Source organism: Acinetobacter variabilis (genome assembly GCF_000369625.1).
Lineage (GTDB): Bacteria > Pseudomonadota > Gammaproteobacteria > Pseudomonadales > Moraxellaceae > Acinetobacter > Acinetobacter variabilis.
Genome location: NZ_KB850112.1, coordinates 92,865 through 150,535 on the forward strand (window position 1 = coordinate 92,865; position 57,671 = coordinate 150,535).

Here is a 57,671-nt window from a genome sequence, read left to right on the forward strand (position 1 = left end):
ATGTCACCGGTATCCAGCCCGGCAGCCATTTTCATGATGGTCACGCCAGTTTCGTGATCACCCGTTGCAATTGCACGTTGGATCGGCGCAGCACCGCGCCAGCGTGGCAGCAGTGAACCATGAATATTCAGGCAACCATATTTAGGCGTATCCAGAACCACTTGCGGCAAAATCAGACCATAGGCAGCTACGACCATCACATCAGCATTCAAGGCTTTTAACTCAGCCTGAGCAGCCAGACCTTCTTCAGTTGAAGACTTAAAATGAAGTGGTTGATATACCGGAATGTCATGTTCAAGCGCCAGCTGTTTCACAGCAGAAGCAGTAAGTTTCTGACCACGACCAGCTTTACGGTCCGGCTGAGTATAGACCGCCACAATTTCATGATCGGTTTTGAGAAGCGCAGCCAATGCAGTTGCTGCAAATTCTGGTGTGCCTGCAAATATGATTTTCACACATGAAATTCCAAATAAACTTGGCAGCTATTATAAGCTAAAAGCCAAATGGCCGCCTAATCTACAATGCACTTAACTGTTACAGCGATTATAGATTCCCACTTTTAATTAAATTTTATATAAAAAAAACTCATGCAAATTCTAAAAATTATTCATGAAAGTTTTGTATTGTCCAATCCATGATGGCGGTATAGTAGCTTTATTAAGAGATTTTTATTGTCAGCTCACCGAGACCTCTCTATAGACATTTTTTTGTCTGCATCTACAACGAATAGGTCATCTTGTAAAACAATGGCTTGTAGTATGATAGGTCTAACATTCGACTGATTTAAGCTCATTGTCAGTATGATCTAGCCAGAGTGAACTTTTTTCGGTTCATTTCAAGCTCAAACTTTGTTGGAAATATAAAATGCCTGACTATCGTTCAAAAACATCGACACACGGAAGAAACATGGCGGGTGCGCGTGGCTTATGGCGCGCAACTGGGATGAAGGATGAAGACTTCGGTAAACCGATTATTGCCGTGGTGAACTCATTCACCCAGTTTGTACCGGGTCATGTTCACCTTAAAGATCTAGGCCAGCTTGTGGCACGTCAGATTGAACAGGCAGGCGGTGTAGCAAAAGAATTCAATACCATTGCTGTAGATGACGGCATCGCGATGGGTCATGATGGTATGTTGTATTCACTGCCTTCACGTGACCTGATTGCTGACTCGGTAGAATATATGGTCAGCGCACACTGTGCCGATGCCATGGTGTGTATCTCGAACTGTGACAAGATCACTCCGGGGATGCTGATGGCAGCAATGCGTCTGAACATTCCGGTGGTCTTCGTGTCTGGCGGTCCGATGGAAGCGGGTAAAGTAAAAATCCGTGGTAATGACAAAGCCATTGACCTGATCGATGCGATGATCGTTGCGGCAGATGATAACTATACTGACGAAGAAGTTGCGGAATACGAACGTTCTGCATGTCCAACCTGTGGTTCATGTTCAGGCATGTTCACTGCGAACTCAATGAACTGCTTGACTGAAGCATTGGGTCTGTCACTTCCAGGTAATGGTTCAACTTTGGCAACTCATGCGAACCGTAAAAAACTGTTCGAACGTGCAGGTTCTCTCATTGTTGAACTGGCAAAACGCCATTATGAACAGGATGATTACAGCGTATTGCCACGTTCAATGGTGACTAAAGCTTCGTATGAAAATGCCATGACTTTAGATATCGCAATGGGTGGTTCAACCAATACTGTTCTGCATTTATTGGCTGCTGCAAACGAAGCGGGTGTGGATTTCACCATGGATGACATCGACCGTCTGTCTCGTAAAGTACCAGTGCTTTGTAAAGTTGCTCCTGCGAAGAATGACGTGCATATGGAAGATGTACACCGTGCCGGCGGTATTATGTCGATTCTCGGCGAACTGGATCGTGCAGGCCTGTTAGATACCTCTGTCGGTACGGTTCACGAAGCAACATTAAAAGATGCTTTGGACAAGTGGGACATCATCCGTACTGAAGATGAAGAAGTGTATAAATTCTTTAAATCAGCACCAGGTGGTGTACCGACTCAGACTGCATTCTCACAAGATCGTTACTACTCACGTCTGGACGGCGACCGTGAAAATGGTGTGATCCGTAATGCAGAACATGCCTTCTCTAAAGACGGTGGTCTGGCTGTGCTTTATGGTAATATCGCACTCGATGGCTGTATCGTAAAAACGGCTGGTGTAGATGAATCAATCCTGAAATTTAATGGGACTGCACGTGTATTTGAAAGCCAGGATTCTGCTGTAGATGCGATTCTGGGTGGCAAAATCACAGTAGGTGATGTAGTCGTTATTCGTTACGAAGGTCCACGTGGTGGCCCTGGTATGCAGGAAATGCTATACCCAACCAGCTACCTGAAATCTAAGGGTCTTGGTAAAGAGTGCGCACTTCTGACTGACGGCCGTTTCTCTGGTGGTTCTTCAGGTCTGTCGATTGGTCACGTTTCTCCAGAAGCTGCTGAAGGTGGTGCGATTGGTCTGGTTGAAGATGGCGACCGTATCGAAATCGATATTCCAAACCGTACCATTCACCTGGCTGTTGATGATGCGACTATGGCCGCTCGTCGTGCAGCACAGGATGAAAAAGGATGGCATCCAGTGGAAGACCGTCCACGTAAGATTTCTAAAGCATTAAAGGCCTATGCAATGCATACCACAAGCGCTGCAAAAGGTGCAGTTCGTGAAATCTAAGCTGTAAATCTTTATAGCGCAAAAAAGCACTCCAGAGGGGTGCTTTTTTTATTTTTGATAATGTCCCGTCCTGAAATAAGTTTACACCTTAAGAGACTTATTTTATGGAACATGCACGAGAACAACGAGTTAAGCGCACACAACGTGATTATAGCTTCGCCTTTAAAATGATGGTGGTACATGAAGTAGAAAAAGGGCAAATTACTTATAAACAAGCTCAGGCAAAATATGGTATTCAAGGAAGATCAACTGTGCTGGTATGGTTACGCAAGCACGGACAACAGGATTGGACTTCGAATATGCCGACTTCTTCTAAACGCCAATTAACCCCCCAACAACGAATCCGCCAATTAGAAAAACAGTTAGCCGCAGAAAAGCTCAAAACTGAATTTATACAGGATGTGATTTATCACATTGATAAAGAGTGTGGGACTGATCTTGGAAAAAAGTATACCGAGCACGTTTCAAAGATTGGCAAAGCCAAAGAAGACTAAGCGTTTCACGTTATTGTCAGTGGTTAGGAATCACTCGACAAGCTTATTATCAAGCAGAAAAACGTGCTCAAATGACTGCACAAGTAACAGAACAAATACTCGAGTTGGTTATGGAGTATCGCTGTCTCATGCCAAGTATCGGAACACGTAAGCTGTATTGGCTTATTAAAGGCAAATTGTTGCAGCGTGGTTTAAAGTGTGGACGGGATCAGTTATTTAAAATATTGAAAGAAAATAATTTATTGATTCGCCCCAAGCGTCGTTATACAAAAACTACGGATAGCAAGCATTGGATGAAGAAGCATCCAAATTTATTAAAGGATTATTCAGCGGTGCAAGCCAATGAAGTCTTTGTCAGTGATATTACCTATGTTGAGAGTGCTGAAGGCGTACATTATTTATCCTTAGTGACAGATGCTTATACCCGCCAGATTAAAGGTTATAAGTTATCGAATGATATGCGTGCAGAGAATGTTGTGCAGGCACTACATATGGCGATGCAGCATGTGACAGATCGGGCAGCCAGGATGATTCACCATTCAGACAGAGGCTCTCAGTATTGCTCTGAACTATATCAATCGGCATTACGCCATTATGGGGTATGTCCTTCTATGACAGATGGAGGAGACTGTTACCAGAATGCATTAGCAGAGCGGATTAATGGAATATTAAAGCAGGAGTTTTTAACTACACGATGTCAAACCATGAAAGAGTTAGATCACTTAATTGCGGAATCTATCATGATTTATAATTGCTATAGACCACATTTAAGTTTAAATATGAACACCCCGAATCAGACGTATGAGCAAACTAAAACCGAGCTAATTGCTTAACTCGGTTTGAAGTGGAATACTGTCAATCTATTTCAGGACAAGACATAATTGCACTACCTCAAATAACTGAATCAGATACACAGAGTCTTACTTTTATCTAAAGATCGCTTTCTATACAATCAAATAAAACCTAGACAGCTTTTAGGCTTCACAAGAATTACATCCAGGACGAATAAAATGAGTAAAGACAATATCCGAGAACATTCTGCTCCCGTCTATGAAGGCATCGAGAATGCACCGGCCCGTTCCATGATGCGTGCCACCGGTTTTCAGGATGAAGACTTTACTCGTCCGTTTATCGGGATCGCGTCAACCTGGGCCAATGTGACCCCTTGCAATATGCATATTGATGGCCTGGCACGTACAGTCGAGCAGGGCGTGAATGCTGCCGGTGGTAAGGGCATTATCTTCAATACCATCACTATTTCTGATGGGATTTCCAACGGGACTGAAGGGATGAAATACTCCTTGCTGTCGCGGGAAATTATTGCCGATTCGATTGAAGCAGTAGTTGGTTGTCAGGCCTATGATGGCGTGATTGCCATTGGCGGTTGTGACAAAAACATGCCGGGCTGCATTATGGGCTTGGCACGCTTAAACCGTCCGGGTCTGTTTATTTATGGCGGTACCATCAAGCCGGGTGAAGGTCATACTGACATGATTTCTGTATTTGAAGCGGTCGGTCAGCATGCCAAAGGCGAAATTAATGCGATTCAGGTGAAACACATTGAAGAAGTGTCGTTGCCGGGCCCAGGTTCTTGTGGCGGGATGTACACCGCGAACTCCATGGCCTCTGCGATTGAAGCCCTCGGTATGAGCCTACCGGGTTCATCAGCACAGGAAGCGGTGTCTGAAGACAAACAGATCGATTGTGCCCGTGCTGGTGAAGCAGTGATGAACCTACTTCGTCTGGACATCAAGCCACGTGACATCATGACCAAAGCGGCTTTTGAAAATTCAATTAAAGTATTGATTGCATTGGGTGGATCAACCAATGGGGTGCTACATCTTTTGGCAATGGCGCATACGGCGGGTGTGGAGCTGAGCCTGGATGACTTTGTACGAATTGGAAAAGAAATTCCTGTCGTGGCTGATGTCCGCCCATCCGGTAAATACCTGATGTCAGAACTGATTGCTATTGGTGGAATCCAGCCATTGATGAAACGCATGCTGGATGCTGGCATGCTAGATGGTTCCTGCCTGACTGTGACTGGAAAAACACTGGCAGAAAACTTGGCTGATGTAGAAGATTATCCAGAAGGTCAGCAGATTATCTTGCCATTCGACAAACCGGTGAAAAAAGATTCGCATCTGATCATTATGAAAGGCAACCTGTCACCGAATGGTGCAGTCGCCAAAATTACCGGTAAGGAAGGTCTATATTTCAAAGGACCGGCACGGGTGTTTGAAGGCGAACAGGGCGCGATGCGCGGGATTCTGGATGGTGAAGTTCAACCAGGTGAAGTAGTTGTCATTCGCGGTGTCGGGCCTAAAGGTGGGCCGGGTATGCCGGAAATGCTGAAACCGACTTCTGCCATTATTGGTAAAGGTCTGGGGGATTCAGTCGCACTGATTACTGATGGCCGTTTCTCAGGTGGAAGTCATGGTTTTGTGATTGGTCATGTCACACCAGAAGCCTATGAGGGTGGTCCGATTGGTCTGGTGCAAAATGGTGATCAAATTTCCATTAATGCGGAAACCCGTGAAATGACTTGGCATATTTCGGATGAAGAGCTTGCTGCACGTCAGGCGGCCTGGGTGAAACCGAAACCGAATTACACTCACGGGGCACTGGCGAAATTCGCCAAACTAACCTCTGGGGCGGAGACCGGGGCCGTGACTGACCTAAATCTTGAAATCTAAAGTCCTAGAAAACATTGAACATTTGTTGCTGACTTGATATAAGTTTTGCACAAGACTTATATCAGGTCATAAATATCCTCATAATAGGATGTTGAATAAAACGATCCTGCTGGCAAGGGCTGGCATGACAAAATCTTTTCGAGGCACCTCTCATGTCCCTGCTACGCCGTTGGTTTGATCCAATCCGATCGAGTTGGTTTTACCAGAAACCAGTTCGTCAAACGGTGTTATCTATTGAAGATGGCTTGAGCATCCATTTAAGACTGGATGATGTTTATAGTTATCTGGCGGTACAACAGTTACCGCAACTAGAAGAAATTCTCAGCCCGGAACTGAAGCCACTCAAAGTCATCATTTCAGATCAGCGGGCTGAACCGCCTAATCAAATGTCTTTTGATGAATGGCAGCACTATTGCCTGAATGATGCCAAAATTTTATCTAAACAGCATCGTTTCAGCTTTCATGAGACCCCAGAATTACCGACAGCTGACGCCTTAAAGCAGGCAGAAACTATCCTGAGAAATACACCGTTACGCGGACAGGATTTTCTATATTTGCTAGAAGATGTATTCCATATGCTCTGGCAAAAACAGAACGGAAAATTGCGCACCTTATATGCGATGGCTAGCCGTCATCATGCGCCGCAGAATTTTCCGGAACGAATTTTTGAGCATAGTCCGATTCTGGCCAGCTATTTCCAGTTTGGCGGACGCCAGTATCAGGCGGTAGATGACTTGTTACGTCTGACCCGTCGCCTGAAACAGCAGAGATTACTGACCGGCAACCCGATTTTCCTGATCAATCATATTGAATGGCGCGAGCATCTAATCAGTGATGCCGAAGAGCTGAATGAAATCCAGTCCATGGACCCGGAGCTAGATCTGTATATCGCTCTGGAAGATCCGATTTCCTGGTTATTGCTGGCTTATATCAAGGAAGAGCTGGCTGATTTTTATAATATCCAGTTGAATGTCTATCCGCTGTCTTATCAGGGACGGGACTGGTTTGACTGGAGTCTGGCGACGCGCTTATCCAAGCGGACTGAAGTCAAATTTACCCCATTCTGCCGGCCAACCGAGCAGGCCGTGATGCCGATGGCGCAATTGTTTTATAGCTGTCCGGAAGAGCAGCGGATTGAAGCTATGTACCAGATGCTGGAAGCGGTCTGGACTCGTGGTTATGATCTGTCTTATGCAGCGCATTTCAAGCGTATGCAGCAGGAACTGAATATTACTGAACTGACCCAGGAAGACGTTCTGGCCAAGTTGCAGGAAAATGACACCTTATGTGAAATGAAGTCCCAGCCGAATTTACCGGTCCTAGAACTGCGTATTGATGGGCAAAGTTATACATTTAATAGCTTATATCGTGTCTGGATGATTGAAAGTATTTTCAGTAATGTGTTAGAAGAAAAGTATAAGAGTGATAACTAAACTGAAAGTGACTGAATAAACATGGAAAAAATCAAAGCTGAATCATTACAACATGCACGTCAACAGATCGATGCCATTGATACAGCTTTAGTCGAGCTGATCGCTGCGCGTCAATTTTATGTTGATCAAACCACCCGTTTTAAAAAAACTGAAACTGATCTGCAATCACCGGAGCGTATGGAGCAGATCGTGGAAAATGTCAAAGCCTTGGCACAACAGCAGGGTGTGGATCAGGCGTTTATTGAGCATCTGTACCGGGAAATGTTCCAGTATTTCATTCAGCGTGAACTGAAAGAGTTTCGTCCTTAAACAATTTTCATATCCGATTTTTGCTGATGAATCTGATGAATTTCAGCACGTCTATCTGAAGCCTCAATATTTACTTGAGGCTTCCTTCTTAAAACCCTGATTTTACTCTATTCGTAATTTCTATAGCATGAGCTTAAATCAATTTAGGGTCATCAGATGACTGCTTTTGTTATTGCTATTTTTGCTTTGGCTGGTCTGATTAAAGGCACCATTGGATTAGGTTTGCCTGCGGTGTCCATGGGTTTGCTGACCATATTTATGAGCCCATTCCAGGCAGCAACTTTACTGATTGTGCCTTCGATGCTGACCAATTTCTGGCAACTCTTTGCCGAAGGTCATGTGCTGAAACTGATTTGCCGTTTCTGGCTTCTGCTGGCAGGCATTATTGTGGGTTCGGTCTGGAGTATTTTCCCGACTTTAGGCCATTCTGAATTTCATAGTGAAGCCTTACTAGGCGGGATGCTTGCTCTATATGGCCTATATGGTTTACTGGCAAAACGGATGCCAGATTTAAGCCAGCATGAAAAGTGGCTTTCTCCGATTATGGGATATCTCGGGGGTGCCTTGACCGTGGCGACTGGGGTAGTGGTAATTCCAGTCGTGCCTTATTTACAAACCCTGCATTTAAAACGTGATGATCTGGTTCAGGCCTTAGGTTTGGTGTTTACCACCTCGACGGTGTGTTTGGCAATTTTCCTGCACCAAAACCCGGTGGAAGATATGCCGATTGATTATACCATGTCGGCCATTGCACTGATTCCGGCCTTGATCGGGATGTGGTTCGGCAAAAAAATCCGTTCCCGTACCCCTGAACAGAAATTCCGGACAGTATTTTTTATCGGCCTGATCGCCTTAGGCAGCTATATGATGCTACATCAATTCGGCTGGATTTAATTCAGGATTTTTTGTACATCCGCAGAAATGAGGAACTGGCTAAAGTGCTGATAGGCCGTGCTTAGTTCATCAAAGTTCTTTGCAGCTAACAATAACTTGCGGTTGGCCCAATCTCCCGTCAGTTGGATTTGCTGAAATGCATAGAGCTTCGACAAACGTTGTGCAGCACGTTTTGGCATGATCGCGATACCTACACCATTGGCCACAACCTGGGCAATGGCGGCAAAATTTGGTAAGCGTAAGCGGTATTGAATTTCACAGTTCAGCAAGCGAGCCTGAGTTTCGATGGATTGCTGCAAAGAGTGATATTGCATCAGACCAACAAAAGGATAACTCAGACAGTCTGCTAATTTTAATGCCTGATTCGTTGCCAGACCATGCGGTTCAGGGCAGATCAGCACCAGAGGATCATCTGAAAATTCCAGAGTCTGTAATTGAGGGGCAGGAAAAAAGCTGGAAATAAGTCCCAGCTTGGCAGTACCACTCGCCAAAGCCGCAATGATGTCATTGCTCTCTGCTTCTTTGAGGTCGATCTGGATATTTGGGTTATTTACCAGATACTGTGGCAATAATAGGGGAAGGTACTCACTTTGTGCTGAAGAGTTACACCATAAGCTGATATTAGAATGGAGTCCTTCACTAAAGCCGGCCATGGCTTGAGACAATTGTTGTCCCTGTTGCAACAGGGCTTGGGCATGCTCAGCAAAAACCTGACCTGCAAAAGTCATTTTTACCCCAGCAGAATGGCGGCTGAACAGACTGACCTGATATTGCTGTTCCAGCTTTTTAATCCGCTCACTGGCTGCCTGTAAGGAAATGGCAGAGCGTTCAGCACCTTTGGTCAGACTACCTGTGTCGACTATATTGAGAAAAAGACGTAAATCAAAAAAATCCAGACGCATCTGCAGGATGCTCATATAAAAGATCAGGCCTATTTAAACAATTCTTGCGATATAAAAAAAGCAGCCCGGAGGCTGCTTGAAAATTTAAGTCTTCGAATTATTTTTTATCGACCAGGCTAAAGAACCAGTTCAGGAATAACGCAGCAAAGGTCGCTGTACCAATTCCACCGAGGTTAAAGTTACCAAAGGTTAGAGCAAAGTCACCTGTACCCAAAATAATGGTCACTGCTGCCACCATCAGGTTTTTGTTCTGTGAAAAATCGACTTTATTTTCGATCCAGATTTTCGCACCGGCAATAGTAATCAAACCAAAGACTACAATAGAGGCGCCGGTTAAAATCGCCGTTGGAATGGTATGAATAATCGCACCAAATTTCGGTGATAAACCGAGGAATACCGCAAATACACCCGCAACAGCAAAGATAATCGTTGAATAGACACGGGTAACGGCCATCACACCAATATTTTCACCATAGGTGGTCATACCCGGTGCGCCCACACCACCTGCCAGGGTAGTCGCAATACCATCCGCTACAAAGGCTTTACCAATATGCGGATCCAGATTTTCACCGGTCATGGCACCTACGGCTTTAATATGTCCCAAGTTTTCTGCAATCAGAATCAGGGCAATAGGCGCAATGATCAGCATGGCATTGGTATCAAATACAGGCGCATGAAAGCTCGGAACACCAAACCAGCCAGCTTGCTGAATTGGCGCAAAATCAATTGCAGTACCATAGCCCATCACATTACTTAAAATGTAGTAAATGAAGTAAGCCAGCAATAAACCGATCAAGAGCAATAAACGCTGTACCAGACCTTTGGTAAACACTGCAATGGAACCCATACACAGTACGGTCACCAGTGACATCCACATATTAAAGGTATTACCCATGACGTTTTTCACGGTCACAGGGGCCAGGTTCAGACCAATAATCATCACCACCGCACCGGTCACGACAGGCGGCATCAGTTTTTCAATCCAGCGGGTTCCCGTTGCCATCACCAGAACACCCATTAAGGCATAAAGCACACCACAGGCAATAATCCCGCCAGCGGCGACACCAATATTTGGATTCAGTCCGCCAGCACCTGCATAACCGGTTGCCGCAATCACTACCCCAATGAACGCAAAGCTTGAACCCAGATAACTTGGTACACGACCACCCGTGATCAGGAAGAACAGGATGGTACAGATCCCCGACATTAAAATGGCCAGATTGGGATCAAAACCCATTAGAAATGGCGCCAGTACCGTCGCACCGAACATGGCAAAGGCATGTTGTACCCCCAAGATCAGGGTCTGGGCAGGCGGTAAATACTCTGCGGTACCTACTGGTCGTGCATCGATACTACCCTCATAAGGACGCCACTTGGGAAACCAATTGGACATAAAATGAGCACTCAAAAGATAAATTGTGCACATCATACTCTTGTTTTTTAGAAGATTTAATCAGTGAAACAAAATTTTTGTTCAAATTAATTCTATGACTTTATTTGATATTTTACCGTGCGGTAAAAGTTTTTTAAATCAAAACTAAAGTTAAATCAGTGGATTAATTCCCGGAAAATTCATATTCAACTTCTATAAGTAATTTTAATTTGATATATAAATAAAGCTTTTTTTGGCTATTGACTGATCAATAAAAAAGCACATCGTGTAGATGTGCTTTAAATGGAAGAGAAAAAAATCAACCGGTATTTCGTAAACCAGCTGCGATCCCGGCAATACTCACCATCAGGGCATGATCGACCGGAGTGTGTTCAGCCTGCTGCTGTTCCAGATATAACCGACGACGTTTCATCAGTTCGGCTTGCAGTAAATGGAGCGGCAACAGATAAGGTTTACGCACGGTCATGGACTGGTCCAAGACGCCATTACTGCTGAGCAGTTTAGATTCCCCTTTTAAGGTTAATAAGGTCTGGATCGCATCCTGCAAGCGTTGACGCAGCTCTGTGCCGAGCTCTTTCAGATCTTCATCTTGGGTCAGATGCGATTCGTAATAGAGCGCGACATTGCTGTCTGCTTTGGAGAGTACCATTTCCAGCATATCAATCAGGGTCTGGAAATAAGGCCATTCGGTTAGCATCTCATCCAGAATTGTACGTTGCCCTTGATCCAGTACCTCATTTAATGCGGCACCTGTACCCAGCCAAGCCGGTAACATCAAACGAATTTGAGTCCAGGCAAAGACCCAGGGAATAGCACGCAAGGATTCAATCCCGCCGCTGACCTTACGTTTGGCAGGACGTGAACCAAGCGGCAACATTTGTAATTCCAGTTCTGGAGTCACGGTACGCAGGTATTTCACGAAATGTGGATTTTCACGTACTGTCTGACGATAGACCTGTACCGACAGATCCGTCATTTTATGCATCAGATCACGCCATTCCGGTTTCGGTTCGGGTGGCGGTAATAAAGTCGCTTCCAAAGTCGCTGCAGTATAAATTTCTAGATTTTGTAGCGCGATTTCTTCCAGACCAAATTTAAAGCGAATCATCTCACCCTGTTCAGTCACCCGGATGGCGCCTGAAATCGAACCCGGCGGTTGTGAGAACAGCGCTTGCTGGGTTGGTGCACCACCACGGCTGATCGAGCCGCCACGACCATGGAACAGGGTTAGCTGGATACCATGCTGTTTAGCAACTGCGGTCAGTTCTTCCTGCGCACGGTACTGTGCCCAGTTGGCTGACATAAAGCCGGCATCTTTGGCCGAATCCGAATAACCAATCATGACTTCATGCTTGCCCTGAATATGCTGTTTGTACCAATGCATATTAAAGAGTGTCGACATGGTGTCAGCAGCGCCGTCGAGATCTTTTAAGGTTTCAAATAAAGGTACTACCCGTAAAGGCTGTTTAATTCCGGCTTCTTTTTGCAGCAGCAAGACAGCCAGCACATCACTTGGGTATTCGGCCATGGAAATAATATAGGCACCCAGAGATTCACTTGGCTGTTCAGCCAGCGTGCGCATAGTGGTAAACACTTCCTGCACATCTGGATGTTCAATCAGGCTACCCGCTGGTTCATTCAGGTGTTTAGGTAGTAAAGGACGTTTACTTTGCAGTTCCTGCAGCAAGAAGTTTTGACGGGCCTGTTCAGTCCAGGTTTCAAAATTACCCAGACCCAGATATTCAGTAATGGCTGAAATGGCCTGACGATGACGACCAGATTCCTGACGGATATCCAGTTTGAGCAGTTCAATTCCGAAACAGTTTACCCGGTAAATCAGGTCCAGCAGACTGCTATTGGCAAGTTCTGCTAAATTGCACGCCATCAATGAGCGATAACAGGTCAGTAAAGGTTTTAATAACTCATCTTTACTTTTAATCACCCGGCTATCATCCGCATCTTTGCCATGCAGTTTTTCAGCCAGCCAGGCACGGGTGATTTTTAGACGTTCACGGATATCGCGTAAATATTCACGGTACGGTTCAGGATGTTGATGGCCTAACGCCTGTGTAATTTCATCACTGCATTGCTGAATAGAAAGTTCCCAGCGCAGGTTTTCAATATCACGCAGATACAGATCAGCTGCTTTCCAGCGCGACAACCACAATACTTCCTGAGTCACATTATGTGTCACATTCGGGTTGCCATCCCGGTCGCCACCCATCCAGGAAGCGAAACGTACCGGAGCAACATCCAGTGGTAGGGTCTGTCCGCATTGCTCCTCAACCATGCCGTTCAGTTCACGAATGAATTTAGGTACAGCATTCCAGAGGGTCTGTTCAATTGTCGTAAAGCCCCATTTGGCTTCATCCACCGGGGTTGGGCGATGTTGACGGATTTCATCAGTTTGCCAGGCAGAACTGATGAGCTGTTTTAAGTCAGCCAAGACTGCCTGACGTTCACGTGGGGTCAGTTTCTGCTGGTCAAATTTGGACAGGGCATTATTGATGCCATCATATTTCTGGATCAGGGTGCGTCGGCTGACTTCTGTTGGATGTGCGGTCAGTACCAGTTCAATCTTTAATTCACAGATTTGCTGATATAAGGTTTCTGCAGAAATTTCTTGCTGTTTGAATTTCTCAAATAAAGGCACCAGAGGATTTGGAGATTCTGTAGTTTCCTCAAATTCGCTTTGACGGCGACGACGTACCACATGGTACTGTTCGGCAATATTGGCAAAGTTTAAGAAATGAGTGAAGGCACGGGTCAATGGCAGGATTTCATGATCTTCTAAAGTCAGGAATAATTGTTCCAGCTGTTTTTCTGCTTCAACCTGTCCATCGCGAGCGCCTTTCGATAAGGCCCGAATTTGCTCGACCTGATTAAACAAATCTTGCCCCGCATGTAACTTCAGGGTTTCTCCCAGTAGATTACCCAGTAAACGTACGTCTTCGCGTAGAGGTGCATCAATCTGTTGAACCATTTTTTATATCCCTCCGATTCTTCCTTTGACTATACCCCGACTGCATGACAATCCAAGTCTTTTGCAGACAAAAGTTGAATATCATTTGTTGATAATTGGATGAATTTTAGTCCTTATACTGTTGTAAGGATCAGGCCAGATAGAAGAAATTTAACGGGAAATCGCATATTTCAGCATAAAGATCTCGATGGCCTGTTGAATGATCTGATGGCGTTGTTGCATGTCAGGTAACGGGCTTAAGCTCAGTAAGACTTTGTGATGTCGCATACCTAGCAGTAAGGACACCATCAGTTCGGTCTGATGTTGCGGATCATCAGTCTGGATAAATTGATGTTGCTGCGCCTGCTCAAAGAAATCATGCCAGGCCTGATTCAGCTTGATATGTGAGGCCGTATAAAAACGTTCCGCCAACGGATTTTTTTCATAGGCCAGTTGCATGATGAGCAGGTCCAGTTTGAGAGCTTCCGGCAGATTGGCAATATTGAAAGAACGTAAACAGATCTGATATAGCTCCTGCTGAAAATCGCTATCAGGCTGCAGAACTTTAGGAGATTCCTGCAGAATTGCCTCACAGGTTTCTTCAACCGCACAGCTAAACAGCGTGGCCTTATCCTGAAAATGATTATAGACAGTGAGTTTGGTCACACCGGCTTTCAGCGCAATCTGGTTCATGCTGGAACCATGATAACCATGCTGTAAAAACAGCTGTTTCGCTGCGTTCAGAATACGCTGGCGTTTCTCCAGATCCTTGGGTCGTCCAACCGGTATTTGCACAATTTCATCCAAAAAAAATCAATATGGTCATTGTTTTAACTGCAGAATCCTAATTAGTGTACCGGGTGGTATATTAATTAAAAAATAAGCAATTTATATATCTACTTATTTTGCCCTAAAAATGATGATTAGATAAGAGCGAACAATAATGAGCACGATACAGAGCGCACTGGCTGGCATGATCGTCCTATGCAGTATGGCTTTCTCAGGATGTAGCAAGGACAGCGCTGCAGCAGAACAGGAAGTTCCATTTGTCATGGTGACCACACCGAAAACTTCACATCAGGAATTGAAAAGCTATGCCGGTGATCTCCAGGCACGTCAGCAAACAGCACTGGCGTTCCGGGTAGGCGGGCAGGTCACCCAGCGCTTTGTCGATGTGGGCGATCAGGTAAAAGTGGGGCAGATCTTGGCGACCCTAGATGTGAAAGATGCTCAACTTCAATTAAATGCAGCACGTGCCCAGCTGGAAAGTGCTCAATCGGCCAGTAAAATTGCTCAGGATGAATTACAGCGTTTCAAGCAGCTGTTACCCACCAATGCCGTGAGCCGTTCGCAATATGATGCGATTGAAAACCAATATAAGGCAGCCGCGTCAAATCTGAAACAGGCCCAGTCTAATTATGATACGGCTAAAAACCAGACCGCTTATAACCAGCTCATTGCTAATAAAAATGGGGTGATTACTGCACGCAATATCGAAATTGGTCAGGTCGTTGCAGCAGGGCAGGCTGCCTTTGAACTGGCGATAGCTGGTGAGCGTGAAGTCGTGATTGGGGTTCCTGAACAGGCGATTTCCGAAATTAAAACCGGTCAGCCGGCCTGGGTCACTTTATGGTCTAAACCGAATGAAAAATTCACCGCTTTTGTTCGTGAGATTTCACCAGCAGCAGATCAATCGCGTACCTTCCGGGTGAAAGTGGCTTTACGCGAGGGTAATAGCCAGATTCAGCTCGGCCAGAGTGCCCGGGTGTTCTTTCAGAACAGTCAGGACAATATCCTTAGCGTTCCTTTATCCAGTGTTTCAGCGACCGATCAGCAGGCCTATGTGATGGTAGTCAAGCCGGATTATACCATCCGCAAAGTGCCGGTGCAGCTGGGTGCTTATGGCCGTGATTCTGTGCCAGTTCTCAGTGGGTTAAAGGCTGATGATTATGTGGTAATTGGTGGGGTTCATCTACTGCGTGATCAGCAAAAAATCAATCCGATTGACCGTGAAAACCGTAGTGTGAAAATTCAGGCAGGGAGTTAAACATGAACTTTAACCTGTCTGAATGGGCCTTAAAAAATAAAGGTCTGGTACTGTATTTCATGATCCTGCTCGGTTTGGTGGGTATCGTGTCCTATTCCAAACTGTCACAAAGTGAGGACCCGCCGTTTACCTTTAAGGTGATGGTAATCCAGACCTATTGGCCGGGTGCCAGTGCCAAGGAGGTGTCCTTACAGGTCACCGACCGGATTGAAAAAGAGTTGATGACTACCGGACAGTATGACCGGATCATGGCCTATTCCCGTCCGGGGGAATCCATGGTGACTTTTATTGCCAAGGACTCTTTGGCTTCCAAGGATGTCGCGGATGTCTGGTATAACGTCCGTAAGAAAATCAATGATATTCGGCATGAATTGCCGCAAAGCGTACAAGGTCCATTCTTCAATGATGAGTTTGGTGATACCTTTGGTAACATCTATGTCATCAAGGGTAATGACTTCGATTATGCGACGCTTAAAGAATATGCCGACCGTTTACAGTTACAGTTGCAACGGGTCAAGGATGTTGCCAAAGTTGAACTGATTGGTCTGCAGGACCAGAAAATCTGGATCGAAATCTCCAACACCAAAGCTACCCAGCTCGGTATTCCGGTCACTGCCATTCAGCAGGCACTGCAGCAGCAAAATGCCATGACTCAGGCGGGCTTTTTTGAAACCGGTTCTGACCGGATTCAGGTGCGGGTCAGTGGTGCGCTGAATAATGTCGAAGAACTGCAGCAGCTACCTTTACTGGTGAATGGCAAGACCATCCAGCTTGGCGATGTGGCGGAGGTTTATCGTGGCTTTACCGATCCGGCACAACCGCGTATGCGTTTTATGGGCGAAAATGGCATCGGTATTGCCGTATCGATGCGTAAAGGCGGTGACATCATTGCCTTGGGTAAAAATCTGGAACAGGAATTTGCCCATTTGCAGAAAACTTTGCCTTTAGGAATGGATCTGCAAAAAGTTTCAGATCAGCCGGTAGCAGTGAAACGCAGTATTAATGAATTTATGAAAGTTCTGGCCGAGGCCGTGATTATTGTTCTCTTGGTGAGTTTTTTCTCACTCGGGTTCCGTACTGGTTTGGTGGTGGCTTTCTCGATTCCGTTAGTATTGGCGATGACCTTTGCCGGGATGCAACTGTTTGATGTTGGCCTGCATAAGATTTCTCTGGGTGCCCTGATTCTGGCACTTGGCCTTCTGGTCGATGACGCGATCATTGCCATAGAAATGATGGCAATCAAAATGGAGCAGGGTTTTAGCCGCTTACAGGCGGCCGGTCATGCCTGGCGGACGACTGCTTTTCCAATGCTGACCGGAACCCTGATTACTGCTGCCGGTTTCCTGCCAATCGCGACAGCAGCATCCAGTACCGGGGAATATACTCGCTCGATTTTCCAGGTGGTGACACTGGCACTGTTGGTGTCCTGGATTGCCGCAGTCCTGTTTGTACCTTATCTGGGTGACAAACTCCTGCCAGATTTTAACAAGGATCTGGTGCAGAGAGCGCCATGGTATCAACGTCTCTCGGCGCGTTTACGCAAACGCTCTGAACTGGAGCCGCTGGTGCATCATGCCGGTGAACATCATGATCCTTATCAAACCAACTTCTATCAAAGCTTTCGTCGCTGGGTGAATATCTGTGTCACCTACCGTAAAGCAGTCATTGCGTCGACTGTCGGGATTTTTGTGCTATCCATTTTGATGTTTAATCTGGTACCTAAACAATTCTTCCCGCCATCGAACCGTGCCGAAATTCTGGTAGATCTGAAACTGGAAGAGGGCGCTTCATTAAAAGCGACTGAGGCTGCGGTGAAAAAAGTTGAAAACTTCCTGTCTAAACAGGAGGGGATTGATAACTATGTGGTCTATGTCGGTACCGGCTCACCGCGTTTCTATTTGCCATTAGACCAGCAATTGCCGTAAGCCAGCTTTGCCCAGTTTGTGGTATTGGCTTCATCACTTGAAGACCGCAATGAAATCCGTAAATCCTTAAGCGACCAGATTCGGGTGCTGTTACCAGAAGCCCGTACCCGCGTATCTCTGCTGGAAAATGGCCCACCCGTCGGCTATCCATTACAGTTCCGAGTATCGGGTGAAGACCTGGGATTAGTCCGTCAATGGGCACAGAAAGTTGCAGCAACGGTCGGAGATAATCCGAATACTACTAATGTGCATCTGGACTGGGGCGAGCCAAGTAAAGTGATTAAACTGGATATCGATCAGGACCGTGCCCGTCAGCTTGGCGTGAGCAGTAGCGATTTGGCCAGTTTTCTAAATAGTTCAATTTCTGGAACTGCGATTGATCAATACCGTGAAAAACGTGAACTGATTGAAATCCGTTTACGGGGTGATCAAGCTGAACGTGTCGATGTTGGTTCACTGAATAGTCTGGCCGTACCAACTACAAATAGGAGTTCAGTTCCTTTGGCCCAGATTGCCAAGATCGAATATAGCTTTGAAGAAGGCCTGATCTGGCATCGGAATCGCTTACCGACCATTACCATACGGGCCGATATCCGGACGCAACTGCAACCGGCAACCGTGGTGAATGAGTTGAAAGATCAACTTGAGCAGCTCAGAGCAGAAATGCCAAGTGGCTATCTGATTGAAGTAGGTGGAACAGTCGAAGAATCTGCGCGAGGGCAGAATTCAGTGAATGCGGGTATGCCATTGTTCCTGGCAGTGGTGATGACTTTGCTGATGATTCAGCTTAGAAGTATTTCACGTGCCTTTATTGTCTTCCTGACGGCGCCATTGGGCATTATTGGCGTGGTCTTATTCCTGTTAATTTTCAATAAACCTTTTGGTTTTGTGGCCATGCTGGGCACAATTGCTTTGTCAGGCATGATCATGCGTAACTCATTGATTCTCATTGACCAGATTGAACAGGATATTCAGGCGGGTGAATCGCAATGGAATGCCATTATCAATGCCACAGTGCGCCGTTGCCGTCCGATTGTCCTGACTGCACTGGCTGCCGTTCTAGCCATGATTCCTTTATCCAGAAGCATTTTCTTCGGACCAATGGCGGTTGCCATTATGGGAGGATTAATCGTTGCAACGCTATTAACACTGTTTTTCCTGCCAGCCTTATATGCACAATGGTTTAAAGTGAAAAAAGTTTAAATTCTGTTTAAATTTGTCATAATTTCAGGTGCGAAATATTGAAAATTTCAATATAGTAGTACCTGATTTTTTAATAACTCAAAAAAGACATACTGCTGCGGAACTCGCTTGTGCTGGGCCGTACACTTAGGTTGATTAAACATGACTCAAGACACACTCATCAAGATGCGACGTTCCGTGGCGATGGCTTATGTCTTCATGTTTTTTGCTTTGTTTACAGTGGTGAGCGGCATATTCGCCTACTGGTATGCACGTAAAATTACCCAGATCGATTATGCTGAAGTCTGGCTGCAGGCACAGGCACTCTGGATCATGCGCAATATTGTAATTTATTCGGTACTCGCCATTTTTGCAGCGCTTTGGTTCATTCCATTATTTTTCTTTGCCTGGGATAGCCAGCTTTGGGTGAAAGCCTGCACAGTCGCAGGTGTGGTATTCAGCTTTATTGCTATTATTTTCCTCATTAATGCCTGGTTCAAAGGTATCTTCAAATTTTCTCAAAACAAAGCCGTATTCTAAGCTTTCAATTTTTTTTCAGAATTCCCCTTGTAAAGCTGGGTTTAACCCCAATTTTAGACCACAGTCAATATTAAATAGAATTCCGTGAGGAGCATCGCCAGACATGGCTAAACGTGATTATTATGAGGTTTTGGGCGTCTCTAAAACCGCTAGTGATGATGAAATTAAAAAAGCCTACCGTAAGTTGGCGATGAAATATCATCCAGACCGTAACCCGGACAATCCTGAAGCTGAAGAGAAATTTAAAGAGGCTTCAGAAGCGTATGAAGTTCTGTCAGACAGCGAGAAACGCAGCATGTACGACCGCATGGGCCATCAAGCCTTTGAAGGTGGTATGGGTGGTGGTGCTGGCGGCTTCGGTGGTTTCAGTGCGGAAGATATTTTCAGCCAGTTTGGGGATATTTTCGGTGGAGCCTTTGGTGGGGGTGGCCGTGGCCAGCAACGTCAACGCCGTGGTTCAGACTTACGCTATGTGATGGAATTGACCCTTGAAGAAGCAGTGAAAGGCGTTAAGAAAACCATTACTTTTACTGCACCAGCGCCATGTGACGCCTGTGATGGTAAAGGTTCTAAAAATCCGAACGATGTTGAAACCTGTCCAACCTGTCATGGTGCCGGCCGGGTACGTATGCAGCAAGGTTTCTTCTCGGTACAGCAAACCTGTAGTACCTGTCGTGGCCAGGGCAAGATCATCAAGAATCCATGTAATAAATGTCATGGTTCAGGTGTATCTGACCGTCAGCAAACTTTGGAAGTTACTATTCCAGCCGGGGTGGACAATGGCGACCGCGTACGCTTGACTGGTAAAGGTGAAGCGATCCGTGATGGCCAATCAGGTGATCTATACGTTGAAGTCGTGGTACGTGAACACGAAATCTTCCAGCGTGACGGTGCAGATCTGTATATGGATGTGCCAATTTCAATTGCGGATGCAGCTTTGGGTAAAGAAGTTCAGATTCCGACATTAGATGGTCGTGTCAGCCTGAAAATTCCTGAAGGTACGCAAACCGGTAAACTGTTCCGCCTACGTGGTAAGGGCGTGAAACCAGTACGTTCAACCATGCAAGGTGATCTGCTTTGCCGTGTTGTTGTAGAAACACCGGTGAACCTGACTGCACGTCAACGTGAACTGTTAAAAGAGTTGCAAGCGACCATGGAAGATGAGGGCAGCCAGTCTTCTCCAAAGAAAAAATCTTTCTTTGATCGGTTGTTTGACTGATCTGGATCGATAAAAAAGGACGCTCAGGCGTCTTTTTTTATGGCTTAAATTCGGAAAAGACGTATAAGTTCATTATTAGATAGAAATAATGAGAAAATTATTCTTTTAATAGTATTGGCTTTTTAAGAAGGATTTATATCCCTCACGCAGAGAAATATAAATCCTGTCATATTATTGCGCTTCAGTTGCTTGAGCTTCTGATGCTGGAGCTTCGCTTGCAGGTGCTTCAGCAGCTTGAACTTCAGATGCAGCTGTTTCAGTTGCAGCAGGAGCTGTTTGTGCTACTTCTTCAGCAGCAAAAGTTTGTGATGCAGCAATTAACGCTATCCCGGCAAAAGTTAATTGAACTAATTTCATATAAATTTCCGGTGGTGTTTCAAAAAGTATGCTGGCGTTAAACAAATCCGTTATTAAGGTAAAAGAAAGTCAAATCAAAGGCTTTAAAATGATTTTCGAGCTTTTTAGAAAAGTTGCAACTTCTCCTAAATCCACGCCTGATTCGATGACGAATTCTACAATTGTTACCTTCAATACCGACGGTAAAAAACTTACCGATCACTTGCTTGCAACATTGAAATGCTGTGATAAAACTATCCCAATGATCACTCGCAATTCGAGCATATTGAACCCCAAGCTTTTTAAGTCTAGCTTTAAGACGTTGAACCGTTGCTAAATCCCGCTTACCCCAAACATAAGCAACAATTTCTCCAGATTCTCGATGGTAGGCATAAATAAGCCATTGTTTATTTTGCTTATTCCCTACAAAAGTCCAAAGTTCATCGACTTCAAGACATTCGTAGTGGCTTTGTTTAGGCTGAATCTGATAGATCGATTCACTTAAGGTTCGTAATACCTTGCCAATGCTGATACGCTCGACTTCAGCAATATCTCTTACACCGCTTCCTCTGACCATTAAATGTAGTATCTTGCCGGTAATACCTGAGTTACACCCTTGATAGCTTAATGCATGATCACCAATAAATTGACGTTTGCAATCTTTGCACTGATGGTTTTGTTTTCCATCTACTTTGATGCCATTTCTCTTTATATTGTTACTTAGACAGGTAGGACATTTGATTTGTAGCGTTATTTTCATAACTCTATTTTATCAAAAGCCATATTGTTTTTTTCAGCATACTTTTTGAAACACCACCAAATTTCCTTGTATTAAAAATAGTGTACTACTCAGTACACTTGGCAAAAATGTTGACATAAAATGTAGATATTGATGTTTTTTTGTGTGTACTTATGTTTGGTAATGTAATTTGATGTTATTTAAATAATTGAAATATAAGATTAATCATTAATCTCATAAAATTGAGCAAGTGGCAAAATATATAAGAAAATGGATTTTTTAATGTGATGTATGTCACATATTTGCACATCTAAAGAATGAAATTTAATTTAAATTCTAAAAGAAAAACCCCAGCGTCCTGCTGGGGTTTTTCGTATGGGTTCGCTCGGTATAACTCCTGTCGTACCTTACTGTCCTTGTGCTGATCTATTGTTATTCTTGTTTGGAACTTCCTGTTCCTGATGAGTTCATCATAGGAAACTTCCAGTATTCTGGATAGCAGCAAAAGGCCGAGATTGATGTGAGCCAAAGCGTACAAAGAGTCCGATTACTACTTTTGCCAGACAGGGAAAATACTTTATCACCTCATCATCAGGATATGAAAATCCTGAATTAATGATCTCTCTATTCATTTGACTAATAAAATATTATGAATAATCTGAAATATTAAAAGAATTGTTACAAAAACTGGTTCCTGTTAAATTTTTAGCAATCATGAGATTATTAAGAATTTGATATATAAAATTAATTTTTAGGCTGGCAATCTTGCTAAATAGGAAGAATTTAGAAGGTTATTTAATCTGTCAATTCCTCAAAACTTGCAGAACTTTTTCTAATTTGTAATCCTTGCGACCAAGGGTGTCTAGCTGAGCTAAGGCAGGTATTTGTTGTAGTCGGGCCGCTACAACTGATAACAGGTGCCTGTATGTTTAATTTAAAGATTTTTAATAAGATCTCTACCGAAGTCTTGACCTTAAAAAATGACCTTGAGCTGAATTCCGAGATTCAACTCATCACTAAATATAAAACATCTATTTGTGAAGACTATAAAAAAGCGATTGTGTTGATCTTTAAAGAACGTGGATATACCAGCTTGGAAGTTGGTCAACTACTTGATGCGTGATCCTTAAACATTCCTAAATTTAAAAAAGTATGGATTTACACTTCCATTTACCCAAGCAATCCATCGTGTTTCATCGAAAATAATGCCATGCGCTAAGGGCATATGCTTCAGTACGCGATGATGGGTATTTAATTCAATAATATCAGTAATACTTATATTGCTGAGGTGGTCAAACTGGAGTTTCAATATATTTCCCTTAAATGCAAATGATCTGAATATGAAAAATCAAGATCATACGTACCATGGAAAAGAGGTGGTCCCACTTGTTTGAACAACTAAAAGCGTATTTATAAGTGATATTCCGCTCTAGTTAAGCCACCTTGTTTTGTTGGGGTAGCTGATCATAGTAAAACTCATTTGGTGTCATTTTGTCTAGACTCGAATGAGGTCGTTTCAAATTATAAAACTCAAAATATGCACTTAATTGCTTTTTCGCATCTGTGACACTGCTATAAGCTTTGAGATACACCTCTTCATATTTAACGCTCCGCCATAATCGTTCAACCATCACATTATCTACCCATCGACCTTTACCATCCATACTGATTTGAATGCCATTTGATTTCAATACATCAATAAATGCATCACTGGTGAACTGACTGCCTTGGTCTGTATTCAATATTTCAGGTGATCCATATTTTTCAATCGCTTCATTTAAAACCGAAATACAAAAATCCACATCCATACTAATCGATACCCTATGCGCAAGTACCTTGCGGCTATGCCAATCAATCACAGCACATAAATAAACAAAGCCTTTTGCCATAGGAATATACGTTATATCCGTAGACCACACTTGATTACTGCGCAGAATAGCCAACCCTTTGAGCAGATATGGATATTTACGGTGAGCTTGATTAGCCTGGCTTAAATTTGGTTTGCAATATAACGCCTGAATACCCATTTTCTTCATTAAAGTACGTGTATGACGTCGTCCTATATGATGCCCTTGACGATTCAACAAATCACGCATCATACGACTGCCTGCAAAAGGATATTGCATATGTAATTCATCAATACATCGCATCAGCTTCAGATCTGATGAGCTAACAGGTTTTGGGCGATAATAATAACAACCACGGGAGACTTTCAGCAGCTTAGCTTGCTTAGATACTGAAATCTGAAGTGAGTCGTCGATTAACTTTTGTGGTTGAAGCGGCCCAGTTTCTTCAACACACCTTCTAAAAAATCAATTTCTAATGCCTGCTCACCGATTTTTGCATGTAACTTTTTAAGATCAATGGGGGGTTCTGATGGAGCTTTTGATTGATCGAAAGCTTGCGAGGAAGCTGAGATCAATTGATTTTTCCAGTCAATAATTTGGTTTTGATGAACATCAAATTCAGCACTCAATTCAGCAAGTGTTTTTTCTGCTTTAATCGCAGCAAGTGCTACCTTAGCTTTAAAATCATTTGAATGATTTCTTCTTGGTCTACGTGCCATAAAATACTCCATATATTGATGTTTATAACATCATTTGAGGAGCAGAATATCACTTATAGGAGTTGTTCAAATTTACGGATCCATCTCTGAAAAATATTTTTTATCTTATTAAATTCAATTATTTAAAATTAAAATCTAATTCTTATTAACTAGAATTTTCTTTAAATGAGTTTATCTCTGACTAACCATTTAATCATTATTCCTCTAACGGAATTATTTTCTTTTTACTCGTCCATAAACTATTGTTGATATGGACTGCATATCAAAATCCCTCATGACCTTCTTTAATTCTTTTCATTGATTTTTATGCGATCAATCTTAGTGTTATGAGCGAGTTTTGCTATAGTAAGAGCAATTTCGAATCAACATCAGGACTATGTTATGTCAGCGACACCACGCATTGGGATTTTAGGTGCAGGCGGCCGTATGGGACGCATCCTTATTCAGGCGGTGAAAGAAGCCGGTTACCAATTGGCGGCAGCTGTTGAGCGCCCTGAAAGCTCACTCATTGGTGCAGATGCCGGTGAACTGGCTGGCGTAGGGAGCTTGGGTGTAAAGGTTGTCGGCCATCTTGAAGAAGTGGTCAAAAACTGTGACGTGGTGATCGACTTTACTGCGCCTGCTGCGACTGTGAATCATCTTAAAATCTGCCGTGAAAATGGTGTTGCGATCGTGATTGGTACGACTGGTATGAATGACGAACAAAAGGCTTATCTGGATGAATCTGCAAAAGAAACTCCAGTGGTCTATGCAGCGAACTATTCGGTTGGTGTGAACGTTTCGATCAAACTGCTAGAACTTGCCTCTAAAGTCTTTGGTGATACGGTCGATATTGAAGTGATCGAAGCACATCACCGTCATAAGGTAGATGCGCCATCAGGTACAGCTCTTATGATGGGTGAAGCGATTGCTGGAGCACTGGGTCGTGATCTGAAAAAAGATGCGGTGTATCATCGTGAAGGGCATACGGGTCCTCGTGAACGTAAAAGCATTGGTTTTCAGACCATTCGTGGCGGTGATATTGTCGGTGAACATACTGCAATGTTTATTGGCGAAGGCGAGCGTGTTGAAATTACGCATAAAGCAACCAACCGTATGAACTTTGCAGCGGGTGCCGTACGTGCAGCAGCTTGGGTCGTTGGTCGTGATGCACGTAAATATGACATGAAGGATGTACTTGGTTTTAACGATATTCAAGTATAAATTTTCGTCAAAATCCTATATAAAAATAACTTAAAACTAAAATAAGATGACAATGGAATGAAGAAATTAATATTAATGGCGTGTGCTGTAGCCTTTGCCGCTACAGCACAGTCGACCTCTGTGCAGAATGCCAAGCTCAGCATTAATAAAAATAATATTAAAGTCTGGACCTATCAGGATGAGCGTAATCCCGTTTTTCTCTATAAAGCCGAAACCACCTACAATGTCCCGATTGAGAATGCTGTTTCTCTGATTCTGGATGTTGATCATGCAGTGAAATGGGTGCCTTATATGGGCAGTATCAAGGTACTATCGCGTGATGATAAAAAAGGCGATTTCACCCTGTATATGGTGCTGGATTTTCCATTTCCTTTAAAAGATCGTGATCTGATTGTGCAGGGTAAAATGATCAAGGATGCCAATGGCCAGATCACCATTAAGAATAAAGCGATTCAGACTGGGTATGCCCTAAACCCGAATTATGTGCGTTTGACTGATTATCAGGGAGACTGGACTTTCCTGAAACTGGCCAATAACAAGGTCAAGGTATCGACTTATGGCTATGCCAATCCTGAAGGTTCGATTCCTTTAACCTTTGTGAATATGTTTGTGCAGCAGCAGCCTTATCAGATGCTGCAAAAGATGAAAACCGAACTGGCTAAACCTGTGGCAACGCCTGTGTTACCCGAAGCTTTACGCTAAATGGCCAATATAAAAAAGTCCGCATTAGGCGGACTTTTTTATGAAGGGAATTTCAAGAGCATTGTTGCGCAGTTATGTCTTGCTGTGGGACCAGTTTCATTTGAATTAAAACTAAAAGCAAAGCAACAGCACTGAGCCCAGCACCGGCAAATGAAACCGCACTATAGCTAAGTCCCAAATCCAGCACACTGGCACCCGCGATCGCACCCAAAGCATTTCCAAGATTGAAAGCACCAATATTTACCGAAGAAGCCAGTCCAGGCGCATCATAAGCCACAGACATGACTCGCATTTGTAAAGGTGGAACCACGGCAAAGGCAGCAGCACCCCAGATGATTAATGCCAGACCTGCACCAAGAGCTGTGCTTGCCAGAATCGGGAAGAGCAGCATCATCAGCATAAGCAAGATTAAAAAGCCAATCAGGGTTTTATCTAAGGATAGATCTGCAAACTTGCCACCCAGATGATTACCAATCGAGAAACCTACTCCAATCAGTACCAGCATTAGAGTAATTAATGCCGGTGAGGCTTGAGTAAAGCTTTGCAGACTTGGCGCAATATAAGTGTATAGGGCAAACATGGCCCCCGCACTCATCACGGTAGTTAATAAAGCTAAAACGACAGGCAGGCGGGTCAGGACTTCCAGTTCCTGCCTTACATCCGGTTTCTGGCTGCTTTGGCCTTCAGGCAAGGCTTTCCATAAGGAGAACATGGTTAGCAAACCAAGCAGGGAAATACCCAGAAAAGCCATACGCCAGCCGATATGTTGTCCTATCCAGGTTGCTAGTGGCACCCCGCCAATATTGGCAATGGTCAGGCCCATAAACATCATGGCCACGGCGCTGGCCTGTTTATCTTTCGGAACGACACTGGCAGCGACAACTGAACCAATCCCAAAGAAAGCACCATGGTTCAGGCTGGTGATGATGCGTGCCCCCATCAATCCCAGATAATTAGGCGCTAATGTCGCCAGAATATTACCAATCGTAAAAATCGCCATCAGTAAAATGAGAGATTTACGTTTAGAATAACGGCTTAACCAGAGGGTCATTAGCGGTGCACCCAACATCACACCTAAAGCATAGGCACTGATTAGCATCCCGGCACGAGGAATCGAAATCTCCAGATCACGAGCGATTTCTGGCAGAAAACCCATAGGAGAGAATTCAGTGGTACCAATTGCAAAGGCGCCAACCGCCAGTGCAAGCAAAGGAAAATTAATTTTCATGGTTTCTGCTTAGTCCCAGATAGGTGCCAGTTGTTCCGGATCGACTTCGCGGCCATTACGCTCCAGGGTGCTGATCAAGGCCATTTCTTCTTGAGTCAGCTGTATCTCCTGCGCTGCCAGATTGGCAAGTAGATGTTCACGTTTGGTTGAAGAAGGAATCACCGCAAAACCTTCTTGCAAGGCCCAAGCCAGTACAATTTGTGCAGTCGAAGCCTGATGCTGGACAGCAATTCCTTGCAGGACAGGATCATTCAGCACTTTGCCATAAGCTAGTGTCATATAAGAGGTGACATCAATATTCTGTGCTTGTAGGAAATTCACCAGACGCTGATTTTGTAAATAAGGACTGAGTTCAATCTGGTTAGTGGCGATATGCTCCAGACCAATACTATCAATCGCTTGCTGGGTCAGCTCAATATTGAAATTGGACACACCAATATGCTCAGTCAGACCTTGCTGTTTGGCTTCTAATAAAGTCTGCATCAGCTCAGGAATTTGAACGCCTAAACGAGGTGCAGGCCAATGAATGAGCGTTAGATTGACTGCATCGGTACGTAGTTTATGTAGACTCTCTTTGAGACTTGGAATCAGTTTGTCTGGTGCGTAATTATCTGTCCAGATTTTGGTGGTAATGAACAGCTCGTTACGATTAACCTGACTTTCTGCAATGGCCTGACCCACTTCTGCTTCATTGGCATAAATCTGTGCCGTATCTACAGCGCGATAACCGACTTCCAGTGCTGTTTTGACTGAATCAATGACGGTCTGTCCAGACAGGCGAAAGGTACCGACACCAAATTGAGGAACAATATTCATAGCTTTAATCTTTAAGTATTTTCGATGTTGAGTATTTTGTGCTTTTTATTGTTGCGAAAAAATAGCTGAATTTGCAAAATATTATTGACCGAAAATCAATAAAAGAGTGACAAATGAAATCGACGATTGAAGAATTACAGGCTTTTGTCACTATTGTGGATAGTGGTTCTATTGTCATGGCGGCAGAGCGTTTGGGACAAACCACTTCGGGTGTCAGTCGGGCATTGCAACGTCTGGAAAATAAGTTAAATGTTACTCTTTTAGAAAGAACCACACGTAAGCTGAAACTGACTCAAGAAGGCCAGCTATTTCTAGAAAAGGCGCGCAAAATTCTCAATGATCTGGCAGAAGCTGAAGATGCTTTGCTGAAATCAGATAGTGATACGTCAGGATTGATTCGGGTCGATTCAGCCACCCCTTTTGTGCTGCATGTAATCGTGCCACTAATTCAGGAATTTATGCAGCGCTATCCCCAGATTGAAATTGAACTGAATAATCATGATCAGGTGATTGATCTGCTGGAACATAAAACCGATGTTGCGATCCGTTTTGGAGAACTGCATGATTCCAGCCTGCATGCCAGATTATTATGCCGCAGCCGTTTGTATATTGTGGCCAGCCCTGAATATTTACAGCAAAAGGGCAGACCGCAATCAGTGGTGGATTTATCGGAACACACTTTGTTGGGATTTAGTCAGCCTACGCATCTGAACACCTGGCCGATTCGGCTGGATGGCGAACCTATCATTGTAAAGCCAAAGATTAGAGCACCTAATGGGGAAACGGTTCGTCAATTGGCTTTATATGGGGTGGGTATTACCTGTCTGTCACGCTTTCTGGTCGAGGATGATTTACATGCGGGTCGTTTAGAGGCGCTATTTGAAGACCAGATTGAGCTGCATTATCAAAAAATTCATGCAGTCTATTACCGTCAGGAGCATTTGCCTAAACGGGTGCATTTATTTATTGAATTTCTGGCTCAGAAGTTGTCTAAATATTTATAAATCAATTATTTACAAATAAAGCCATAAAAAATCTGCCCTAACATGAGGCTAGGGCAGATCTAGATTTACTGATAATTGGTACAAATTAGAAATCGGCTTTCAGTACAATCCGGTAACGGGCTTTGCCTGAGTGCAGACGTTCAATCGCAGTATTAATTTCCGACATTGGGAATAACTCAATTTGTGGCGCAATATTTTTACGTGCCGCAAATTTTAATAATTGACGTAAAGCTGCTGGTGAACCTGTCGGCGAGCCAGTCACTGATTTAGCACCACCAATTAGTGAACCTGCAGAAATTTGCATGGGTTCCAGTGGTAAGCCCAGCATATGTACAGTGCCATTTGGTGCCAGTGTTGATAAATAAGCCTGCCAGTCCAATGTGACATTCACAGTACTCATTAATAGATCAAATTTACCACGAAGCAGTTTAAGCGCTGCTGGGTCACGACTATTTACTACATGGTCTGCACCCATGGCTTTTAGTTCATCAGTTTTATCCAGATTTGAAGTAAAGGCGGTAATTTCACAACCCCAAGCTTTCAGCAGCTTGATCGCCATATGTCCCAAACCGCCAATACCAATGACACCAACGTGGTGAATAGCCTGAATCTGATGTTTCAGAATCGGATCAAATACGGTAATCCCGCCACAGAGCAGGGGACCGGCACTTTCCGGATCCAGATCTTCAGGTAAGGGAATTGCCCATTGCCAGCCAGCACGGACTTTATCCGCAAAACCGCCTGCATGACCGACGATGGTTGCAACCTGACCACCGGTACACAGCACTTGCTGACCTGAAATACAGGAATCACAATGTTGGCAGTTTTCCGCAGTCCAGCCAATACCGACACGTTGACCTACTTTTAGACCTTTAGCTTCAGAACCCAGTTGCGTAATGGTACCAATCACTTCATGTCCGGCCACCACAGGATATACTGAAGATCTCCAGTCATTATTGAGTACTGAAATATCAGAATGACATAGGCCGCAGTATTCAACTTTCACTTCGACCTGATGCGGCTGAAGTTCACCCGCATCAAATTGATAAGGTTCCAGGGCGGCACCCGCAGACATTGCGGCATAGGCTTGAATAGTATTATTGGACATAGGTTCAGCTCTTATTTGAATGGGAGGATATTGTTTTAAAGTGACAGTGATTTTCATGGTCATCGACCATGCCGACTGCCTGCATAAAGGCATAACAGATCGTAGGACCGACAAACTTAAAGCCTGCTTTTTTTAAGGCTTTGGACATGTTCTGGCTTTCAATGGTTTGTGCCGGAGCCTGGTGATAATCTGCCACATCATTATTCAATCGGGGCTGCTGGGCAAAGGACCATAACCATGTGACCACATCAATCTCTTGAGATTTAAGCTGTTGCCAGGCCCGGGCATTATCGCGAATTGCAGTCAGTTTACCAATATGCCGGATTAGACTAGCATCTTGCAGTTTTGCGGTGAGTTGCTCATCTGTAAAAGAAGCAATCGTTTCAATAGAATATTGAAAGAAATGTTTCCGATAAGATTCACGTTTTCTGAGTACGGTAATCCAGGCTAAACCGGCCTGCTGACCTTCCAGACACAGCATTTCAAACAGGCGTTTTTCATCATGCAGCGCCTGTCCCCATTCCTGATCATGGTAGGCAGTATAGAGGGGATCATCAGAGCACCAGCCACAGCGTTGGATCGTCAAGGGATGCTCCTTTTGATTATCTTATAATTTAAATGTCGTCCACTGATCTTGCTGATTATCCCAGTAGGACAGTTCTGCCTGCTGCAGATCACTGAACTGGATCCACATATCCTTACCACTTTTGTCGGCATAACCGGTACTGATCAGAAGCGCCTCTTCAGTAATTTCCATGATCCAGCCCTGATAGGTCTGGCCATTGAGTACGATTTTCTGTTGATTGCCTGATTCTGCAAATTCGACCAGACGGTTGATCAACGCTTCTGACATGTAAACTTCCTAAAATTAACGTAAATATGGATAAGGGTTAACGACACCACGGCCCTTACCATTTAAATAGAGACCATAATGCAGATGTGGCGCGGTATGGCGGGCATTGCCAGTATTGCCGACATAACCAATGACATCGCCCTTTTTGACATAGTTACCGACTTTCAGGCCACGCTTATGACCATCCAGATGTGCATAATAATGCCAAGTGCCGCCTGGACCCAGAATCCAGACTACTTTACCACCCAAATTGTTATTCCGTAAATCTGCGATCAGACCAGGCGTCGCACTACGAACCTTGGTTCCACGTGGAGCCAGAATATCAATGCCCTCATGCAAACGGCCGCTACTACGCGAAGCTCCCCAAGTATCTTTCAATTCACGAGCCTGGACCCGATCTACCGGAATCGGCAGAGAAGAGGGCATACGCATATGATTCAGTTTTTTGACCAATGCCGGATTAAGCTGAACCGCAGAAGGATGTTTCGGTGCGCTACTACACGCCACCAGAAATAACATCACCAAAGAAAGCCCGACAAACGCAAGAGAATGGCGCAAAATATTTATCCTTAAATGAGGCCAGTTGATTCTTCTTGTTCCAGACTATGTCATAAATTTACGGTAGAAATCAATTTTTTCATGGCGGTTGGAATACCTGCATTGACTGCAGTTTCCGGGTTCATCCAGAAGCCTTGTAACTCAATTGCCAGATGTTCCTGCTGATCTTCATCGACTGCAAAAACCATGGCTTCAAGCTGCCAGGTAAAATGGGTAAAACTGTGGCTGATCTGGGTCTTTTGTACGAGATTTTTCAGACCCAGTTGCTGGCACAGTTGTTCAAATGCATGAGTGTCTTCAATAATTGGCAGACACCAAAGCCCACCCCAAAGACCACTATTAGGACGTTGCTGCCATAGCCATTCATCACCTGATTGGATCAACAGCACTTGAGCTGCTTTGACCGGTACCGGCTTTTTGGCTTTTTTAAAGGGCAATTCATTTTCCAGACCCTGCTGATGTGCCTTGCAATGTTGCTGCATTGGGCAATACAGGCATAAAGGCTTTTTTGGAGTACAGACAGTCGCACCGAGATCCATAATCGCCTGGGTATAGTCATGATTCCGATCAACCGGGCAGAGCTGTTCAGCAAGCTCCCACAAGGCACGTTCATGTACTGGTTTAGACAGATCATCTTCGATCGCAAAAAACCGTGCCAGCACCCGTTTGACGTTGCCATCCATGATTACGCCGTACTGACGTAAACCCAAAGACATTAAGGCTCCCGCGGTTGAGCGGCCAATGCCGGGCAGGGCGATCCATTCTTCCAGGCTCATCGGGAAATGGCCCTGACTTGCCACAATACCGGCTGCCTTATGCAAATTGCGGGCACGGGCATAATAGCCCAGCCCAGCCCAATAGGGCGCAACCTCATCCCACGAAGCTGTACCTAAGTCCTGTACTGTCGGAAAACGCTGAATAAACCGCTCAAAATATTGCAGCACGGTTTTGACCTGAGTCTGCTGTAGCATGATTTCAGAGACCCAGACCTTATAGGGATCATCGGCCACTTGCCACGGCAAATCATGGCGGCCATGCACATCAAACCATTCTAAAAGGGCATCTGAAAATACAAACATGAAGATAGAACAAACTGGAAAACGAGGCCTAGTATAACTGAAGAGACCCAGCTAAAAGATGAAAAGTCTGCTAAAACAGCAAGACTGAAAAAGAGTAAAAATGAATAAATGGAAGGGACAAGTGAACACTTCGAAAAGCATTCACTCGGGAAAAAAATTTAAATTCTTATTCTTCAATGCCCCAGCGTGCATCCAGCTTTAATACCTTGCCTTCATAACGTGGGATAATATGAATGTGTAAATGTTCTGATTTTTCCTGAAATACTTCGCCATCATTAAACCCGACATGAAAACCGGAAGGCTGATAGCGTAATTGCAATTCATTACGAGCCTGTTCAAGTAAGGACATCATGCTCTTACGTTCTTTATCTGTGATTTCAAAAAATGACGCCACATGACGTAATGGAGTAACTACATAATGTCCTTTGGACAGGGAGTTGGGTTCAGGTAACACGACAGCAAAATCATTTTTAGCCAGAATATCGTATTCGTCAAAATTACAGTACGGGCAGTTATTTTCAGTCATGATATTGGCTCCTTTCATTGAATTTATTTTTTTCAGGTATGACCCAGTTCGATCATGAGCCGGATCAATTTATCTGTTATTAGGCGAGTTGTCGTGCCAGTAATTCATACATGGCAGCCAAGCTTTGTTTTTCTGCTTCAGCATTGTAGCCCAGATCGACACCATTGGCCTTGGCGCGCTCATCCGCAAGCGGGTTGCTAAATCCATGCTTGGCATTTTCAAATACAATCACATTATGCTCGACCTTAGCCGCCTGCATTTCTTCTTTAAAGCTGGCGACATCATCCAGGCTCACCATACTGTCCTTTTCACCATGTAGAACCAGAATTTCTGCCTGTACCTGGCCTTCTTGTGCAGGTGCTTTAGGAGATAGGTTGGCATGGAAAGTAGCCACAGCTTTTAAAGGCGCATTTGAGCGAGCCAGATCCAGAGCCACTTTACCGCCGTAACAGAAACCAATTGCCGCCAGTTTTTCCGGATTGACTTCATCCTGTGCCGCCAAAGTATCTAAAGCAGCTTTCGCACGGTTCACGATAGTGTCCGGATCTTCGAAAGTCTGCATCATCCATTGATAGGCCTGATCAGAGCTGGTGGTTACTTTCTTGTCACCATACATATCAATTGCCAGCGCGGCATACCCATGTTCCGCCAGTTCACGGGCACGCTGTTCAGTATAGTCATTGCGGCCCCACCATTCGGGTGCCACGATAACACCGGCTACAGGTGCATCAGTTTCCGGTGCGGCAAAATAACCAATCAAAGTGCTGCCATCCTGCGCAGTATATTGAATTTCGCGGGTCTTGATTGCTGCCATGCTGAAGTCCTCTATTGTTGTTGAATATTTTGATTAAACTATAAAATAGCAAAACTGCTATGAATATACATGAAAAGCTCCAACTAATTCGTTTCTCATCAGTACAAAAAAAGAGAGGCAAATAATTTGCCTCTCTTTTTAACTTTTACAATTAAAGGAATTTTTATTTAATAATTTCCAGTAATTCGATATCAAAAATCAGGGTACTATTTGGTTCAATGATATCTCCCGAACCAATCTGTCCATAGGCCAGATCAGCGGGGATAAAGAAGCGGTATTTAGCACCGACTTTCATGAGCTGTAAGCCTTCTGTCCAGCCAGTAATCACTTGGGTGGTACGGAAATCGACTGGCTGCTGGCGGGCAATCGAACTGTCAAAAACGGTACCATCAATCAGGCGACCTTCATAATGCACACGGACATTACTGTTAGCACTTGGTGATTTCCCTTTACCTTCTTTCAGTACCAGGTATTGCAGACCAGATTTGGTAGTTTTAACGCCTGGCTTTTTCGCATTTTCCTGCAAGAATGCTTTGCCAGCTTTGGCATTTTCTTCAGCTTTCTGTTTCAGCACAATCAGTTCTTTGGCATCACTTTGACGTTTATACTGAGTCAGCACTTGGGTCATTTCTTCATCGCTTAAACTGGATTTTTGTCCAGCAGCGGCTGTCTTTAAGCCCTGGCTAAATGCATCTAAATCAAGATCCTTTAAAGTGTCTGCATTACTGCGACCCATCAGATAACCAAAGCTGTAACCAATCTTCTCAGCTTCACTACTTGTATTATTGATCTCTTTAGCAAAAAGGCTGCCTGAACTGAGCAGCAAAACCATTAAACTGATTTGTATTTTCATTATCAATTCTCAAAAATAAAGGAGAGCTGGTCGCTCTCCCTATTTGTATTATTTTACTTCGATTAATTCCACATCAAAAATCAAAGTGCTATGCGGAGGAATCGTACCAGGGACACCCTGTTCACCATAACCCAGATTTGACGGAATATATAGAATTGCCTTACCGCCTTCTTTCATCAGCTGCAGACCTTCAGTCCAGCCTGGAATGACTTGATTTAATGGAAACTCGATCGGTTCACCGCGTTCTACTGAACTGTCAAATACAGTGCCATCTACCAGTTTACCAGTGTAATGTACTTTCACAATTGAAGAGGCTTTTGGCTGTTTACCTGTACCTTCTTTCGTGACTTGGTACTGTAAGCCGGAAGCAGTTGTTTTAATACCTGCCTTTTTCGCATTTTCAGTCAGGAAAGTATCACTTGAAGCTTGAGCCTGTTTTGCACTATCAAGCTGCTTTTGTTGCATTTCTTTCTGGAACTGCTCATAAGCTGCCTGTAATTCTTCTTCCGTATAGGCAGGTGCAGAACGCGCATGTCCTTCACGTACACCGGTCACAAAACTGTTAATGTCCAGCTCAGGAGGAGTCTGATGCGCCACTTCATAACCGAGTGCATAGCTGATTTTAGAGACAGCAGAGGCATCTTTAGATGCTTTTGTAGTTTGAGTAGCAGGGTTTTGAGTTGCATAGTAAACAGGTACTAGCGCGGCACCGCCTAAAAGAACAGCGACGGCAATCGGTAAGGCCTTACTCATGTATTTTTCCAATCTAATGTTATCGTTGAGGTTCAGTCCATCTTAGCAGAAAATTTTAAGAAATCTTGTAGAGTGCGTGGATTTTTAGCAAGCAAATGCACCTGCTGTGTTTAAAAATAAAAGATAAAAAACCAGCCAATGCTGGTTTTTTAATTTTTCAGGATTCAATCATTGTTAGAGATTGTCTAGGAACAATGATTGTCACAACTAAAAGTATCTTTTGCAAAGAACTTAGTAGGAAAATAAGCCTTTTTCTAAAGGAAATTCAATTCTAATCGATGCACCGCCATCATTACCACGTAGGTCTGAATCGCTAATCCAGCCATTTAATTTCAGTGGGATATCCGGACGTAAATAATGGATCCAGCTCACATCAACAGCTTTTAACTCATCTTGCGCTGGAAAAGCTAAATTAGTAGTTCGGTTGGATTCATTCAACTTGGCAAACAGTACTCGAGCATTAACACGATTAAGGCGATCGAAACGAATATCACCACCTACAGAAATCATTTGACCATCACCACCCATCGCATGTGCTAATGGGTAACCATGCTGGTAAAAACCATCGGTATAAACATGATGGTTGTATGAGATGCCATCAGCACTACCATTAGTACGGGTATCTGTCCATTCAGTGTACAGCTGGAAAGGCATATTATTATAGCTAGAAGAATAATCGACCCCAGCCAAATACATTTTTTTGGCTGGTAAGCCACCGGCCTCATCTTCACCAATATATTGTGCATACATCCCCATTGGGACTTGCAGCAGTGGCTGTAGATTTAAGCGTGCATCAAAACCGGCGATTTGATTGGATGGGTCAGGTTCACCTGTGCCACCATTGTCTTTATTACCGACAGAAGCATCCCAAAGTGAGCTCAGACTTTCAGGTCGTCCTTCACCCCCCCCATTGAATAGCACGTGATGCACCCAGCTCCAAATAGGGTAAAGGTTGTGCGGTGACACGTAAGCCAATTAATTTAGCATCAGGTACAGCATCGTAGTCATCCAGTTGTCCGGCAAAGGCTTGATATTGCCAAGGTCCAATCCAGGAGAGCCATTTGTTTGTAAAAGCATCCTGTTCGGCACGCTGCATGGTCACACCATACACAGGACGACTGGCATCACCCCGAATTAAGCTGCCATCATGACCGGGTCCCCAGTAGGTCGGAATTTGTCCAGCAATCAGCCATTGATTCCACAATTTAACTGCGAGGTAAGACTCTTCCACATTCACATCTTGATCATTATCAATCTGGGGGGCTTTTTCTGCACTCACGCGCAGTCTGGCATCCCAATTTTGATTGCCTGTATTCAACTCTATACCCGCTTGGTATTGAGCTTTTTGCTGGTCACCAAAGGGTTGAGGAATATTTTTTTGATCTGTCTCAGCAAACAAGGATGCTTTGATTAACTGGTTGTTGGTATTCAAATGAGCCATGACTGAATCAATGACTTTTTGTTGATTGGTATTGCTGATTTTTGCCTGAGAAAGGGCGCGTTGAATTTCATCACCACTCATTGGCCAAGTTGACGTACTAATTTGAATAACGCCTTGCTGATTTAATCAGCTTAAATCGGTACGCAGGTTTTGGTCATTTAAAACGATACCTTGAGCAAAGGTGAGTGAGGAACTTAATGCCAAGCTGGCGAGGAGCAGTGTTTTTGATTTAAACATTCTTGTATATTCTCAGGACTTTTAAACTGTAACCACGATAGGTTTTTTAGTTGATTTTTTCAACAATGATCGTTTGGCATAAATGTAATAGAGGGTGATTTCACACCCTGCTTAAGGTAGGATGTGAAATCAAAGCTTACAATGAATTAGTCATTGTCTTTATTCGCGGTATAAGCATAAGCATAATTATAACCATAGCTACCTGCCGCCCCTTTTTGTACATCATTCAGAATCACGCCATTCACTTTGACATTGGCCTGTTCAAAACGATTCACAGTGATTTCCAGCTCTTTGATTTGTGTTTTACCATGACGGGCAATCAATAAATTTACACCCGCATATTGCGCAATAATAATACCATCTGTCACTGCAAGGATGGGTGGCGTGTCAATCAGGATATGATCAAAATGAGCAGAGGCCTGATCCAGGAAAGTCTTGAATTGATCAGTACTTAATAGTTCAGATGGGTTGACCGGACTCTTACCGCGTGTAACAAAGAACAGGTTTTCTACTGTAGAGCTTTGTATGATATGTTCATAGCTGTATTGATGATTCAATAATTCTGCTAAACCTGGCTGTACCTGGGCGTTAAAGTACTTATGTAAATAACCACGACGCATATCACCATCAATCACCAAGACCCGTTTTCCCCCTTGCGCTAAAATAGTAGCAAGGTTAGTGGTAATAAATGATTTACCAATTTCAGGTGCAGGGCCAGAAATGGCAATCACATTATTGGTCGCATTCATTAAGGCAAAATGAATCGCTGTTCGCATACTACGCAGGCTTTCAATGGCAATATCACCACTATCTTTAACTGCAAGAATAGGAATACTCTTTTTCTTCTTCAATAGTTTAATGCGGCTTTCTTGAATAGCAGAGCGCGGCACCGTAGCATAGACTGGCAGATCAAGCTCATTTTCGATTTGAGCTGCGTCTTTAATACCTGAACGCATCATATTTTTAAGTAATGCTAGTAAAACACCAATAAAACCACCGACAAACAGCGATAAAATTAAAACAATCAATTTTTTAGGTTTAATTGGTTCAATGGGCTCGACTGCAGTATCGACAATACGCACATTGCCAATTTCACCCGCTTTGGCAATCCTGAGTTGCTGATAGGAATTCAATAGTCCGGTATATAGTTGCTGTTTAACTTCGACTTCACGGAACAATTGTAAGTATTGACGTTGTAACTCAGGTAAACGTCTTAAAGTCCCATCCAGTTCTGCAATTTTGCTATTGATGGCACCAAGTTGGGCATTCATTTGCTGCATCACCGGATGCTCACCCGTATATTTAGCTGAAGCTTCTGCAACACGCTGTTCTAGTTCAGCTTTTTGTGTTTCTAATGTAATACTTTGAGTTAAGTACAATTCTGATTCTTTGGTCACATCAACCGTATTATATTGTTGACGAAAGCGGTTGAATTCACGCTCTGCAACATCAAGTTGCTGTTTTAGTTCAGGGAGTTGATCTTCTAGAAATTTAAGCGTTTGAGCGGTTTCAGCCGAGCGGCGTTCAATATTCTGATGGCTATAAGCTGTAAGAATTGCATTCAAGACTTGCGTAATATGCTGTTTGTCCTCACCTTGATAGTTCAGACCTAGTACACCAGTCATTTTTCCTTTTTCAGCCACTGAATAGCTGGCAGTTAAAGTTTGCATCGCAGAAGGTAGGCTTTGCTTGCGAATATTATAGGCTGCATCAAAACTGTCTTGACTAAAAATAGCCACTTTCCAGAGACCATATTCTGATTGTAATTGACTGATCTGATTTAAAGGTGCCGAGAAAACAACTTGATTTGTAATAGAGTCTGTCAGGTTATATTTTCCTGATTCAAAACTTAAGATTAAATTTTTATCCTGAAAATATGGTGGAATCTCAAACTGGCGGATATCAAATTTTTTTTGATTATCTTTAAATAATACCGATTTTTCTGAATATTCTGTCGCATATTCATGCTTGGCGATTAAACGATTCCAGAAACTGTCTTCTCTACCTGAAACTCGAATATTGAGATTTAAACGATCGATGACTGTACCCAGCACCAAACGTGATTTTAAGATTTCAATTTCAGCTTGAGCAGGGGATTTTTGCTCAATCATACTGGATAAGTCACCTAATAAAGCTGCTGATGCTCCTTTATTGTCTTCAACTTGAACCATTGCATCGACCGCATAGGTATCCGGTGTGGTTTTTAAGTAGAGTAAGGCACAGACCAAACTTAAAATAATACATAGGGCAATCAGTTTCCATTGTGCAATTAAGGAAAAAAATAATTCCTTTAAGTCAATGGTGTCTTCGGTGTTGGCGGTTTGGCTCATAATTTAAATATCAAAAAAGTGAAAATATTAAAAAACTTAAATATATTTTTTCCAGTCAGCAATACAGTCCTGAATGAGTTGACAAGTTTCATCAAAGAATGCTTGATCATGCTGATAAGGATCGGCAACATTTTTTCCTTGCCAGTGGCCAAGCCTGAATGTTTTACCTTTGGCAAAAGGCCAAGTCTGTTCGATATACTTTTGCTGATTTTGACTCATCACTAAAACCAAATCAGCTTTTTTAATTAGCTCTGCATTCAGTTTTTTAGCCACATGCGAACTCATATCAATTCCGAAACGTTGCATACACAGACTGGCTTTTTCATCTGCTGCATGTCCGATCAAACCTGAAATACCCGCAGATTCGATCTGTAATTGAGGATATTGCTGTTTTAAAAAGTACTCTGCCATAGGACTACGACAAATGTTGCCAATACAAATGACTAAAATATTATTAATTTTCATTATTGGCCCAAGTTATCTAGTTGATATAAAACACTAGAGAATGGAATGATCTGATTTACGACACGCTGCCAGCGTGCCAAGCCAGATGCATCAATATAGACAATATCATTGCTGCGCATTTTAAACTGATTGGCCAAACCAAAGTCAGCAATACTGGTCAAATCCATCTGGTAGACTTCTGTATGCACAGCATTCGGCTGATTACGCACCACATAAACTTTGCTGCGACTGGCAGAAAGCGGGTTAAGTCCTAAGCTCTCACCTAAGACATCACTCAGGCTCATGCCTTGATCACGTATAGGGAGGGACTGGTTTTTCCCTGATTCACCCATCACATAGATTTTCTGGTTTTCACGGTTGTTGACATATAAGGTGTCATTGGGTTGAATGAGTAAGTTATGCAGGGATAGGCCCGCTTTTTCTAGTTCTACAGTATTTAAATTGTAGCTGCGTCCCTGACGAACCAATGTCATAGAAGCATTATCACCTTGTTGTGCATTGACCCCACCGGCCATACCTAATGCGGTGTACACGCTGACAGGTTGATCACTTAAATAAAACTGCCCACCTCTCATAACATTACCCTGAACGGAATAGCGCTGACCCTGATAGGAGAGAACTCGTACAATAACGTCAGGCGTTTTTAAATAGCGTGACAGCTGACTACGTAATTCGCGGTTGACTTGTGTTAAAGATTTCCCTGCAGCTTTGTAACGTCCAATAATGGGAAATTGAATATAGCCCAGTGAGTCAATTTGATAACCGTTAGATTCGACAGCCTTTTCATTGTTAATAGCATTGGTAGGTGGGGTAATTTCAGGGTAAGCCCATAAGTAAATAGATAAAATATCACCTGAACTGAGGTTGTATTGGTGCTGTGCTGTATTAAAAAGATGTGCATAGTCCTGTTGAATATTCTGTACAGCAGGCTGAACTGCAACAATAGAGTCCTGAGTCAGTTTAATGACATTCACTGAGGTACCTAGGTCAGTTTGATACATACCTTCACTAGGTAAGTCGTATGTTTGTAGACCAGAGGTGACTGCACACCCTGTAGTAGCAATGCCACATGCCAATAAAGCAACTAATTGAAAGTGTCGCACACGTTTTCCCGAATAGTAATTTTTAAATTTTAAAATTGCAGCTATTCTACCCAAGTTAGTGAACATATACATAGCAATTTATAACTATCTTCTAGTTTATGAAAAAATTAAATGGTATTGAAGATATAAATTATTTGAGTAGGTGCAAATAACATAATGGATTCTAACATAAAACATACACCAGAATATTTTTAAGGTAATTAGAGCACAAATCATAATAGAAATTTCATAGTTTTCTGCTAGTATGCTTGCCGAAGGATTTAATCTTCATAAGTACAGTATATAAATAAGGCGTTGAAATGCTATCTATTGCAGATTTAAAAATTGCGGTGATTGGTCTAGGCTATGTGGGCTTACCATTGGCAGTAGAATTTGGGAAAAAAGTACCTGTAGTTGGTTTTGACATCTACCAAAAACGAATTGATGAACTTAAAAGTGGCCAAGACCATACTCTTGAAGTTTCCCCAGAAGAACTCAAACAGGCAAATCAGCTCAGTTATTCAGCAAATTTAGAAGATTTAAAAAGCTGTAACTTTTTTATTGTGACTGTGCCTACCCCTATTGATGAATTTAAACAGCCAGATTTAACGCCTCTTGTTAAGGCTTCGACCAGTATTGGCCACGTACTTAAAAAAGGCGATGTGGTGGTGTATGAGTCTACGGTATATCCTGGAGCCACTGAAGAGACCTGTATTCCGGTTCTGGAACAGGTATCAGGCCTGACGTTCAATCAGGACTTCTTTGCCGGTTATAGCCCGGAGCGAATTAACCCGGGCGATAAACTGCACCGAGTGACCAATATTCTGAAAATTACCTCAGGTTCTACCCCTGAAGTCGCTGAGTTTGTCGATCAGGTATATAACCTAGTGATTGAGGCAGGTACGCATAAAGCGACTAGCATTAAAGTGGCTGAAGCAGCAAAAGTCATTGAAAATACCCAGCGTGATGTCAACATTGCTCTGATTAATGAACTGGCCGTGATCTTTAATAAAATGGGAATTGATACGGAAGCAGTTTTGCAGGCTGCCGGTACCAAATGGAATTTCTTGCCATTCCGTCCAGGTTTAGTCGGTGGACACTGTATTGGGGTGGATCCGTATTACTTAACACATAAGGCTCAATCTTTGGGTTTGCATCCTGAAATTATCCTCGCGGCACGCCGTTTGAACGACCGTATGGGAGAATATGTTGCTACTCAATTAATTAAAGAAATGGTAAAAAAACGTATTCAAGTAGTAGGTTCTAAAATTTTAATTATGGGATTAAGCTTTAAGGAAAACTGTCCTGATATACGTAATACTAAAATAGTAGATATGGTCAATGCTCTGAAAGAATATGATCTCGATTTAGATATCTATGATCCATGGGTCAATAGTGAAGAGGCATTTAGCGAATATGGGATTATTCCTATAAAAGAACTCAAAAATAATGAATATGATGCAATTATAGTTGCTGTTTCACATTCAGAATTTTTAGAAATGGGAATTAGGTCTATAAAAAAACTATCTAAAGAAAAGTCTATAGTATATGACTTAAAAAGTAGCTTTAATATTATGGAGAATGTCATTCGTTTATGATTTCTTCTTTTAAAGAAAGCCTGAAAAAAAGCATTAAATATATACTGGGTCAAAAGTTAATAAAAATATTATTTAACTTAGTGCTCTTTATAGCTTTAGGTATTATTCTAGAGCCAGAAGTATATGGAAATTATAGTTTGCATTATGCATATGCTTTACTTGGATGTGCAATTGTCTCTGGTGGTCTAGATGAAGTGGTTATGAAAAAACTTCTGGATGAAAGGCCACCTACGCTTTTAGAAATGATTTTTTTAAAATCATTTTATTTTTTTATTTTTTCAGTATTAACAATATTTTTTTTTAGATCTTTAAATGAAAAGTATATATATTTATTAGCTGTATTTTTTAGTATGTTTATAGTTTCCCATGCAAAAATGGAGGCTCAAGCAAGAGGTAAAATACTCTCATTCTATACTTTATTGTGTGCTGTATTATTTTTTACTATTAAGATAATTTTAATCTCTAGAGTAGAAAATCAAGTTTATTTTTTAGGAATAGTTTTTGTTTTTGAGAATATATTTATAGCTTTTATACCATTTATAATGCAAATCAATAAAAAAGAACTAGAAATTAAATTAAAGAGTATTCTAGAAAATTTTTTATATTGTGTGCCATTATGGGTTTCTTCTGTATTGTTTATTTTAAGTGCTAGAGTTGATTATTATTTAATTAATAAAAATTTCGATATCTCTGTGTTAGGTAAATACTCCCTTATAAGTAGGTTGGTAGAGCAGTCTTATGTACTTCCAAGTGTTATATTGAGTTCATTAATGATTATACTTGTTTATAATAATAAAAATGGAGATAGAAATGAATTAAAGCTATACAGAATATCATTTTATGGAGGGTTACTTCTCGGTGCTTTGGTATTGCTATTCTCTTTAATAATATTAAATTATAAAAATCTAATGGAAACTAGGTGGATAATTGTAGCTATTATTTTAAGTCTATGTATACCATTTTCTAGTCTTAGAATAGCTAATAGTAAGTTTATGATTATAGATAATTTGCAAATGCTTTATTTAAAAAGAACTATATTGACTTTTATGTTTAGTGTTATATCTACTTACTACTTAATATCAATTGGTGGAGTTATAGGTCTGTGTTTTGCAATTTTATTTACCATAATATTTTCAAGTTTAATATTTGATTTATTGTCAAAAGATACTCGAAAATATTTTATTTTGAAATTAAAAGCTATATTTTTTTTGAGCAGGTAATATAATGCTTCCATATATGTTGATAGTTTTTTTTAGTATGATTATCTTGCTTACTAATAAATTGCTATCTGAAAAAAAAATAAATATAGTGTTTTTTTTAATATTAATATTGTCAATTTTTTCAGCTATTAGAGGTATAAATGTAGGCACTGATAATTTTATGTATGAAAATATATATCAGTCATTTGAGGTGGAAAGTTTTTCTGATCTGAAGAACTCTAGATTTTATAGTATTACCGAAAAAGGCTTTATTTATATATGTTATATTTTTAATACCATTGGATTAAACTATAATTTTTTCTTATTTTTTTTAAATGCTTTTTATCTATTTTTATTTGATTTTTTTTCCAAAAGAACATCTATTAATTATGAGCTTAGTTGGTTAGTTTTTATAGCATTTGGTTACTATACTTTTATATATAATGGTTTGCGGCAGGCATTAGCAATAATGTTTTGTATGCTAGCATTTTATTTTTATAAGGAAAAAAAGGTATTTCTTCCTTCTATTATAGTATTAGTAGCTAGTACAATTCATACTAGTTGTTTGGTATTTCTTATTGTTCCATTTTTGATTTTTTCCTCTACAAAAACTAGAATTCTTATAAATATATTGTGGACTTTGTTTTTTGCTTTTGGAGTGAGTTATATTTTTAATATTGCTGGTGGTCTAAATGAAAAATATGAAGATTACTCAGATTTTAAAACAGAAAATTCTGGAGGGGGAGAAGTTGTTTTTCTTTTAATAAATTTTTTATTCTTTTTGATTTACTGGATTAAAAATAAAGGTGAAGAATTTACCATATATTTAAATATATTTTATTTGGGTTTCATTGTTGCATTTTTTTCTTTTTTAAATGGTTATTCTGCGTCAGGTTTGATGAGGTTGAGTAAATATTTTACTTGGACTTTAATATTAATGTGGCCATATATTATTCATAAATTCAGTAAGGATAGTAGAGTAATGGCATATTTAATATTTATTGTTTTTTCTACTATATATTTTTATATAAGCACTATAAAATATGGTGGCTTATATCCTTATTATTTAGATTGAGTTAACTGATTATGAATGTCTTATATATAGTGGGTAAATTGAATTTTGGTGGGGTTGAGAAATGGCTTTTAGAGATTTGTAAACGAAACAAAAAAAATAAAATATTTCTTTGGAGTAACTGTGATGAAAATTATATAGGTAAGCTGGAGAATGAATTTTTAAATCAAAATTGCACTTTAATTAAAGAAAATATTTCTAAAAATTTATTTATTAACTTTCTACAAATGAGAAAGATTTGTAAAGAATATAAAATTGATGTTGTACATATGCACCAACATAACTTTAATGGAGTATTAACTTTTAGTGCATACTTATGTTTAATTAAGAAGAGAATTGTTCATTTCCACTCTATGAAGAAAAATAGAAATGGGTTTTTTTATAAAATTTATGAGAAAATTATGTTATGGCTTGCTAATAACTTTTCTACTCATAGAATTGCAGTCTCTGATAATGTAGGTAAAACTCAATTAAAAAATTATATAGTAATGCCTTGTGGGTTTACTCTTGCTCCACTAGATCATAATAAAAGAATAGAGTGCATGAGCAAAAAAATAATTCAGGTAGGGCGATTTGTTAGTGAGAAAAATTATTTTTTCACTATAGATCTAATGAATTACATTGTAAAAATAGACCCAGATTACAAACTATACATAGTGGGTGATGGAAATTTACGAAAAGAAATAGAAAATAAAATAGAAATACATAATTTAAAAAATAATGTAGAAATATTAGGTTTTTGTAATAATGTAAACGAGATATTAGAAAAATTTAATGGGTTAATGGTTTTCCCTTCATTAAGTGAGGGCTTGGGTTTAGTTTCATTAGAAGCACAAATGAACGGTTGTTTTTGTATATGCTCTCAAAATATTCCTAAAGAGGTTAATATAGGTGGGGCATTTTTTGTAGAGGATTATTCATATGAAAAGTGGTTTATGGCAATAAAATCTTGCTATAAGTCTATATCTAAAATTAATATAAATATTGAAAAATTTGATATAGAGGATAATTTAAATTTTTTAGAGGAAATTTATACATATGAAAGAATTAATGGTTAGCATAATGATGCCAGCTTTTAACGCTGAGAAAACTATTATTAATGCTATTAAATCTTTAATATATCAGACCTATTCTAATTGGGAGTGTATCATTGTAAATGATGGTTCTACTGATAATACCTTAAATATTTTAAATGAGCTTGCTTCTCAAGAGCCTCGCCTTAAGATTTTCTCTTTTGAACAAAATAAAGGACGTGGTGTTGCCCGTCAATTTGCCTTAGAAAAATGTCAGGGTGATTTAATTGCTATGCTGGATGCAGATGATTGGTATTATCACGATAAATTAGAAAACCAAGTTAAATTTTTTATAAATAATCCTGATGTTGATTTAGTTTCTTGTGGAATGGTTATACAAAAAAATAATCAATGTGTTGGTGTTAGAGGAGTTGGTGATAATAGAATATTATCTTTTAACAAACCTACAAAAGTTCCTGTACCTCATGCAAGTAGTATGTTTAGACGTAATATTGTCAGAAATCATACCTATGATAGTGAATTTAAGTTAGGTCAAGATATGGACTTTTTAAGACGTATTATGTTAGGTAGAAAATATGCTAAGCTTAATTTCCCTGGTTACGTTTACGATGAATACATATCAAATAATTATAAAAAGATATCAGATAGTTATCAGTTTAGTGCAAAAAGTTATTTAAAGTTTATTAGTACATATCCAATTACAGCAATAATAAATTTTTCTTTAGAATATGTAAAACTTTTAAGGCTAATTTTAATTGTTAAGCTTTATGGTTTCGATAAAGCTCTTCGTATTAGATCCCTACCAATTTCAGAACAGCTTTCTATTGAGTTTAGAAAAAATCTCGAAATGTTGAGATCTAAAGTATGATTGTTATTATAGGTACAGTTGCATCTAGTTTTTACGGTTTTCGCTCAGATCTAATCAAAGCTTTAGTTAATAAGGGTTATAGAGTTTATGCTTTTACATGTGATTATACAGAACAGGACTTAGAAAGAATTAAGGTATTAGGTGCGATTCCTGTTACTTATCCACTTAATCGGGGGGGATTAAACCCGCTTCCAGATATTATATCAACCTATCAACTTTCTAGAAAAATTAAAGAAATCAATCCTAATATGGTGTTTTCTTATTTTTCCAAGCCTGTCATTTTTGGTACATTAGCAGCTAAATTGGCTAAAGTTCCACGTGTGGTGGGTATGCTCGAAGGTTTAGGTTATACATTTACAGACCAGCCTGAAGGCTTAAGTAAAAAAATACAACTTATAAAAAAAATACAGATTTTTTTATATAAAATGGCTTTACCGCAGCTTGATCAACTTATTTTTTTAAATCCTGATGATCCCATAGACTTGCTACAACAACATGCGATTAACGTAAAAAAGGTTGAGGTTTTAGGAGGAATAGGTTTGAATTTGGATCATTATAAATATTCTACAGACTTTACTTCTGATATTTCCTTTATCTTTATTGCACGCTTACTTGCAGAGAAAGGAATTCATGATTACATCAAAGCAGCTAAAATTGTGAAGGAAAAATATCCTTTAGTTAAGTTCACTGTATTAGGTGCTATTGATAAAGATGCATTGGGGAGTCTTAAACAGGAGGAGCTAGAAAGTTTGGTAAAAAACAATATTATTGAATATCCAGGACATGTTAGTAATGTTTCTGAGTGGATAGAAAATTCTAGCGTTTTTGTTTTACCTTCTTATTACCGAGAGGGTGTACCAAGAAGCACACAAGAAGCTATGGCTATTGGGCGCGCAATTATTACCACAGATGTGCCTGGTTGTAGAGAAACGGTTGTAGATGGTGTAAATGGATTTTTAGTGCCGAAATGGAACCCTGAAGCTTTGGCAGAAAAAATGATTTATTTCATTGAACATCCAGAACAAATCCAACTAATGGGTGCTGAAAGTTATAAAATTGCCGTTGAAAAATTTGATGCTAAAAAAGTTAATCAACGGTTAATTAATATCTTAGGTCTATAAATGCTAAAACGCTTACTCGATATTATCATCGCCTCCATTGCCCTAATTCTGCTTTCACCACTTTATGCCTTTATGGCTTATAAAGTGAAAAAAAATCTTGGTTCGCCAGTATTGTTTCGCCAGGTGCGTCCCGGCTTACATGGCAAGCCCTTTGAAATGATCAAGTTCCGCACCATGAAAGATGCTGTGGACGAGCAGGGTAACCCATTACCGGACAGTGAGCGTTTAACGCCTTTTGGTCAAATGCTGCGCTCCACCAGTCTGGATGAAATGCCAGAACTCTGGAATGTCATTAAGGGCGATATGAGTATTGTCGGCCCACGCCCTCTGCTGATGGAATACCTGCCGCTTTACAGCCCTGAACAGGCCAAACGCCATGATGTAAGACCGGGCATGACGGGGCACGCGCAGGTCAACGGACGTAATGCCATTAGTTGGGAAGAAAAATTTAAACTGGATACCTGGTATGTGGAAAATCAGTCGATTTGGCTCGACTTTAAAATCATGTTTAAAACGGTACATAAAGTTTTAGTAAAAGATGATATCAGTGCCGAGGGTGAAGCGACCATGACCAAATTTACCGGTACAAAAACGGACAATCTTCATGACTGAAATCTATGCCGTGTATGGCGCTTCAGGTTGTGGCCGAAGCTTGATGCCTGTGGCTCGCCAGCAATTACAGCGTCAGAATATAAATGCCAAAATCTATTTTATAGATGACAGTCTGATCGAAGAAATGACGGTTAATGGACATAGCGCGTTAAATTATGCAGCATTTAAAAATCTAAAGGCTGATAGAAAGTCAGTTCTCATTGCGATTGCCAATAGTCAGATCCGTGAAAAAATAGCTAAAAAACTTGAACAGGATTCAATTGAACTATGGACGGTTCAGGCAGATAATGTCGTGCGCATGGATGCAATAGAAATTGCCCTCGGTGCTGCTTTAAGCCCCTTTGTGACTCTGACTTCCAATATCAAGATTGGCAAATGTTTTCATGCCAATTTATACAGTTATGTTGAGCATGATTGCATCATTGGCGATTACGTCACCTTTGCTCCCGGAGTGAAATGCAATGGCAATATCCATATTGAAGATCACGCCTATATTGGTACAGGTGCTGTGATTAAACAGGGTACACCTGACAAGCCTTTAGTGATTGGTAAGGGTGCTGTGGTCGGTATGGGTGCTGTGGTCACCAAGAGCGTTCCACCGGGTGTGACAGTTGTCGGCAATCCAGCAAGAATTCTAGAGAAAAAATAAGTTTTTAAATTTTAAAAATTCAGGAAAGATCATGTTAAACACTGCATTTGAACCATGGCCAAGTTTTACTCAGGAAGAAGCGGATGCGGTTTCCCAGGTTTTGTTGTCTAATAAAGTCAACTACTGGACCGGACAGGAATGCCGCGAGTTCGAAAAAGAATTTGCCCGGTTCGCAGAAACCAAATATGCAGTGGCTTTAGCCAATGGAACGGTCGCGCTGGATGTTGCACTTAAGGCACTAGGCATTGGTGCAGGGGATGATGTGATTGTCACCTCACGCACCTTCTTGGCCTCGGCTAGCTCGATTGTGACTGCTGGGGCAAATCCGATTTTCGCCGATGTTGAACTGGATTCACAAAATATTTCTGCTCAAACTATTGAAGCGGTACTTACCCCAAATACCAAAGCGATTATCTGTGTGCATCTGGCAGGCTGGATGTGCGATATGGATCCGATCATGCAGTTGGCTGCCGATAAAGGCCTGTATGTGATTGAAGACTGTGCACAGGCGCATGGCGCGAAATATAAAGGTAAATCGGCCGGTTCAATTGGTCATATCGCAGCCTGGTCTTTCTGTCAGGACAAGATCATGACCACAGGCGGTGAAGGCGGTATGGTCACCACCAATGATGAAAATTTATGGAAAAAAATGTGGTCCTATAAAGACCATGGCAAGAATTTTGACAGTATATATAATAAACAGCATCCGCCGGGTTTCCGTTGGTTGCATGATTCATTTGGTACCAACTGGCGCATGATGGAAATGCAGGCTGTGATTGGACGGATTCAATTGAAAAAGATGTCCGAATGGACAGCACAGCGTAATGCAAATATGGAAAAAATTTATGCTGCATTTGCAGATAGTCCATATTTTACAGTTCATCGTCCATCAGATGATTATGTACATGCTGCTTATAAATGCTATGTACAAGTTAATACTGATGCTTTACCAGAAGGCTGGTCACGTGACCGAATCATGACTGAAATTAATGCCGAAGGTGTACCATGTTTTAGTGGGTCTTGTTCAGAAGTCTACCTGGAGCATGCTTTTGATGATACTCCATGGCGTCCGAAAGAACGTTTAAAGAATGCTCAAAAACTGGGTGAAACCAGTCTAATGTTCCTAGTGCATCCAACGTTAACAGAAAATAATATTCAAACAACTAAAGATGTTATTCAGCAGGTGATTAGTCGCATATAATTCTCTAGAATTCAATCATATAAAGTGTATCTTTAGAGTTACACTTTAAACATTTATCCAAGTTTTTACCTCAATTCTCTCTAATATTTAATATGGGGTAAAAAATTATAAATAATTATTGAGAAGACACAGCAAGTGAAATCTATCATTCTACCTTTAGTTGAATCTCCACGTGCGGCTAAACAGACATTTTTAGTTATTTTGGACTTCTGCATATTTCCTGTCCTGATCTGGCTTTGCTATGCCATTCGTCAATTCGATCTGGGTGCAGAAGTCGTTCCTAATATTCCTTTTGGTACAGTTTGGGTCAGTGCCATTGCGGTATTGGCTTTATTTATTTGTGGTGTTTATCGTTTTATTGTTCGTACTTTTAATGAATTTTTTATTGTCAAATTAGGGCTGGCCACTGTTCTGGCAGTCATTGGTTTGTATTTGCTTGCGTATGCAACACATGCGTTCATTCCTACTTCTATTCCTTTGATGTTTGGCTTCATGATGTTTGCCTGGGTCTGGTTTAGTCGGGGAATAATTCGTTTCGTTGTTCGTTCTTACTTATATGCAGGCGTATCGAAAAAACGGATTGCGATTTATGGGGCAGGTTATGCAGGGCAGCAGGTTGCAGCAACTTTAAATCGTTCTAATGAACATTTACCAATCATGTTTATTGATGATAATCCTTCATTGAGCGGTCAGAATATTGGGGGAATTCAAGTTTATGCACCAGAAACTGCATTAAAATCTTTTACCAAACTTCGCATTGATGAAATTCTGATTGCACTTCCATCAGTGGGACGTATCCGCAAAAGCGAGATCGTAAAATTTTTAGAACCTGCTCATTTAAAAATTACAGAAATTCCAGGGCTGACTAAACTGGTCAATGGTGAAATTCGAGTTTCTGATATTCAGGAAGTTGATATCATTGATCTACTGGGGCGTGATCCAGTTCCTCCTGTAGCAGAACTACTAGAAAAAAATATCAAAGATAAAGTTGTGATGGTTACAGGGGCGGGAGGCTCAATTGGCTCAGAGCTATGCCGTCAAATTATTAAAAATCAACCGGTAAAAGTTATTATCTATGAGCTGACAGAGTTTGCTTTATATAGTATTGATAAGGAGTTACGTCTTAGTGCCAGCTGTGAAATTATTCCAATTCTAGGTTCGGTAGTGGATGAAAGTAAACTGGAACGAGTCATTGAGCAATATGGTGTTCAAACTGTCTATCATGCTGCTGCTTATAAGCATGTTCCTTTAGTAGAATGTAATCCATTGGCCGGCTTGAAAAATAATGCGGTAGGGACTGCCTTTAGTGTCAATGCAGCAGTCAAAAAAGGCGTCGAGACCTTTGTGCTAATTTCGACTGACAAAGCAGTACGTCCGACCAATGTCATGGGTGCGACCAAACGTATGGCAGAGCTTTATTGTCAGGCCATGGCTGAAGCCCAGAATCAAACCCAAATTAGTATTGTACGTTTCGGGAATGTCTTGGGTTCATCGGGTTCAGTTGTTCCATTATTTAAACAGCAGATTGCCAAAGGTGGACCTATCACTGTTACCGATCCTGAAGTGACACGTTTCTTTATGACAATTCCTGAAGCTTCGCAGTTAGTAATCCAGGCAGGTGCTTTGGGCACAGGTGGCGATGTATTCCTACTCGATATGGGGGAACCGGTAAGAATCCAGGATCTTGCTCGTCAGATGATTTCACTGAGTGGCTTAAAGGTGAAAGACAGTCAAAACCCCGATGGTGACATTGAAATTCAATACACAGGCTTGCGTCCAGGTGAAAAACTATATGAAGAGCTGTTAATTGACCAAGAAAATACAGAGATTACTTCACATAAGCGAATTTTAAGATCGGTAGAAAAGCATTATCCTTTAGCTGAAATTCTGGAAGTATTTAATCGTATGCATGTGCTGACAGCGACTCAGAGTGATGTGGACTGGGCGTTAATGCAGCTTGAATATTATGTCGATGGTTATCAGCGTGGTCAGGAAATTAAAGTAAATTAAATTTGGAAATAATTAGGTTGAATAACATGATTAAAAAGGCGATTCTCCCTGTTGCAGGACTAGGTACACGTTTTCTACCAGCTAGCAAATCGATCCCCAAAGAAATGGTGACGGTAGTTGACCGTCCGGCAATTGAATATGTGGTAAAAGAAGCAATTGCAGCTGGAATTGAGCAAATTATTTTGGTGACGCATTCTTCCAAAGCATCAATTGAAAATTACTTTGACCGTAATTTTGAACTTGAAACTACACTTGAGCAAAAAAATAAAACCGATTTGCTTAAAGAAGTTACTGAAATTTTACCCCCTCATGTTAGTGTGATTAGCGTACGTCAGCCACAACCTTTAGGCCTTGGTCATGCGGTACTTTGTGCTAAAGCTGTAATTGGCGATGATGACTTTGCTGTCCTGTTACCGGATGTTCTAGTTAAGGATCAAGATACTCAAAATGACCTGTCTCGCATGATTCAACGTTATGAACAGTCTCGTGCATCACAAATCATGGTTGAAGCAGTTCCTGATCATCTGGTTGATCAATATGGGATTGTGGATGTTTCTGCTTCGCCTGCGGAAGGTGAAAGTACAGTGATGCAAGGTATTGTGGAAAAACCGGCGATTGGTACCGCACCGTCGAATCTATCTGTTGTAGGTCGTTATATCCTTCCGGCAAAGATTATGCATTTACTGGAGCAGACACCGAAAGGGGCAGGCAATGAAATCCAGCTAACCGATGCTATTGCATTATTGCAGCAAACAGAGGTGGTCGAAGCTTATCGGATGAAAGGCCAAACCTTTGATTGTGGTAGCAAGCTTGGTTATCTTAAAGCTGTATTACATTATGGCGTAAATCATCCTAAACTTGGTGCTGAGTTTAAAGCATTGATTCAGGAACTTGCTTTATAATAAGAAAGGGATACTATGAAAGTCGCAGTATTAGGAAAGACCTTATTTTCAGGGGTTATTTCAGCTCTATTAGCTGAATGTGGCCATCAGGTCGTATGGTGTAATAGTTTTAATGCTGATGAACCTGCCCGGACATATTTCCAAGATGAATCTTTACAGTTACTGCTACAAAAGCAGCAGGAGTTAGGATTCTTAAACTGTTGTGATTTTCAGCATCTGACCTTTAATCAAGATGTCTTTTTTTTCAGTTTTAATGCAACTGAAGAGCAGCTGGCATTTAAGATGTTAAATACCATTCATCATGCCTGCTTTGCACACCCTAAATTGATGATTAATGCATCCACCTTTGGTTTGCATGGTACAGCGCGATTCCAGCAACTTTTACCGAATGATGACTGGGTCTATCTTCCAGATATTATTCAGGAAGGAAATGCTATACGCAGTTTCGTTCAAGCCACTCAACTGATTGTGGGTTGCGATCAGCCAGATGTACAGCTCAAAGTCAGAGAATTGTTACGTCCCTTGTTCCCTCGTGCCCAGCAATATCTGTTTATGCCTATTCTGGATGCAGAATTTACCAAACTCAGTATCTCGGGCATGCTGGCTACCCGGATCAGTTATATGAATGATCTGGCGAGCGTTGCGGAAAAACTGGGAATTGATATTGAACAAGTTCGTCAGGGTATGGCGGCAGATAATCGTATTGGTTCAGCTTATTTATTTCCAGGTGTGGGCTTTGGTGGAGAAAACTTTTCTCATGATATCCGGACATTGACCCATGCTGTGGCGGATTCAGGGGTGAAAAACCAGTTACTGGAACAGGTTTGGGATATTAATGAGCAACAGAAAGAGTTGTTATTCCGTAAGCTATGGAATTATTTCCGTGGAGATCTGCAGGGGAAGGTAGTCGCCATCTGGGGAGCTGCATTTAAGGAAAATACCCCAAGTACCCAGCAATCTCCGGTACATGCCATGTTGGCAGCATTGTGGGCACAAGGTGCGACAGTGAAATTGCATGATCCACAGGCTTTGACCAATATTGAACAGATTTATGGTCAACGTAGCGATTTAATTTTATGTGAAGACCAGTATCAGGCGGTAGAAGATGCAGATGCGTTGTGTTTAATCACGGCCTGGAAACAGTATGGTAGTCCGGATTATGCTTATCTCAGCAAATTGATGCAGTATCCTTTGATTCTGGATGGACGTAATCTCTATGACCCTGCTTATATTAAGTCACGCGGTTTTAACTATATTGGGGTGGGACGTTAATGTTAGACCAGCTTAAATCTGACCAGAATAGCAATAATGCTTTTAAAAAGCTGAATTCTGTAAAAGAACAATTGAAATCGATCCATTTACGCCAACTCTTTGCAGCAGATTCTGAACGGTTTAACCAATACTCGGTGCAATTTGAGCAGGTAGTTTTTGACTATAGCAAACATAGAGTCAATCATGATGCTGTGCAGCATCTGATTGAATGGGCAGAGACACAAAATCTAAGATCCTGGATCGGGTCTTTATTTTCCACTCAGACGATTAACTATACTGAACAACGCGCAGCTATGCACTGGGCCTTACGTTTGCCGAAAGAGGACCAGCAGCATGAAGATCTGGCAGCTGAAGTTCATGCTCAGCTAGACCGTATGTATGCTTTGGTCGAGCAGATTCATGCCGGACAACGCCGTGGCGCTACCGGTGAAGTCATTCAGGATGTAGTGAATATCGGGGTAGGGGGATCTGACTTAGGGCCGTTAATGGTTAGTCATGCGCTCTCGGATTTCAAATATCAATCTGCCAAGCCACTGAATGTACATTTTGTTTCGACGATGGATGGTAGTCAGCTATCTGAATTGCTTCATCAGTTACGTCCAGAAACCACGCTTTTTATTATTTCTTCCAAGTCATTTGGAACGATTGATACCTTATCCAATGCTCAAACAGTACGTTTATGGCTGGAAAAATCTTTAGGCCAACATCCTTCTATCGTGAAGCATCATTTTATTGGGGTATCCACTAAACCTGAAAAAATGACAGCCTGGGGAATTGCACCCGAAAATCAGCTGTTGTTATGGGATTGGGTCGGTGGGCGTTATTCTCTCTGGTCGTGTATTGGTTTGCCGATTGCACTCAGTATTGGAGTGGACGGTTTTAAACAACTGCTTGCTGGTGCTTATGCCGTGGATCAGCATTTCCAGTACAAGCCTCTGGAACAGAATATTCCAGTATTAATGGGCTTACTGGGTGCCTGGAATACGAATTTTCTGGATATTCAGACCCATGCCATCTTGCCTTATGATGGACGTCTGAAATATTTTGCATCTTATTTGCAGCAGCTGGAAATGGAGTCTAATGGTAAATCCATCCAGCGCAATGGTGAAAAAGTTCAGCTCGACACTTGTCCAATTATTTGGGGCGAAGTTGGACCAAACGCCCAACATGCCTTCTACCAGCTGTTACATCAAGGTACTCAAGCAGTCAGCTGCGATTTTATCGCCCCAGTGAAGCGTTATAACAGTCAACAATATACCTACGTCGATAATGCTGATGCTTTGATCGAACAGCATCATTTGGCTTTATCTAATTGTCTGGCACAATCACGTTTACTGGCATTTGGTAATGAAGCGCTGGATCAAAACGAATTGGCGAGCTTGCCGGCTTATAAGCAGTATGAAGGCAATCAGCCGAGCAGTACCTTGTTACTGCAAGAGCTGAATCCCTATAGTCTGGGGATGCTGATTGCATTGTATGAGCATAAGGTGTTTGTTCAGTCGGTGTTGTGGAACATCAACCCATTTGATCAATGGGGCGTAGAAAAAGGCAAGGAAATTGCCAATCAGTTATTGCCGATCCTTAATGGCGAACAGAGCGATCTGGATAGTCTGGATGGTTCAACCCAAGGTTTAATTAAAATTCTGTTAGGAAAGTCACATGGCTAAAATTCTGGTCACCGGTGGGGCAGGCTATATTGGTTCACATACCTGTGTGGAATTATTAAATGCCGGGTATGAGGTCATCGTTTTAGATAATCTCTGCAATAGCGCTGCTGAGTCTTTAAATCGGGTGCAACAGTTGACCCGGAAAAGCCTGACCTTTGTTGAAGGGGATATCCGGGATGTCCAGTTACTGGATCAAGTCTTTCAGCAAAATAGTATTGATGCAGTGATTCATTTTGCCGGTCTGAAAGCGGTCGGAGAAAGCCAGCAAATACCATTGGCTTATTTTGACAATAATATTGCCGGTTCAATCAGCCTGGTTCAGGCGATGCAGCGCGCGCAAGTTTTTAAACTGGTGTTTAGTTCCTCAGCAACGGTGTATGGCGAAAATAATCCTTCCCCTTTAAATGAAGAAATGCCTACCGGAATGCCGACCAATAACTATGGTTATACCAAGCTGATTGTTGAGCAGCTGTTAGAAAAGTTGTCTGTGGCGGATGAACGTTGGTCGATTGCCTTATTACGTTATTTTAATCCAGTCGGCGCGCATAAAAGTGGCCAGATTGGCGAAGATCCACAAGGTATTCCCAATAACCTGATGCCTTTTGTGACTCAAGTGGCAGTCGGTCGTCGTGAAAAGCTATCTATTTTCGGTCATGATTATGACACGGTGGATGGTACGGGTGTGCGGGACTATATTCATGTGGTGGATCTGGCCAATGCACATTTATGTGCCCTCAATAATCGTCTAACTGCGCAAGGTTGCCGTGCTTGGAATATTGGTACAGGTAATGGTATTTCAGTGCTACAAGTTAAAGATACGTTTGAGCAAGTGAATGGTGTGGCGATTGCATTTGAATTAGCCCCTCGTCGTGAAGGCGATGTGGCCACCTGTTTTGCAGACAATACCCGTGCAGTCCAAGAGTTGGGCTGGCAACCTCAGTATGGTTTAGAGGACATGCTCGCTGACAGCTGGAACTGGCAGAAGCAGAATCCGAATGGCTATCGTTAAAATCTTTATAGCGATATAAATAAAAAATGGGAGCTTTTGATGAACAGCTCCCATTTTTTATTGTACTGTATGCG

At 41.8% G+C, this 57,671-nt stretch carries 49 protein-coding genes and 2 pseudogenes (1 of these 51 only partly in view); 28 read left to right on the forward strand and 23 right to left on the reverse strand.

Annotated elements, in window-relative coordinates:
• A protein-coding gene (gene fmt, locus F897_RS03030; RefSeq protein ID WP_005233173.1) for a methionyl-tRNA formyltransferase crosses the window boundary here: on the reverse strand, positions 1-455 show its 5' end (the start). 508 nt of this gene lie to the left of the window's left edge; the window shows 455 of its 963 coding nt (coding positions 1-455); it begins with the start codon at positions 453-455; its stop codon lies off the left edge, out of view.
• 409 nt (positions 456-864) lie between these two features.
• On the opposite strand from fmt, the gene ilvD (F897_RS03035) reads away from it, so the two are divergent.
• From ilvD (F897_RS03035) to F897_RS03065, 6 genes are all read left to right on the forward strand, one after another.
• Positions 865-2,694 (forward strand): dihydroxy-acid dehydratase, encoded by a 1,830-nt coding sequence (gene ilvD, locus F897_RS03035; protein WP_082188700.1) that lies wholly within the window; start codon positions 865-867, stop codon positions 2,692-2,694.
• A 104-nt stretch (positions 2,695-2,798) separates the two neighbouring features.
• Positions 2,799-4,021 (forward strand): IS3 family transposase gene (locus tag F897_RS16900; RefSeq protein WP_104425744.1). Its coding sequence is split into 2 segments (ribosomal slippage): positions 2,799-3,135 and positions 3,135-4,021, totalling 1,224 coding nucleotides; the frame shifts between segments, so codons are not numbered across the junction.
• A gap of 177 nt (positions 4,022-4,198) precedes the next feature.
• Positions 4,199-5,884 carry a dihydroxy-acid dehydratase gene (ilvD, locus tag F897_RS03050; RefSeq protein ID WP_005233179.1) on the forward strand — a complete coding sequence of 562 codons (1,686 nt, stop codon included), beginning with the start codon at positions 4,199-4,201 and terminating at the stop codon, positions 5,882-5,884.
• 152 nt (positions 5,885-6,036) lie between these two features.
• The gene (locus F897_RS03055) at positions 6,037-7,317 is read left to right on the forward strand and encodes a hypothetical protein (protein WP_005233180.1); all 1,281 of its coding nucleotides are present in this window, start codon (positions 6,037-6,039) and stop codon (positions 7,315-7,317) included.
• A gap of 21 nt (positions 7,318-7,338) precedes the next feature.
• The gene (locus F897_RS03060) at positions 7,339-7,626 is read left to right on the forward strand and encodes a chorismate mutase (RefSeq protein WP_004780403.1); all 288 of its coding nucleotides are present in this window, start codon (positions 7,339-7,341) and stop codon (positions 7,624-7,626) included.
• A 156-nt stretch (positions 7,627-7,782) separates the two neighbouring features.
• Entirely contained in the window at positions 7,783-8,520 is a 738-nt protein-coding gene (locus F897_RS03065) for a sulfite exporter TauE/SafE family protein (protein WP_005233181.1), read from the forward strand.
• Here F897_RS03065 and F897_RS03070 read toward each other — a convergent pair.
• The 4 genes from F897_RS03070 to F897_RS03085 form a co-directional block, all read right to left on the reverse strand.
• The gene (locus F897_RS03070) at positions 8,517-9,422 is read right to left on the reverse strand and encodes a LysR family transcriptional regulator (protein ID WP_005233182.1); all 906 of its coding nucleotides are present in this window, start codon (positions 9,420-9,422) and stop codon (positions 8,517-8,519) included. The two genes, F897_RS03065 and F897_RS03070, sit on opposite strands and share 4 nt — an antisense overlap.
• A 97-nt stretch (positions 9,423-9,519) precedes the next feature.
• Positions 9,520-10,815: a solute carrier family 23 protein gene (locus F897_RS03075; protein WP_005233183.1), complete on the reverse strand. Its 1,296-nt coding sequence runs from the start codon at positions 10,813-10,815 to the stop codon at positions 9,520-9,522.
• 298 nt (positions 10,816-11,113) lie between these two features.
• Positions 11,114-13,798: a phosphoenolpyruvate carboxylase gene (ppc, locus tag F897_RS03080; RefSeq protein ID WP_005233184.1), complete on the reverse strand. Its 2,685-nt coding sequence runs from the start codon at positions 13,796-13,798 to the stop codon at positions 11,114-11,116.
• Between the two features lie 150 nt (positions 13,799-13,948).
• The gene (locus F897_RS03085) at positions 13,949-14,572 is read right to left on the reverse strand and encodes a TetR/AcrR family transcriptional regulator (RefSeq protein ID WP_005233185.1); all 624 of its coding nucleotides are present in this window, start codon (positions 14,570-14,572) and stop codon (positions 13,949-13,951) included.
• 148 nt (positions 14,573-14,720) lie between these two features.
• Between F897_RS03085 and F897_RS03090 the strand changes: the two genes are divergently transcribed.
• The 4 genes and pseudogenes from F897_RS03090 (at position 14,721) to dnaJ (ending at position 20,690) form a co-directional block, all read left to right on the forward strand.
• Positions 14,721-15,824 (forward strand): efflux RND transporter periplasmic adaptor subunit, encoded by a 1,104-nt coding sequence (locus F897_RS03090; protein ID WP_005233186.1) that lies wholly within the window; start codon positions 14,721-14,723, stop codon positions 15,822-15,824.
• A gap of 2 nt (positions 15,825-15,826) precedes the next feature.
• A pseudogene (locus F897_RS03095) lies at positions 15,827-18,952 on the forward strand (efflux RND transporter permease subunit).
• 141 nt (positions 18,953-19,093) lie between these two features.
• On the forward strand, positions 19,094-19,471 hold the full coding sequence (locus tag F897_RS03100) for a hypothetical protein (protein WP_004780421.1): 378 nt from the start codon (positions 19,094-19,096) through the stop codon (positions 19,469-19,471).
• A gap of 103 nt (positions 19,472-19,574) precedes the next feature.
• A complete protein-coding gene (dnaJ, locus tag F897_RS03105; protein ID WP_005233191.1) occupies positions 19,575-20,690 on the forward strand; it encodes a molecular chaperone DnaJ in 1,116 nt (371 codons plus the stop codon).
• Positions 20,691-20,861: 171 nt separating this feature from the next.
• Here dnaJ and F897_RS03110 read toward each other — a convergent pair whose 3' ends face one another.
• On the reverse strand, positions 20,862-21,047 hold the full coding sequence (locus F897_RS03110) for a hypothetical protein (protein WP_005233192.1): 186 nt from the start codon (positions 21,045-21,047) through the stop codon (positions 20,862-20,864).
• Positions 21,048-21,084: 37 nt separating this feature from the next.
• On the reverse strand, positions 21,085-21,786 hold the full coding sequence (locus F897_RS03115) for an IS1 family transposase (protein WP_004730370.1): 702 nt from the start codon (positions 21,784-21,786) through the stop codon (positions 21,085-21,087).
• 904 nt (positions 21,787-22,690) lie between these two features.
• On the opposite strand from F897_RS03115, the gene F897_RS03120 reads away from it, so the two are divergent.
• Positions 22,691-22,888 carry a hypothetical protein gene (locus F897_RS03120; protein ID WP_004780426.1) on the forward strand — a complete coding sequence of 66 codons (198 nt, stop codon included), beginning with the start codon at positions 22,691-22,693 and terminating at the stop codon, positions 22,886-22,888.
• A 310-nt stretch (positions 22,889-23,198) separates the two neighbouring features.
• On the opposite strand, the gene F897_RS16910 is transcribed toward F897_RS03120, so the two are convergent.
• Positions 23,199-24,343 (reverse strand): IS3 family transposase gene (locus F897_RS16910; protein WP_122959110.1). Its coding sequence is split into 2 segments (ribosomal slippage): positions 23,199-24,079 and positions 24,079-24,343, totalling 1,146 coding nucleotides; the frame shifts between segments, so codons are not numbered across the junction.
• A 369-nt stretch (positions 24,344-24,712) separates the two neighbouring features.
• Between F897_RS16910 and dapB the strand changes: the two genes are divergently transcribed.
• Entirely contained in the window at positions 24,713-25,534 is an 822-nt protein-coding gene (gene dapB, locus F897_RS03135) for a 4-hydroxy-tetrahydrodipicolinate reductase (RefSeq protein ID WP_005233193.1), read from the forward strand.
• A gap of 57 nt (positions 25,535-25,591) precedes the next feature.
• A complete protein-coding gene (locus F897_RS03140; RefSeq protein WP_005233194.1) occupies positions 25,592-26,236 on the forward strand; it encodes an START domain-containing protein in 645 nt (214 codons plus the stop codon).
• Positions 26,237-26,288: 52 nt separating this feature from the next.
• Here F897_RS03140 and F897_RS03145 read toward each other — a convergent pair whose 3' ends face one another.
• Both F897_RS03145 and dkgB read right to left on the reverse strand, forming a co-directional pair.
• Positions 26,289-27,464 (reverse strand): MFS transporter, encoded by a 1,176-nt coding sequence (locus F897_RS03145; protein WP_005233197.1) that lies wholly within the window; start codon positions 27,462-27,464, stop codon positions 26,289-26,291.
• A gap of 9 nt (positions 27,465-27,473) precedes the next feature.
• Complete coding sequence (gene dkgB / locus F897_RS03150) at positions 27,474-28,280, reverse strand: 2,5-didehydrogluconate reductase DkgB (protein WP_005233199.1); 807 nt, start codon at positions 28,278-28,280, stop codon at positions 27,474-27,476.
• Positions 28,281-28,393: 113 nt separating this feature from the next.
• Here dkgB and F897_RS03155 point away from each other — a divergent pair, with 113 nt between their 5' ends.
• The gene (locus F897_RS03155) at positions 28,394-29,284 is read left to right on the forward strand and encodes a LysR family transcriptional regulator (RefSeq protein WP_005233200.1); all 891 of its coding nucleotides are present in this window, start codon (positions 28,394-28,396) and stop codon (positions 29,282-29,284) included.
• A gap of 85 nt (positions 29,285-29,369) precedes the next feature.
• Here the strand turns inward: F897_RS03155 and ahr are convergent, their stop codons facing one another.
• The 13 genes and pseudogenes from ahr to F897_RS03220 all read right to left on the reverse strand — a co-directional run bounded on the left by ahr (position 29,370) and on the right by F897_RS03220 (position 41,404).
• Positions 29,370-30,392: an NADPH-dependent aldehyde reductase Ahr gene (ahr, locus tag F897_RS03160; protein WP_005233201.1), complete on the reverse strand. Its 1,023-nt coding sequence runs from the start codon at positions 30,390-30,392 to the stop codon at positions 29,370-29,372.
• A 4-nt stretch (positions 30,393-30,396) separates the two neighbouring features.
• Entirely contained in the window at positions 30,397-30,978 is a 582-nt protein-coding gene (locus F897_RS03165) for a DNA-3-methyladenine glycosylase I (protein ID WP_004780438.1), read from the reverse strand.
• A 21-nt stretch (positions 30,979-30,999) separates the two neighbouring features.
• Positions 31,000-31,245 carry a hypothetical protein gene (locus F897_RS03170; RefSeq protein WP_004780440.1) on the reverse strand — a complete coding sequence of 82 codons (246 nt, stop codon included), beginning with the start codon at positions 31,243-31,245 and terminating at the stop codon, positions 31,000-31,002.
• A 15-nt stretch (positions 31,246-31,260) separates the two neighbouring features.
• Positions 31,261-31,764, reverse strand: coding sequence for a M23 family metallopeptidase (locus F897_RS03175; protein WP_171064776.1), 504 nt, complete (start codon positions 31,762-31,764; stop codon positions 31,261-31,263).
• Positions 31,765-31,853: 89 nt separating this feature from the next.
• Complete coding sequence (gene mutY / locus F897_RS03180) at positions 31,854-32,882, reverse strand: A/G-specific adenine glycosylase (protein ID WP_005233202.1); 1,029 nt, start codon at positions 32,880-32,882, stop codon at positions 31,854-31,856.
• A 166-nt stretch (positions 32,883-33,048) separates the two neighbouring features.
• Positions 33,049-33,408, reverse strand: coding sequence for an HIT family protein (locus tag F897_RS03185; protein ID WP_005233203.1), 360 nt, complete (start codon positions 33,406-33,408; stop codon positions 33,049-33,051).
• A 79-nt stretch (positions 33,409-33,487) separates the two neighbouring features.
• Complete coding sequence (locus tag F897_RS03190) at positions 33,488-34,222, reverse strand: dienelactone hydrolase family protein (protein WP_005233204.1); 735 nt, start codon at positions 34,220-34,222, stop codon at positions 33,488-33,490.
• A 163-nt stretch (positions 34,223-34,385) separates the two neighbouring features.
• Entirely contained in the window at positions 34,386-35,075 is a 690-nt protein-coding gene (locus tag F897_RS03195; RefSeq protein ID WP_005233205.1) for a BamJ family beta-barrel-assembly machinery protein, read from the reverse strand.
• Positions 35,076-35,123: 48 nt separating this feature from the next.
• The gene (locus F897_RS03200) at positions 35,124-35,828 is read right to left on the reverse strand and encodes a BamJ family beta-barrel-assembly machinery protein (protein WP_005233208.1); all 705 of its coding nucleotides are present in this window, start codon (positions 35,826-35,828) and stop codon (positions 35,124-35,126) included.
• Between the two features lie 231 nt (positions 35,829-36,059).
• A pseudogene (locus F897_RS03205) lies at positions 36,060-37,506 on the reverse strand (capsule assembly Wzi family protein).
• Positions 37,507-37,652: 146 nt separating this feature from the next.
• Positions 37,653-39,836: a polysaccharide biosynthesis tyrosine autokinase gene (locus tag F897_RS03210; RefSeq protein WP_005233217.1), complete on the reverse strand. Its 2,184-nt coding sequence runs from the start codon at positions 39,834-39,836 to the stop codon at positions 37,653-37,655.
• 36 nt (positions 39,837-39,872) lie between these two features.
• The gene (locus F897_RS03215) at positions 39,873-40,301 is read right to left on the reverse strand and encodes a low molecular weight protein-tyrosine-phosphatase (RefSeq protein WP_005233219.1); all 429 of its coding nucleotides are present in this window, start codon (positions 40,299-40,301) and stop codon (positions 39,873-39,875) included.
• Positions 40,301-41,404 (reverse strand): polysaccharide biosynthesis/export family protein, encoded by a 1,104-nt coding sequence (locus F897_RS03220; protein WP_171065440.1) that lies wholly within the window; start codon positions 41,402-41,404, stop codon positions 40,301-40,303. The genes F897_RS03215 and F897_RS03220 overlap by 1 nt, the downstream gene beginning before the upstream one ends.
• Before the next feature lie 299 nt (positions 41,405-41,703).
• On the opposite strand from F897_RS03220, the gene tviB reads away from it, so the two are divergent.
• The 14 genes from tviB (at position 41,704) to galE (ending at position 57,597) form a co-directional block, all read left to right on the forward strand.
• Positions 41,704-42,981, forward strand: coding sequence for a Vi polysaccharide biosynthesis UDP-N-acetylglucosamine C-6 dehydrogenase TviB (gene tviB / locus F897_RS03225; RefSeq protein WP_005233224.1), 1,278 nt, complete (start codon positions 41,704-41,706; stop codon positions 42,979-42,981).
• Positions 42,978-44,201 carry a lipopolysaccharide biosynthesis protein gene (locus tag F897_RS03230; protein ID WP_005233226.1) on the forward strand — a complete coding sequence of 408 codons (1,224 nt, stop codon included), beginning with the start codon at positions 42,978-42,980 and terminating at the stop codon, positions 44,199-44,201. Before tviB ends, F897_RS03230 begins: the two co-directional genes overlap by 4 nt.
• 4 nt (positions 44,202-44,205) lie before the next feature.
• Positions 44,206-45,255 (forward strand): EpsG family protein, encoded by a 1,050-nt coding sequence (locus tag F897_RS03235; RefSeq protein ID WP_005233228.1) that lies wholly within the window; start codon positions 44,206-44,208, stop codon positions 45,253-45,255.
• Positions 45,256-45,266: 11 nt separating this feature from the next.
• Positions 45,267-46,310, forward strand: coding sequence for a glycosyltransferase (locus tag F897_RS03240; RefSeq protein WP_005233236.1), 1,044 nt, complete (start codon positions 45,267-45,269; stop codon positions 46,308-46,310).
• On the forward strand, positions 46,291-47,154 hold the full coding sequence (locus tag F897_RS16785) for a glycosyltransferase family 2 protein (protein WP_005233237.1): 864 nt from the start codon (positions 46,291-46,293) through the stop codon (positions 47,152-47,154). Before F897_RS03240 ends, F897_RS16785 begins: the two co-directional genes overlap by 20 nt.
• The gene (locus F897_RS03250) at positions 47,151-48,275 is read left to right on the forward strand and encodes a glycosyltransferase family 4 protein (RefSeq protein ID WP_005233240.1); all 1,125 of its coding nucleotides are present in this window, start codon (positions 47,151-47,153) and stop codon (positions 48,273-48,275) included. Before F897_RS16785 ends, F897_RS03250 begins: the two co-directional genes overlap by 4 nt.
• On the forward strand, positions 48,276-48,887 hold the full coding sequence (locus F897_RS03255; RefSeq protein ID WP_005233242.1) for a sugar transferase: 612 nt from the start codon (positions 48,276-48,278) through the stop codon (positions 48,885-48,887).
• Positions 48,880-49,536 (forward strand): NeuD/PglB/VioB family sugar acetyltransferase, encoded by a 657-nt coding sequence (locus tag F897_RS03260; protein WP_005233243.1) that lies wholly within the window; start codon positions 48,880-48,882, stop codon positions 49,534-49,536. The genes F897_RS03255 and F897_RS03260 overlap by 8 nt, the downstream gene beginning before the upstream one ends.
• 31 nt (positions 49,537-49,567) lie before the next feature.
• Positions 49,568-50,737: a DegT/DnrJ/EryC1/StrS family aminotransferase gene (locus F897_RS03265; RefSeq protein ID WP_005233245.1), complete on the forward strand. Its 1,170-nt coding sequence runs from the start codon at positions 49,568-49,570 to the stop codon at positions 50,735-50,737.
• A gap of 135 nt (positions 50,738-50,872) precedes the next feature.
• Positions 50,873-52,747, forward strand: a complete 1,875-nt coding sequence (locus F897_RS03270) for a polysaccharide biosynthesis protein (RefSeq protein WP_005233247.1) — start codon at positions 50,873-50,875, stop codon at positions 52,745-52,747.
• A gap of 26 nt (positions 52,748-52,773) precedes the next feature.
• On the forward strand, positions 52,774-53,649 hold the full coding sequence (gene galU / locus F897_RS03275; protein WP_005233249.1) for a UTP--glucose-1-phosphate uridylyltransferase GalU: 876 nt from the start codon (positions 52,774-52,776) through the stop codon (positions 53,647-53,649).
• Between the two features lie 15 nt (positions 53,650-53,664).
• Positions 53,665-54,921, forward strand: a complete 1,257-nt coding sequence (locus tag F897_RS03280; RefSeq protein WP_005233251.1) for a nucleotide sugar dehydrogenase — start codon at positions 53,665-53,667, stop codon at positions 54,919-54,921.
• Complete coding sequence (pgi, locus tag F897_RS03285) at positions 54,921-56,588, forward strand: glucose-6-phosphate isomerase (protein WP_005233253.1); 1,668 nt, start codon at positions 54,921-54,923, stop codon at positions 56,586-56,588. The genes F897_RS03280 and pgi overlap by 1 nt, the downstream gene beginning before the upstream one ends.
• Complete coding sequence (gene galE / locus F897_RS03290) at positions 56,581-57,597, forward strand: UDP-glucose 4-epimerase GalE (protein ID WP_005233256.1); 1,017 nt, start codon at positions 56,581-56,583, stop codon at positions 57,595-57,597. Before pgi ends, galE begins: the two co-directional genes overlap by 8 nt.
• The last annotated feature ends 74 nt before the right edge of the window (positions 57,598-57,671 follow it).

Coding starts and splice junctions, on each gene's coding strand:
- galU (WP_005233249.1), top strand. CDS start 52,774: ATGATTAAAAAGGCGATTCTCCCTGTTGCAGGACTAGGTACACGTTTT.
- F897_RS03090 (WP_005233186.1), top strand. CDS start 14,721: ATGAGCACGATACAGAGCGCACTGGCTGGCATGATCGTCCTATGCAGT.
- dnaJ (WP_005233191.1), top strand. CDS start 19,575: ATGGCTAAACGTGATTATTATGAGGTTTTGGGCGTCTCTAAAACCGCT.
- dapB (WP_005233193.1), top strand. CDS start 24,713: ATGTCAGCGACACCACGCATTGGGATTTTAGGTGCAGGCGGCCGTATG.
- ppc (WP_005233184.1), bottom strand. CDS start 13,798: ATGGTTCAACAGATTGATGCACCTCTACGCGAAGACGTACGTTTACTG.
- F897_RS03140 (WP_005233194.1), top strand. CDS start 25,592: ATGAAGAAATTAATATTAATGGCGTGTGCTGTAGCCTTTGCCGCTACA.
- F897_RS03075 (WP_005233183.1), bottom strand. CDS start 10,815: ATGTCCAATTGGTTTCCCAAGTGGCGTCCTTATGAGGGTAGTATCGAT.
- F897_RS03190 (WP_005233204.1), bottom strand. CDS start 34,222: ATGGCAGCAATCAAGACCCGCGAAATTCAATATACTGCGCAGGATGGC.
- F897_RS03060 (WP_004780403.1), top strand. CDS start 7,339: ATGGAAAAAATCAAAGCTGAATCATTACAACATGCACGTCAACAGATC.
- F897_RS03115 (WP_004730370.1), bottom strand. CDS start 21,786: ATGAAAATAACGCTACAAATCAAATGTCCTACCTGTCTAAGTAACAAT.
- F897_RS03145 (WP_005233197.1), bottom strand. CDS start 27,464: ATGAAAATTAATTTTCCTTTGCTTGCACTGGCGGTTGGCGCCTTTGCA.
- pgi (WP_005233253.1), top strand. CDS start 54,921: ATGTTAGACCAGCTTAAATCTGACCAGAATAGCAATAATGCTTTTAAA.
- F897_RS03070 (WP_005233182.1), bottom strand. CDS start 9,422: ATGCGTCTGGATTTTTTTGATTTACGTCTTTTTCTCAATATAGTCGAC.
- F897_RS03240 (WP_005233236.1), top strand. CDS start 45,267: ATGAATGTCTTATATATAGTGGGTAAATTGAATTTTGGTGGGGTTGAG.
- F897_RS03110 (WP_005233192.1), bottom strand. CDS start 21,047: ATGAAATTAGTTCAATTAACTTTTGCCGGGATAGCGTTAATTGCTGCA.
- mutY (WP_005233202.1), bottom strand. CDS start 32,882: ATGTTTGTATTTTCAGATGCCCTTTTAGAATGGTTTGATGTGCATGGC.
- F897_RS03120 (WP_004780426.1), top strand. CDS start 22,691: ATGTTTAATTTAAAGATTTTTAATAAGATCTCTACCGAAGTCTTGACC.
- F897_RS03175 (WP_171064776.1), bottom strand. CDS start 31,764: ATGTTATTTCTGGTGGCGTGTAGTAGCGCACCGAAACATCCTTCTGCG.
- F897_RS16785 (WP_005233237.1), top strand. CDS start 46,291: ATGAAAGAATTAATGGTTAGCATAATGATGCCAGCTTTTAACGCTGAG.
- dkgB (WP_005233199.1), bottom strand. CDS start 28,280: ATGAATATTGTTCCTCAATTTGGTGTCGGTACCTTTCGCCTGTCTGGA.
- F897_RS03215 (WP_005233219.1), bottom strand. CDS start 40,301: ATGAAAATTAATAATATTTTAGTCATTTGTATTGGCAACATTTGTCGT.
- F897_RS03230 (WP_005233226.1), top strand. CDS start 42,978: ATGATTTCTTCTTTTAAAGAAAGCCTGAAAAAAAGCATTAAATATATA.
- F897_RS03170 (WP_004780440.1), bottom strand. CDS start 31,245: ATGTCAGAAGCGTTGATCAACCGTCTGGTCGAATTTGCAGAATCAGGC.
- F897_RS03155 (WP_005233200.1), top strand. CDS start 28,394: ATGAAATCGACGATTGAAGAATTACAGGCTTTTGTCACTATTGTGGAT.
- F897_RS03260 (WP_005233243.1), top strand. CDS start 48,880: ATGACTGAAATCTATGCCGTGTATGGCGCTTCAGGTTGTGGCCGAAGC.
- F897_RS03195 (WP_005233205.1), bottom strand. CDS start 35,075: ATGAAAATACAAATCAGTTTAATGGTTTTGCTGCTCAGTTCAGGCAGC.
- F897_RS03185 (WP_005233203.1), bottom strand. CDS start 33,408: ATGACTGAAAATAACTGCCCGTACTGTAATTTTGACGAATACGATATT.
- F897_RS03065 (WP_005233181.1), top strand. CDS start 7,783: ATGACTGCTTTTGTTATTGCTATTTTTGCTTTGGCTGGTCTGATTAAA.
- F897_RS03200 (WP_005233208.1), bottom strand. CDS start 35,828: ATGAGTAAGGCCTTACCGATTGCCGTCGCTGTTCTTTTAGGCGGTGCC.
- F897_RS03250 (WP_005233240.1), top strand. CDS start 47,151: ATGATTGTTATTATAGGTACAGTTGCATCTAGTTTTTACGGTTTTCGC.
- F897_RS03055 (WP_005233180.1), top strand. CDS start 6,037: ATGTCCCTGCTACGCCGTTGGTTTGATCCAATCCGATCGAGTTGGTTT.
- F897_RS03210 (WP_005233217.1), bottom strand. CDS start 39,836: ATGAGCCAAACCGCCAACACCGAAGACACCATTGACTTAAAGGAATTA.
- ilvD (WP_082188700.1), top strand. CDS start 865: ATGCCTGACTATCGTTCAAAAACATCGACACACGGAAGAAACATGGCG.
- F897_RS03235 (WP_005233228.1), top strand. CDS start 44,206: ATGCTTCCATATATGTTGATAGTTTTTTTTAGTATGATTATCTTGCTT.
- ahr (WP_005233201.1), bottom strand. CDS start 30,392: ATGTCCAATAATACTATTCAAGCCTATGCCGCAATGTCTGCGGGTGCC.
- tviB (WP_005233224.1), top strand. CDS start 41,704: ATGCTATCTATTGCAGATTTAAAAATTGCGGTGATTGGTCTAGGCTAT.
- F897_RS03100 (WP_004780421.1), top strand. CDS start 19,094: ATGACTCAAGACACACTCATCAAGATGCGACGTTCCGTGGCGATGGCT.
- F897_RS03265 (WP_005233245.1), top strand. CDS start 49,568: ATGTTAAACACTGCATTTGAACCATGGCCAAGTTTTACTCAGGAAGAA.
- F897_RS03280 (WP_005233251.1), top strand. CDS start 53,665: ATGAAAGTCGCAGTATTAGGAAAGACCTTATTTTCAGGGGTTATTTCA.
- ilvD (WP_005233179.1), top strand. CDS start 4,199: ATGAGTAAAGACAATATCCGAGAACATTCTGCTCCCGTCTATGAAGGC.
- galE (WP_005233256.1), top strand. CDS start 56,581: ATGGCTAAAATTCTGGTCACCGGTGGGGCAGGCTATATTGGTTCACAT.
- F897_RS03255 (WP_005233242.1), top strand. CDS start 48,276: ATGCTAAAACGCTTACTCGATATTATCATCGCCTCCATTGCCCTAATT.